73 protein-coding genes (1 of these 73 only partly in view) are annotated in these 53,367 nt (G+C 59.1%); 25 read left to right on the top strand and 48 right to left on the bottom strand.

Annotation, left to right across the window (positions count from 1 at the left end):
• The 5 genes from AB4Y31_RS29685 to AB4Y31_RS29665 form a co-directional block, all read left to right on the top strand.
• A protein-coding gene (locus tag AB4Y31_RS29685) for a type II secretion system F family protein (protein ID WP_368677132.1) crosses the window boundary here: on the top strand, positions 1-313 show its 3' end. 815 nt of this gene lie to the left of the window's left edge; 313 of the gene's 1,128 nt are visible here — the last part of the coding sequence; its start codon lies beyond the left edge, outside the window; it ends in the stop codon at positions 311-313.
• A gap of 92 nt (positions 314-405) precedes the next feature.
• Positions 406-963, top strand: a complete 558-nt coding sequence (locus AB4Y31_RS29680) for a type 4 pilus major pilin (RefSeq protein ID WP_368677131.1) — start codon at positions 406-408, stop codon at positions 961-963.
• Positions 964-977: 14 nt separating this feature from the next.
• A complete protein-coding gene (locus AB4Y31_RS29675; RefSeq protein ID WP_368677130.1) occupies positions 978-1,991 on the top strand; it encodes an ATPase, T2SS/T4P/T4SS family in 1,014 nt (337 codons plus the stop codon).
• Positions 1,992-2,002: 11 nt separating this feature from the next.
• Positions 2,003-3,478, top strand: a complete 1,476-nt coding sequence (locus AB4Y31_RS29670) for a hypothetical protein (RefSeq protein ID WP_368677129.1) — start codon at positions 2,003-2,005, stop codon at positions 3,476-3,478.
• 255 nt (positions 3,479-3,733) lie between these two features.
• Positions 3,734-4,561 (top strand): 2OG-Fe(II) oxygenase, encoded by an 828-nt coding sequence (locus AB4Y31_RS29665; protein ID WP_368677128.1) that lies wholly within the window; start codon positions 3,734-3,736, stop codon positions 4,559-4,561.
• Between the two features lie 79 nt (positions 4,562-4,640).
• Here AB4Y31_RS29665 and AB4Y31_RS29660 read toward each other — a convergent pair whose 3' ends face one another.
• Complete coding sequence (locus tag AB4Y31_RS29660) at positions 4,641-4,889, bottom strand: helix-turn-helix domain-containing protein (protein WP_368677127.1); 249 nt, start codon at positions 4,887-4,889, stop codon at positions 4,641-4,643.
• A 408-nt stretch (positions 4,890-5,297) separates the two neighbouring features.
• Here AB4Y31_RS29660 and AB4Y31_RS29655 point away from each other — a divergent pair, with 408 nt between their 5' ends.
• Positions 5,298-6,524: a hypothetical protein gene (locus AB4Y31_RS29655; protein ID WP_368677126.1), complete on the top strand. Its 1,227-nt coding sequence runs from the start codon at positions 5,298-5,300 to the stop codon at positions 6,522-6,524.
• A gap of 268 nt (positions 6,525-6,792) precedes the next feature.
• Here AB4Y31_RS29655 and AB4Y31_RS29650 read toward each other — a convergent pair whose 3' ends face one another.
• Complete coding sequence (locus tag AB4Y31_RS29650) at positions 6,793-7,758, bottom strand: hypothetical protein (RefSeq protein ID WP_368677125.1); 966 nt, start codon at positions 7,756-7,758, stop codon at positions 6,793-6,795.
• On the opposite strand from AB4Y31_RS29650, the gene AB4Y31_RS29645 reads away from it, so the two are divergent.
• The 10 genes from AB4Y31_RS29645 to AB4Y31_RS29600 all read left to right on the top strand — a co-directional run bounded on the left by AB4Y31_RS29645 (position 7,720) and on the right by AB4Y31_RS29600 (position 20,665).
• The gene (locus tag AB4Y31_RS29645) at positions 7,720-12,165 is read left to right on the top strand and encodes a strawberry notch C-terminal domain-containing protein (RefSeq protein WP_368677124.1); all 4,446 of its coding nucleotides are present in this window, start codon (positions 7,720-7,722) and stop codon (positions 12,163-12,165) included. The genes AB4Y31_RS29650 and AB4Y31_RS29645 overlap by 39 nt on opposite strands.
• 67 nt (positions 12,166-12,232) lie before the next feature.
• Positions 12,233-12,958 carry a hypothetical protein gene (locus tag AB4Y31_RS29640; protein ID WP_368677123.1) on the top strand — a complete coding sequence of 242 codons (726 nt, stop codon included), beginning with the start codon at positions 12,233-12,235 and terminating at the stop codon, positions 12,956-12,958.
• An 11-nt stretch (positions 12,959-12,969) separates the two neighbouring features.
• The gene (locus AB4Y31_RS29635) at positions 12,970-13,266 is read left to right on the top strand and encodes a hypothetical protein (protein WP_368677122.1); all 297 of its coding nucleotides are present in this window, start codon (positions 12,970-12,972) and stop codon (positions 13,264-13,266) included.
• Between the two features lie 371 nt (positions 13,267-13,637).
• Positions 13,638-14,693 carry a hypothetical protein gene (locus tag AB4Y31_RS29630; protein WP_368677121.1) on the top strand — a complete coding sequence of 352 codons (1,056 nt, stop codon included), beginning with the start codon at positions 13,638-13,640 and terminating at the stop codon, positions 14,691-14,693.
• Positions 14,694-14,762: 69 nt separating this feature from the next.
• A complete protein-coding gene (locus AB4Y31_RS29625; protein WP_368677120.1) occupies positions 14,763-15,005 on the top strand; it encodes a hypothetical protein in 243 nt (80 codons plus the stop codon).
• Positions 15,006-15,014: 9 nt separating this feature from the next.
• Positions 15,015-16,526: a hypothetical protein gene (locus AB4Y31_RS29620; protein ID WP_368677119.1), complete on the top strand. Its 1,512-nt coding sequence runs from the start codon at positions 15,015-15,017 to the stop codon at positions 16,524-16,526.
• A gap of 3 nt (positions 16,527-16,529) precedes the next feature.
• Entirely contained in the window at positions 16,530-17,963 is a 1,434-nt protein-coding gene (locus tag AB4Y31_RS29615) for a DNA topoisomerase (RefSeq protein WP_368677118.1), read from the top strand.
• A gap of 21 nt (positions 17,964-17,984) precedes the next feature.
• Entirely contained in the window at positions 17,985-19,388 is a 1,404-nt protein-coding gene (locus AB4Y31_RS29610; protein WP_368677117.1) for a hypothetical protein, read from the top strand.
• 141 nt (positions 19,389-19,529) lie between these two features.
• Positions 19,530-19,751, top strand: coding sequence for a hypothetical protein (locus AB4Y31_RS29605; RefSeq protein ID WP_368677116.1), 222 nt, complete (start codon positions 19,530-19,532; stop codon positions 19,749-19,751).
• Positions 19,748-20,665 (top strand): zeta toxin family protein, encoded by a 918-nt coding sequence (locus AB4Y31_RS29600; protein WP_368677115.1) that lies wholly within the window; start codon positions 19,748-19,750, stop codon positions 20,663-20,665. The genes AB4Y31_RS29605 and AB4Y31_RS29600 overlap by 4 nt, the downstream gene beginning before the upstream one ends.
• Positions 20,666-20,670: 5 nt before the next feature.
• On the opposite strand, the gene AB4Y31_RS29595 is transcribed toward AB4Y31_RS29600, so the two are convergent.
• The 15 genes from AB4Y31_RS29595 to AB4Y31_RS29525 form a co-directional block, all read right to left on the bottom strand.
• Positions 20,671-21,210: a hypothetical protein gene (locus tag AB4Y31_RS29595; protein ID WP_368677114.1), complete on the bottom strand. Its 540-nt coding sequence runs from the start codon at positions 21,208-21,210 to the stop codon at positions 20,671-20,673.
• A 58-nt stretch (positions 21,211-21,268) separates the two neighbouring features.
• Positions 21,269-21,487 carry a hypothetical protein gene (locus AB4Y31_RS29590; protein ID WP_368677113.1) on the bottom strand — a complete coding sequence of 73 codons (219 nt, stop codon included), beginning with the start codon at positions 21,485-21,487 and terminating at the stop codon, positions 21,269-21,271.
• A gap of 21 nt (positions 21,488-21,508) precedes the next feature.
• Positions 21,509-21,688 (bottom strand): hypothetical protein, encoded by a 180-nt coding sequence (locus AB4Y31_RS29585; protein WP_368677112.1) that lies wholly within the window; start codon positions 21,686-21,688, stop codon positions 21,509-21,511.
• A gap of 52 nt (positions 21,689-21,740) precedes the next feature.
• Complete coding sequence (locus tag AB4Y31_RS29580) at positions 21,741-22,370, bottom strand: GNAT family N-acetyltransferase (protein WP_368677111.1); 630 nt, start codon at positions 22,368-22,370, stop codon at positions 21,741-21,743.
• A 76-nt stretch (positions 22,371-22,446) separates the two neighbouring features.
• Complete coding sequence (locus AB4Y31_RS29575; RefSeq protein WP_368677110.1) at positions 22,447-23,310, bottom strand: 5'-3' exonuclease H3TH domain-containing protein; 864 nt, start codon at positions 23,308-23,310, stop codon at positions 22,447-22,449.
• Positions 23,311-23,865: 555 nt separating this feature from the next.
• Positions 23,866-24,189, bottom strand: a complete 324-nt coding sequence (locus tag AB4Y31_RS29570; protein WP_368677109.1) for a hypothetical protein — start codon at positions 24,187-24,189, stop codon at positions 23,866-23,868.
• Positions 24,182-24,544 (bottom strand): hypothetical protein, encoded by a 363-nt coding sequence (locus tag AB4Y31_RS29565; RefSeq protein ID WP_368677108.1) that lies wholly within the window; start codon positions 24,542-24,544, stop codon positions 24,182-24,184. Before AB4Y31_RS29565 ends, AB4Y31_RS29570 begins: the two co-directional genes overlap by 8 nt.
• A gap of 65 nt (positions 24,545-24,609) precedes the next feature.
• A complete protein-coding gene (locus AB4Y31_RS29560) occupies positions 24,610-24,801 on the bottom strand; it encodes a hypothetical protein (protein ID WP_368677107.1) in 192 nt (63 codons plus the stop codon).
• A gap of 248 nt (positions 24,802-25,049) precedes the next feature.
• The gene (locus AB4Y31_RS29555; RefSeq protein WP_368677106.1) at positions 25,050-25,184 is read right to left on the bottom strand and encodes a hypothetical protein; all 135 of its coding nucleotides are present in this window, start codon (positions 25,182-25,184) and stop codon (positions 25,050-25,052) included.
• A gap of 151 nt (positions 25,185-25,335) precedes the next feature.
• Positions 25,336-25,650, bottom strand: coding sequence for a hypothetical protein (locus AB4Y31_RS29550; RefSeq protein WP_368677105.1), 315 nt, complete (start codon positions 25,648-25,650; stop codon positions 25,336-25,338).
• A 33-nt stretch (positions 25,651-25,683) separates the two neighbouring features.
• Positions 25,684-25,893 carry a hypothetical protein gene (locus tag AB4Y31_RS29545; protein WP_050451607.1) on the bottom strand — a complete coding sequence of 70 codons (210 nt, stop codon included), beginning with the start codon at positions 25,891-25,893 and terminating at the stop codon, positions 25,684-25,686.
• A gap of 49 nt (positions 25,894-25,942) precedes the next feature.
• The gene (locus AB4Y31_RS29540; protein WP_368677104.1) at positions 25,943-26,398 is read right to left on the bottom strand and encodes a hypothetical protein; all 456 of its coding nucleotides are present in this window, start codon (positions 26,396-26,398) and stop codon (positions 25,943-25,945) included.
• A gap of 41 nt (positions 26,399-26,439) precedes the next feature.
• The gene (locus AB4Y31_RS29535; protein ID WP_368677103.1) at positions 26,440-26,883 is read right to left on the bottom strand and encodes a single-stranded DNA-binding protein; all 444 of its coding nucleotides are present in this window, start codon (positions 26,881-26,883) and stop codon (positions 26,440-26,442) included.
• A gap of 69 nt (positions 26,884-26,952) precedes the next feature.
• On the bottom strand, positions 26,953-28,179 hold the full coding sequence (locus AB4Y31_RS29530; protein ID WP_368677102.1) for a tyrosine-type recombinase/integrase: 1,227 nt from the start codon (positions 28,177-28,179) through the stop codon (positions 26,953-26,955).
• Positions 28,176-29,231: a hypothetical protein gene (locus tag AB4Y31_RS29525; RefSeq protein WP_368677101.1), complete on the bottom strand. Its 1,056-nt coding sequence runs from the start codon at positions 29,229-29,231 to the stop codon at positions 28,176-28,178. The genes AB4Y31_RS29530 and AB4Y31_RS29525 overlap by 4 nt, the downstream gene beginning before the upstream one ends.
• Before the next feature lie 365 nt (positions 29,232-29,596).
• Between AB4Y31_RS29525 and AB4Y31_RS29520 the strand changes: the two genes are divergently transcribed.
• From AB4Y31_RS29520 to AB4Y31_RS29500, 5 genes are all read left to right on the top strand, one after another.
• A complete protein-coding gene (locus AB4Y31_RS29520; protein ID WP_368677100.1) occupies positions 29,597-29,908 on the top strand; it encodes a hypothetical protein in 312 nt (103 codons plus the stop codon).
• 263 nt (positions 29,909-30,171) lie between these two features.
• Positions 30,172-31,209 carry a DNA-binding protein gene (locus AB4Y31_RS29515; protein ID WP_368677099.1) on the top strand — a complete coding sequence of 346 codons (1,038 nt, stop codon included), beginning with the start codon at positions 30,172-30,174 and terminating at the stop codon, positions 31,207-31,209.
• Positions 31,210-31,266: 57 nt separating this feature from the next.
• Positions 31,267-31,947 carry an AAA family ATPase gene (locus AB4Y31_RS29510; RefSeq protein ID WP_368677098.1) on the top strand — a complete coding sequence of 227 codons (681 nt, stop codon included), beginning with the start codon at positions 31,267-31,269 and terminating at the stop codon, positions 31,945-31,947.
• Positions 31,944-32,393, top strand: coding sequence for a hypothetical protein (locus AB4Y31_RS29505; protein WP_368677097.1), 450 nt, complete (start codon positions 31,944-31,946; stop codon positions 32,391-32,393). The genes AB4Y31_RS29510 and AB4Y31_RS29505 overlap by 4 nt, the downstream gene beginning before the upstream one ends.
• Before the next feature lies 1 nt (position 32,394).
• Positions 32,395-33,231, top strand: a complete 837-nt coding sequence (locus tag AB4Y31_RS29500) for a hypothetical protein (RefSeq protein WP_368677096.1) — start codon at positions 32,395-32,397, stop codon at positions 33,229-33,231.
• A 139-nt stretch (positions 33,232-33,370) separates the two neighbouring features.
• Here AB4Y31_RS29500 and AB4Y31_RS29495 read toward each other — a convergent pair whose 3' ends face one another.
• The 16 genes from AB4Y31_RS29495 to AB4Y31_RS29420 form a co-directional block, all read right to left on the bottom strand.
• Positions 33,371-33,631 carry a hypothetical protein gene (locus tag AB4Y31_RS29495; protein WP_368677095.1) on the bottom strand — a complete coding sequence of 87 codons (261 nt, stop codon included), beginning with the start codon at positions 33,629-33,631 and terminating at the stop codon, positions 33,371-33,373.
• A gap of 9 nt (positions 33,632-33,640) precedes the next feature.
• Positions 33,641-33,901 carry a hypothetical protein gene (locus AB4Y31_RS29490; protein WP_368677094.1) on the bottom strand — a complete coding sequence of 87 codons (261 nt, stop codon included), beginning with the start codon at positions 33,899-33,901 and terminating at the stop codon, positions 33,641-33,643.
• Between the two features lie 155 nt (positions 33,902-34,056).
• Entirely contained in the window at positions 34,057-34,299 is a 243-nt protein-coding gene (locus AB4Y31_RS29485) for a hypothetical protein (RefSeq protein ID WP_368677093.1), read from the bottom strand.
• 293 nt (positions 34,300-34,592) lie between these two features.
• Positions 34,593-35,012, bottom strand: coding sequence for a hypothetical protein (locus AB4Y31_RS29480; RefSeq protein WP_368677092.1), 420 nt, complete (start codon positions 35,010-35,012; stop codon positions 34,593-34,595).
• Positions 35,013-35,033: 21 nt separating this feature from the next.
• On the bottom strand, positions 35,034-35,345 hold the full coding sequence (locus AB4Y31_RS29475) for a hypothetical protein (RefSeq protein WP_368677091.1): 312 nt from the start codon (positions 35,343-35,345) through the stop codon (positions 35,034-35,036).
• 19 nt (positions 35,346-35,364) lie between these two features.
• Positions 35,365-35,595, bottom strand: a complete 231-nt coding sequence (locus AB4Y31_RS29470; protein WP_368677090.1) for a hypothetical protein — start codon at positions 35,593-35,595, stop codon at positions 35,365-35,367.
• Positions 35,596-35,883: 288 nt separating this feature from the next.
• Positions 35,884-36,303, bottom strand: a complete 420-nt coding sequence (locus AB4Y31_RS29465; protein ID WP_368677089.1) for a hypothetical protein — start codon at positions 36,301-36,303, stop codon at positions 35,884-35,886.
• 184 nt (positions 36,304-36,487) lie between these two features.
• Positions 36,488-36,781: a hypothetical protein gene (locus tag AB4Y31_RS29460; protein WP_368677088.1), complete on the bottom strand. Its 294-nt coding sequence runs from the start codon at positions 36,779-36,781 to the stop codon at positions 36,488-36,490.
• A 35-nt stretch (positions 36,782-36,816) separates the two neighbouring features.
• A complete protein-coding gene (locus tag AB4Y31_RS29455) occupies positions 36,817-37,143 on the bottom strand; it encodes a hypothetical protein (protein WP_368677087.1) in 327 nt (108 codons plus the stop codon).
• 129 nt (positions 37,144-37,272) lie between these two features.
• On the bottom strand, positions 37,273-37,599 hold the full coding sequence (locus AB4Y31_RS29450; protein WP_368677086.1) for a hypothetical protein: 327 nt from the start codon (positions 37,597-37,599) through the stop codon (positions 37,273-37,275).
• 30 nt (positions 37,600-37,629) lie between these two features.
• A complete protein-coding gene (locus tag AB4Y31_RS29445; protein WP_368677085.1) occupies positions 37,630-38,010 on the bottom strand; it encodes a hypothetical protein in 381 nt (126 codons plus the stop codon).
• 13 nt (positions 38,011-38,023) lie between these two features.
• Entirely contained in the window at positions 38,024-38,242 is a 219-nt protein-coding gene (locus AB4Y31_RS29440; protein WP_368677084.1) for a hypothetical protein, read from the bottom strand.
• A 14-nt stretch (positions 38,243-38,256) separates the two neighbouring features.
• The gene (locus AB4Y31_RS29435; RefSeq protein WP_368677083.1) at positions 38,257-38,649 is read right to left on the bottom strand and encodes a hypothetical protein; all 393 of its coding nucleotides are present in this window, start codon (positions 38,647-38,649) and stop codon (positions 38,257-38,259) included.
• 27 nt (positions 38,650-38,676) lie between these two features.
• Positions 38,677-38,883, bottom strand: coding sequence for a hypothetical protein (locus AB4Y31_RS29430; protein ID WP_368677082.1), 207 nt, complete (start codon positions 38,881-38,883; stop codon positions 38,677-38,679).
• A 19-nt stretch (positions 38,884-38,902) separates the two neighbouring features.
• On the bottom strand, positions 38,903-39,100 hold the full coding sequence (locus AB4Y31_RS29425) for a hypothetical protein (protein ID WP_368677081.1): 198 nt from the start codon (positions 39,098-39,100) through the stop codon (positions 38,903-38,905).
• Entirely contained in the window at positions 39,100-39,375 is a 276-nt protein-coding gene (locus AB4Y31_RS29420) for a hypothetical protein (RefSeq protein ID WP_368677080.1), read from the bottom strand. Before AB4Y31_RS29420 ends, AB4Y31_RS29425 begins: the two co-directional genes overlap by 1 nt.
• 276 nt (positions 39,376-39,651) lie before the next feature.
• Between AB4Y31_RS29420 and AB4Y31_RS29415 the strand changes: the two genes are divergently transcribed.
• Positions 39,652-40,671, top strand: coding sequence for a tyrosine-type recombinase/integrase (locus AB4Y31_RS29415; protein WP_368677079.1), 1,020 nt, complete (start codon positions 39,652-39,654; stop codon positions 40,669-40,671).
• 7 nt (positions 40,672-40,678) lie between these two features.
• Here AB4Y31_RS29415 and AB4Y31_RS29410 read toward each other — a convergent pair whose 3' ends face one another.
• The 12 genes from AB4Y31_RS29410 to AB4Y31_RS29355 form a co-directional block, all read right to left on the bottom strand.
• Complete coding sequence (locus AB4Y31_RS29410; protein ID WP_368677078.1) at positions 40,679-40,876, bottom strand: hypothetical protein; 198 nt, start codon at positions 40,874-40,876, stop codon at positions 40,679-40,681.
• A 232-nt stretch (positions 40,877-41,108) separates the two neighbouring features.
• Entirely contained in the window at positions 41,109-41,777 is a 669-nt protein-coding gene (locus tag AB4Y31_RS29405; protein ID WP_368677077.1) for a hypothetical protein, read from the bottom strand.
• A gap of 31 nt (positions 41,778-41,808) precedes the next feature.
• The gene (locus AB4Y31_RS29400) at positions 41,809-42,468 is read right to left on the bottom strand and encodes a hypothetical protein (RefSeq protein ID WP_368677076.1); all 660 of its coding nucleotides are present in this window, start codon (positions 42,466-42,468) and stop codon (positions 41,809-41,811) included.
• A gap of 21 nt (positions 42,469-42,489) precedes the next feature.
• Positions 42,490-43,404: a DNA cytosine methyltransferase gene (locus tag AB4Y31_RS29395; protein WP_368677075.1), complete on the bottom strand. Its 915-nt coding sequence runs from the start codon at positions 43,402-43,404 to the stop codon at positions 42,490-42,492.
• A gap of 20 nt (positions 43,405-43,424) precedes the next feature.
• Positions 43,425-44,264: an A24 family peptidase gene (locus AB4Y31_RS29390; RefSeq protein WP_368677074.1), complete on the bottom strand. Its 840-nt coding sequence runs from the start codon at positions 44,262-44,264 to the stop codon at positions 43,425-43,427.
• A complete protein-coding gene (locus tag AB4Y31_RS29385) occupies positions 44,252-45,022 on the bottom strand; it encodes a hypothetical protein (protein ID WP_368677073.1) in 771 nt (256 codons plus the stop codon). Before AB4Y31_RS29385 ends, AB4Y31_RS29390 begins: the two co-directional genes overlap by 13 nt.
• On the bottom strand, positions 45,019-45,294 hold the full coding sequence (locus tag AB4Y31_RS29380) for a hypothetical protein (protein WP_368677072.1): 276 nt from the start codon (positions 45,292-45,294) through the stop codon (positions 45,019-45,021). Before AB4Y31_RS29380 ends, AB4Y31_RS29385 begins: the two co-directional genes overlap by 4 nt.
• The gene (locus AB4Y31_RS29375) at positions 45,291-45,824 is read right to left on the bottom strand and encodes a hypothetical protein (RefSeq protein WP_368677071.1); all 534 of its coding nucleotides are present in this window, start codon (positions 45,822-45,824) and stop codon (positions 45,291-45,293) included. Before AB4Y31_RS29375 ends, AB4Y31_RS29380 begins: the two co-directional genes overlap by 4 nt.
• A 119-nt stretch (positions 45,825-45,943) precedes the next feature.
• Positions 45,944-46,198 (bottom strand): hypothetical protein, encoded by a 255-nt coding sequence (locus AB4Y31_RS29370; RefSeq protein WP_368677070.1) that lies wholly within the window; start codon positions 46,196-46,198, stop codon positions 45,944-45,946.
• Between the two features lie 18 nt (positions 46,199-46,216).
• Positions 46,217-46,660, bottom strand: coding sequence for a hypothetical protein (locus AB4Y31_RS29365; protein ID WP_368677069.1), 444 nt, complete (start codon positions 46,658-46,660; stop codon positions 46,217-46,219).
• A gap of 799 nt (positions 46,661-47,459) precedes the next feature.
• Positions 47,460-48,158: a DUF2786 domain-containing protein gene (locus tag AB4Y31_RS29360; protein ID WP_368677068.1), complete on the bottom strand. Its 699-nt coding sequence runs from the start codon at positions 48,156-48,158 to the stop codon at positions 47,460-47,462.
• Positions 48,159-48,170: 12 nt separating this feature from the next.
• Entirely contained in the window at positions 48,171-48,869 is a 699-nt protein-coding gene (locus tag AB4Y31_RS29355; RefSeq protein WP_368677067.1) for a hypothetical protein, read from the bottom strand.
• Between the two features lie 133 nt (positions 48,870-49,002).
• On the opposite strand from AB4Y31_RS29355, the gene AB4Y31_RS29350 reads away from it, so the two are divergent.
• The 3 genes from AB4Y31_RS29350 to AB4Y31_RS29340 all read left to right on the top strand — a co-directional run bounded on the left by AB4Y31_RS29350 (position 49,003) and on the right by AB4Y31_RS29340 (position 50,784).
• Complete coding sequence (locus tag AB4Y31_RS29350; RefSeq protein WP_368677066.1) at positions 49,003-49,443, top strand: hypothetical protein; 441 nt, start codon at positions 49,003-49,005, stop codon at positions 49,441-49,443.
• 9 nt (positions 49,444-49,452) lie between these two features.
• Positions 49,453-49,968, top strand: coding sequence for a hypothetical protein (locus AB4Y31_RS29345; protein ID WP_368677065.1), 516 nt, complete (start codon positions 49,453-49,455; stop codon positions 49,966-49,968).
• Positions 49,969-50,256: 288 nt separating this feature from the next.
• Positions 50,257-50,784 (top strand): hypothetical protein, encoded by a 528-nt coding sequence (locus tag AB4Y31_RS29340; protein ID WP_368677064.1) that lies wholly within the window; start codon positions 50,257-50,259, stop codon positions 50,782-50,784.
• 436 nt (positions 50,785-51,220) lie between these two features.
• Here the strand turns inward: AB4Y31_RS29340 and AB4Y31_RS29335 are convergent, their stop codons facing one another.
• The 3 genes from AB4Y31_RS29335 to AB4Y31_RS29325 all read right to left on the bottom strand — a co-directional run.
• Positions 51,221-51,601 carry a DUF6283 family protein gene (locus AB4Y31_RS29335; RefSeq protein ID WP_368677063.1) on the bottom strand — a complete coding sequence of 127 codons (381 nt, stop codon included), beginning with the start codon at positions 51,599-51,601 and terminating at the stop codon, positions 51,221-51,223.
• Between the two features lie 57 nt (positions 51,602-51,658).
• A complete protein-coding gene (locus AB4Y31_RS29330) occupies positions 51,659-51,781 on the bottom strand; it encodes a hypothetical protein (RefSeq protein ID WP_368677062.1) in 123 nt (40 codons plus the stop codon).
• 937 nt (positions 51,782-52,718) lie between these two features.
• The coding region (locus tag AB4Y31_RS29325) for a helix-turn-helix domain-containing protein (RefSeq protein WP_368677061.1) at positions 52,719-53,367 on the bottom strand (649 nt) is incomplete at its 5' end.

The raw sequence follows: 53,367 nt of genomic DNA, 5'->3' as shown, positions 1-53,367 counted from the left end.
CCTTCTTACGAAGAACCTCAACTATGGCGAGGCGTTCGCCACGGGAATCTTCGGGCAGGAACTGTCCAACCGATTGATCGACCAGAGTCGCCGCAGTTCCGACTTCAATCAGGTCATCAAGAAGATGGGCGTGGAGGGGATCGAGGAAGCGCGTGAGCAGGTCAGGAAGTCAGCCAAGAGCTTGAATATCGCGCTGGTCTTCGTTCTCGGCGGCGTTGTGGCCTACCTGCTGCTTGGCACGCTGTACACCGCGCAGGGCTTGAGTGCTGGACTGCGGGAATCCATTCGTCACCATCAGGTTCCAAAGAAATGACCTTCACAAAACATGATACGTGCGCACGTAGCAATGCGTATAATTGCATTGATACGCAACACAACGACGGATTTACACACCAAGGGGGCTTCATGGCTGCTCATTTGAACGGGAAATTCAAGCGCCTGCATAAGCAGAAGGGGTACACGCTGATCGAACTCTCGATTGCGGGCGCGATCATCGCGCTGTTGATTTATGGGACCGTCAAGCTGGTCAATGGCGTGATCGCAGATCACCGGGCGAACGCCGAGTTGCAGGAATTGCCGATGGTCATCACAAAGGTTCAGAAGATCTACGGCAACCGGCCGAACTTCTCGGGTGCTACGCAGGCGATCTTGGTCAACAACGGGGCTTTTCCGGCTGATTGGGTGGTGACGGGTTCGACCAACCTCGTGAACCGTTGGAGCGGTGCTGTGACGCTCGGCGTGACCACGATCGGTGGTGTCTCGAACAACGCAATCACGTTTGCGACGGCGGGCGTGCCCGACTCCGAATGCCAATCGATCGTGCCGGGCATGGATGACTCCGTGCGCACGACGACGGTGAACGGCACGCTCGTGAAACAGGATGGCCAGCCGAGCGATCCGGGACTGACCGGCACATCTTGCACGAATGGCCAGAACACCATCACCTACGTTTTCAGCAAATAAGCGGAGCCGTCGCCATGCAACCGACCGAACTTGACGACATGCTTCTGCTGGAAGCGGCAACCTACTCCGACTGGCACGTGGACATTTCGAGGCCGGAGACCTCGGTGGTGTTTCGCGAAGTGAACGACCAAGGGGAAACGCTCGCAGAGGCGAAGCCTTCGAAGGTGCCTCAGAACATGCAGCCCGTGCTGTTGCATATGACGGAGTGGTTGAAGAAGCATCGGGAGAGCGGCGATCAGCATTCGTTCGCGATGAGCATCAAGGAACTCAGATTTCGCGGCGAGCGTATGCGTCCTGATCGCTATGCACTGCGTCGGACGCGTCAAGAAGTCGAGTCGCTAAGCGGACTGAATCTCGGACGCGCGGCGGAAGAACTGTTGCTTGATCCTGAATTCCGATCCGGGGGGCTCATCCTCGTTTGCGGCGAGACAGGCGCTGGTAAGTCAACCACGCTTCGCTCAGCCGTCAAGGGGCGGCTGGAGAAGTTCGGCGGCTACGCGCTGTGCGTCGAGTCACCTATCGAAGTCGAGTTCGAAGGATTTCATGGCGAAGGATATCTGGAACAGGTGGACGCAACGCTCATGGGCTACAAGTACGAAGTCGAGACGGCCATGCGTAAGTTTCCCGCTGCTACGCGAAGCATGTTCATGTTCGGTGAGGTAATCGGGCAGGATGCTGCGGCCGAGCTTGTCCGCTTAGCTCCGCGCGGAAACCTCGCGGCGACCACCATCCACGCGGATTCTCCAGAATCGGGGATCAAGATGTTGATCACGCTCGCCGAGCGTGGTGGAGAGTCCTATGCTCGCCAACTGCTTGGTTCTTCGCTTCGCGCCGTAGTGCATCAACGCATGGTCCGAGGTAAGCCAATGGTTCAGTGCTTCAAAGTCGATGACATGATCAGGAACGTCATTTCTCACTCCGAAACGTCGCTTTCTAATCTCACCTCGGCGATCGATCAGGCCAAGCGCCAGATTGCTTCACAGTCGCTCCGCGCTGGCGCACCGGCGCAACCGCGCATGCATCTGTAAGGGGCGTGGATATGGCTTTCCGTCTTTGCTCGGTTTTCGCTGGCTCCCGCGCTCGGCAGCGCGGCTTCTATGACCTGGTGTCGATCGGCATCGGCGCGACGATCGCGATCGCGTTCGCGACTGTTGGCCTGTGGGAAAAGCGACAAGAGATGCTGTCGGATCAGATGGCGGCGCAAGGCGGCGTCGTGCTGGATATCGGAAACTTAATCAACAGCAAGTATCTCTCGCTGTACTACTCGAATCTCGTGAACGGCACGGCGATCGCAGGGGTCGCCAATGAATATGCGCCGACGATGGCGGAGCTTCAGGCGATCAACGTCATCCCGTCAGGATTCTCAACGACGAGTGCTTATGGTACGCCGTATCAGGTAGCGCTTGCCAAGATTCCTGCGGGCTGCGTTGCGCCGGCATGCGACATCGCCGGGAAGGTGTACATCGGTGGGGCGATCACCGATCCCTCAACAGGTAAGCCGATGACGCTTGAGGACGCGGCGGCGGCCATCGGGGGCGACGGCGGATACTCAGACACGATCACACCCGGCACGATCACCGGCATGAACGGTTCGTGGACGGACACGAACCCGTTGGGGAACGTCGCTGGCGTGCTTGCTATGCGAGTGGGGTATGGGTCGAGCGGATGGTCGGCCTATGTTCGTCGGGATGGGTCTCTGCCGATGGAAGGCGATCTGAACTTCAAGGGTACGACGGGAGCGCTTCATAACATTACCAATGCTGCCGTAGTTAACAGTCAATCTGTCAACGTCCAAAATTCATCAGGTGTGCAAGCTGTAAGCTTAGGTGTTGGATCGGTGACGCATTACGACTCAATCAATCAGGTCTACGCTCAAGCCGATAACGGGACGGTGATTGCAAACCGTAACGGTTCGGGCTTCGCGCCACTCTATTCAGGATCAGTCTCGGCTAGCGGAAACGTCAATGCGAGCGGGAACCTCAATGTAAGCGGTACGACCGCCTCAAACGGGAGTGTCTATACGAACGGCAGTTATGTGTTGCAGCAGAACGGGGCGGCTCTGTTGGGCAACGGACAGGTGGAGGTGAATGCGAATGGGAGCCTGTACCTGAACCCTTGGTCGGGCGGGCAAACGATCGTCGGTGGCGGGGGGGGCAGCGGCCAACTCGTGGTTGCTGGCCGGCTGTACGCAAACGAATATATCCAACCGAACGGGTGGGCGGCCCAAGGCGGAGGCTGCTCTCCCAACGGTTTGATAGCCAATTCAGGCAACGGCCCACTGTTTTGCCAATCCGGTGTGTGGAGAACACCGGGAAATTACGGCGGCCAATACGTCATCAGGCAGTACCTATGGAGTGGACAGATGCTGACTGATGGCACAGGTTGCCAGTCCAATCCGCTCACTGGATCGTGCTCTTGCCCGAGCGGATTTGGCGATTACGGATACTCTACGGGACAGTCCTACGCCTACAGCGAGTGGGACTCGATCTACATAACGCACTTTTGTCTTTCGTAGGGCCACGAAGCAGAGCGGGCTTCGCCTTGCGAATCCGGCGTGTGGCAACCGGTCGGACAGGTGCCCGCTGGAAACTATGGTTCACAGGGGCTTCAGGGTCAATTTCGGCGACGGCTACATGTGCTGGCATTGCGTTGGACGTTGTGGGCCAGTCGAATCGACTCCGCCCTCGGGGATAGCCGATGAAGCGTTTCGGGATTGTGGAATAATTCGGTGCGCACCTCTCGCGCAGCGCACTTTCAACGGTGGACTCGAATGGATAAAAAGTATATTGGTGAACTAATCATTGCTCGCCTCGAGCAAAGCCGTCGCGACATCGCTCAACAATGGGCGCATCCGGAATCGGAAGGGACGCATACACGGCACTTTTACGTCGATGATTTGCTCCCCGAGCCCGTAGCGCGATCCATCTATGATGCCTTTCCGCGCAACGCGGAGGGCTTCTTTGATCGGACGTCGTTCCGCGAGTCGAAGAAGACCTTGACGAACCTCCAAACATGCGCGCCGATCCTGAGTGCAATCACGTATGCTCTCCAAGAACCCTCCGTCATTGACACGGTGGCGGACATTGCGCAGCTTTCCGGGCTTGTGCCCGACCCGAGCCTTTATGCGGCTGGGCTGTCGATGATGTTCAAGGAGGACTTCCTAAATCCTCATATCGATAACAGCCATGACGGGTCGCGGGCGCTCTATCGCCGCATGAATTTTCTCTACTACGTCTCGCCGGACTGGACGCTTGAGAATGGTGGGAACTTTGAGCTATGGGACGCGGCGGTCACCAAGCAACACACGGTGGTCGCAAAGTTCAACCGCCTGTTGGTGATGGAGACCACGAAGACGTCGTGGCACTCTGTCAGTCGAGTGGAGGTCGATCGGCCACGCTGCTGCGTGTCGACGTATGTTTTCTCGCCGCGCTCCGCGGACGAAACCGAGTACTTCCACGTGACATCGTTCATGGGCCGGCCGGAGCAGCCCACGCGACGGGTGCTTGGCCGTCTCGATAATGCACTGAGGCAAACGGCGTCGGTGGTGCTAAATACGGGCCGTGGACGCAACCTGGTCAATCGACCCGATCAAGATTGATAGACGTACGGGCGCTCGTTGGATTCCTGTTGGACCGTGAGAGAGGATGGTACTTGTTTGGTGTCGGAGGCAATTCGTGTCACGCGCTGGGCGGCCCGGCGAGCAGCGTGGATTCGACCGCAACAGCCATCTCAACTAGAGATACGTTCAATCCACGGGCGAGCGTAAGCATCGTGTCGAGGCTTGGCGAGCGCAGGCCGCGTTCGAGGAGCGAGATGTACGTGCGATCGAGATCAGTCACCCTCGCCAATGCATATTGCGACATGCATCGATCATTTCGAAGCTTGCGCAGCGTAATGGCGAACGCATTGTTGGCTTGACTTTTCAAATTCCAGGCCCGTCTATCTGGGCCGAAATTTTCGGTTTGATGACAATAGTCATCAGCAGACTATTGTCCGAGTTTTGTAACGGGCTAGACACGGCGACGGTTTTCTAAGGAACCAGGACGCCTTTTCGTCACTTGGAGCCCGTTCTTGAGGGTTTGATGCGCCGGACGCCAGGGGTACTTGAACTCTGGCGCATGGCGAAATCCACGCGATATTGTTGCTTACGACAACATATTGCGCCATAGAACAACAATCGGGCGTTATCTGGAACCATCCCTTGTGTTGGCGGATATTGTATGTATCATTACTACGATACGTAAGTTATTGCGTATCGAGCGCGATGCCGCCAAGGGCATTGCGTCCCTATCCGAGCCAGGCGTTGCGCCGGCTTCCCAATGAAGGAGTATGGAATGTCGAAACTGAGTGCAATTCAGGAACGTATCGGCGGCTCGAAGGGCGATCTGCCGGCGACCGAAAATTTCGCCCTCCAGGTGGCGGGCTATACGAAGGACTCGAAGGATCGCGATGCGATCATCGGCACCCGTCTCGATACCGGCGAGGAAGTGACCGTAATTCTGCGCCCGTATAAGAGCGAAAAGCCGCTCAAGGCACCGCGCGCGGAAGTGAAGGATTTCATCGCCAAGGAAGGCGAGATCTCGACGCTGATGAGTGCTCTCCCGAGCGATGAAATGCGCAAGTCGGTTCTCAAGGGCATGAAAGCCAAGACCGAGCCAGGCGGCACGATCATCGTTCAGCGTGCCTTCGCCGAGTCGGATACCGGCGTTATCAACGCTGGCTGGCTCCAGTCGGCCGCGAAGTACGCGGATCACTGCAAGGTCGTCAGCGATGTGCTGCTGCGCATCGATCCGGTCGGCTATGTCGAGCGCGATGGCCGTCAGATCGGCTACGCGAACGCCACGGCGCTGATGCCATCGGCCTCCAAGCAGGTCACGTCTGCTGATCAACTGAAGTCGGCGTTGCAGGACGCGTTCGCGGGTGTCGGTGGCATCCAGGGTCGTCCGATCGCGCTCGTGCGGCTGTCGGACGGCGATGTCAGCAAGGCGGTCGAATTCGCGCTCCCGGTCAAGAAGAACAAGGAGACCAACGAGTACAAGCATGCAACGCCGGCCGAGGCTGTCGAAGCGTTCCTGGCTTCGCAATCGGGCAAGCAGGTGGCGCAACTGGTTGGTGACCCCGACCTGTCGATCGAAGTCGTTCCTGGCCAGCGGGTGAGTCTCGGCACGCAAGCGAAGGCATCGTTCGAAAAGAGCGCGTCCGGCCTCGAACAGGTCAACCGCGCGTACCGCTTCAAGAAGGCGGAACAGGACCAGACCGGCTTCGCGCAGTCGTACATGGTGCTGCACGCGGTCGAGGGCGGCCAGATCTTCTCGTCGGCCGAACCGCTGTCGAACAAGCCGTCGCTGTTCCATCCGCGCGACGTGCCCACGCCGTTCTTTAACGGCAAGCCGACCGCGATCGCCGAGAACAAGGAAATCGCGCACACCGACGCAGCCGTCGTTCCGGCAAGCGTCGCCGACGATGCGGACGATGACGAGCCGTTCGAAATCGACGACGTGGTGCAGAACGCCATTCCGGCCGAAGCGATGGCAGCAAGCGCCCCGCGCATGCGCATGTAAGCAAATGCCACGGCAGTTTCCTGCAACCACGAAGAAGACCGCCTCGCGCGGTCTTTTTCGTTGGTGGTGGTGACTATAGTCTGCGACCCCACGATCGAGGATAGAAGCGATGACAGCGCCCGAAACAATGAAATGGCTTGACCTGTCGGCGCACGGCGTCAAGTTGCGTCTCTTTCAACTCAACGACAAGACCGTCAACCTGGTCCTGACCGGCGTGATCCCGGCTTCGGCTGAGTGGACTGCCGTGCAGGCACTCGGGTTCGAGCCTTCACGATCTGGAAAGACGCTCATACGCAGCGGCACGGATATCCAGACGGGCGCGTTGCGAAAGATATTCCCTTCGAACGTCATCCGGGATCTGCCGTTGTCGGATGTCTGGATTCGGGTCACGGGGCAGGCCGCCGACACCTCCGAGCAGCGGCAGCAGGACCGTGCAGTCATCGGGCGCAATGCGTTGGGGCATGTCGTGCGCCGCGATGACGACGGCACCCGTTACGTGACGTTCGTTGATGGAACCGTGTCCCGCGAGCGCGACTTGCAGGCGGGCGCTATGGAGGGCGATGACGCTGCGTCGGCGGCCCTTGCCGCATCGTACCTTCGCGCAACGTCGCCGCAGGCGTTGGCGCTTTGTGCCGACGCGTTCGTTGACGAGATGCTGGCTGGCAAAAACATGGATTCCGGCGATCTGAGGCACTTCGGTGGCTTGGTCTATGGCGAAGCTCGCTCGCTCGAAATATCCGACACGCGGCTTAGGACCGTGCAGGAAGCCGTTGAAGCGGCGATGCATCGCTGCCTGTTTGCCCGTCATCAGAAGGCAGACGCAGAAGCATTCAAGCTCGCCGTCGCGCTCGCAGAGCATCAACCGACGTTCGCTTACCGGACTTCCACGTCGGTCGAGAACCAGCAGTATTCGACGCCGCTCCCGATGTCGATATCTGTTCAGCACATCCTCGGCGATACAGCGGGGGCAAAGCTGTTCGAACCCACCATTGGAAATGGAAGCCTTGTCACGGCGCTTCCGCGCGGCACGGAGATTACGGGCGTCGAAATCGACCCGGCGAGATCCGCACAGGTCGGCGCGCTGCGGAGTGACATTCGTCTCGTAACAGGCGACGTGCTCGATATCGCGGGTACGCTCGATTCCGACTTCACGTTCGTTGCAGCCAATCCGCCGTTCGGTGGCCTTTCGACGCCAGTGGCATTTGAAAACCTGCGTTGCAACCGCGTCGATCACCTGATCGTCCTCAAAGCGCTTCGCCAGCGCAAGGACGTTGGCCGTGGCGTTTTCATCATCGCGGCCGATCGGGAAAGCCTGATCGAGCAAGGCAAGATCGCAGGCGGCAGCAAGAGCTTCTTCGCGTGGCTCGCAGACCACTACGAAATCGAAGACGCGATCGAACTTGACGGCGCGCTCTATCGCAAGCAAGGGGCAGAGTATCCGGTTCGGATGGTGACGGTTGGGAGGCGCAGATCGGCCGAGGAAGCCGCAGCAGCGCTGCACTCCAAGCAGTACAGGCTTGGCGAGCGCCTGCCGGTCATCAGCACATGGGATGCCCTCTGGAGGCACACAGAAGCGCTTACGCATCGTCTGCGGCAAGGGCCTTCCGTCAAGGCAGAGCAGGAATCGTCGCCTCGACGGAAAGATGGGATTAAGCGCATCCCACTCTTCATTTCACTGGCGCAGGATCTCGCCCAGGAGCACAACCTGAGTCCCGTGACGACAGACGGGAGTGATGGCACCGAATGGCAGCGCGGCACGCCTCAAACGGACTCTTACGCGTCGTTGCGCGCCTATCGTCAGGAGGGCAGCGATCCCCGCTTTGCTGTTGAGCGCGTCTTTGGTGGCCAACACGTGAGTGGCACGTATGACTCGGACGAGTTGGCCGACTCCGCGCTGAGCGCAGCAACGCGCGAAGAATTCGCGGCTGTGCCGTCGAGCGAGCGCCAGGACGCGATCGTAGCGGCCGGAACGCAAGACGCCGCGCCGACCGCAGAGCAGGCCCACGCCGTTGCTGGTGATGAGCATGAGGCCGTCATCAACGATTACCAGGCCCCGTACATCCCCGCGTCGAAGCTCAACGAGCCGAGCGCGATGATCCCTCGCAACCTCGAAGAGCCGGTGCGCCGCGCGCTGGCGAAGCTGGTCGAGGAAATCGGCATGGACGTTGACAGCTACGTCGCCGAGAAGCTGCAACTAACCGTCGAGGAAATGGAACTCGCCTTTTCTGCCGAGCAGGTCGATGCGATCGCGCTTGCTATCAAGCGTGCGGAGGAAGGGCGAGGGTTTATCAATGGGGATCAGACCGGCCAGGGGAAGGGGCGTGTGCTTGCCGCATTGGCGCGCTATGCCGTTCTCAATAATCGGCCGGTGGTTTTCAACACCGAGAAAGCGAACCTGTTCTCGGACTTCTGGAGGGATTTGAAGGACATCGACTCGCACACGCTGTTCCGGCCGTTGATCCTCAACGACGGCGAGCCGGTGCGCAACATGGACACCAACAAGATCGAGATCCCTGCGACCAAGGCGGCCGTCATCAAGCAACTGATGGACAACGATATCTCGTTGCAGGACTCGGGTTACAACCTCATGTTCTCGACTTACTCGCAGTTCAACCGCGAGCGCACCGCAAGCAAGAAGGCGGCATGGCTTCCCGCAGCGGCGAAGGGCGCGATGTTGCTGCTGGATGAGTCTCACGTTGCCGCAGGCGAGTCGAACACTTCGGATAACATCGGTCTCGCCGTCGAGCATGCGGGATCGTGCATGTATTCGAGTGCCACGTTTGCGAAGAACGCGAAGAACATGCGCGCCTATGCAAAGGTGTTTCCATCGAGCGTTGCCATCGAATCACTTGCAGACACACTGCAAGCCGGTGGCGAACCGCTTCAGGAGATCCTATCGGCGATGCTGGCCGAAGAGGGCGTGTTCATCCGGCGCGAGCATGATCTTTCGAAGCTCGAATTTTCTACCGTCGTCACCGAAGAAACGAACGAGCGCGACGAGCAGTGGGCGGACGCACTCAGTGCCGCGCTACGGTCCATGTCGTATTTCTCCGGCGATGTGAGCCGGGTAATGCGCCGTATGGACAAGGAGATCAAGAAGAAGCTCGAAGACATGCCGGAATCGGCGCGTGCAGGCAATCGCATGGGCGTGTCCTATCAGGGCTTCGGCTCCCGGTTGTACAACATCCTTCGCCAGTTTGCGCTCGCGCTTAAAGTCGAAAAAGTGGCCGACGAGGCAATCGATGCGCTGAAGGAAAAGCGGAAGCCGGTCATCGTTCTTGAGCAGACCTTCGAGTCCCTACTGAAGGAGTCGCTTGCAGAAAGCCAGAAGATCGACTCCGAGGAAGGTGAACTGAGCGAAGAAGGAGCCAAGAACATCACGGCATCCCTGGACGGACGCACGGTTGACGCCATGACGTTCCGCGACGTTATGCAACGCGTCGCGCGCAAGCTCGAATACATCTACGTGCGCGACGACTACGGCAACGGTCGCTATGAACACGTGACCGCCCAGGCAAAAAACAAGGAGGAAGCGGAGGCGATTGACGAGGCTATCAGCGATATCGCAGCGAAGATTGCTCAGCTTCCCGATATTCCGGTATCGCCGCTCGACACGCTGCGCCAGAAGCTCAATGACGCCGGGTATTCGAGCGGCGAGATCTCCGGGCGCTCGTTCCAGACGCGGCCCTCTCCTGACGATCCGAACAAGATTATCGTCAGCATCCGGCCCGATCAGCGCCTGCAAACGCTGTCCGATTTCAACAGCGGTCGCACTGACTCTGCGACTCTTACACGTGCAGGATCGACTGGTTTGTCGCTGCATTCGAGCGCCAAGTTTGCCGATCGCAGGCAGCGCGAAATGATCGAGGCGCAGATCGCCAACAACGTCGCCGAGCGAATCCAGTTCTTTGGCCGCGTGAATCGCCGTGGACAGGTCAACTCGCCACGAATCAAGACGGTGGTCACCTCTCTTCCGTTCGAGAAACGTGTGCTTGCGATGCAGAATGCGAAGCTCCGCAAGCTCTCCGCGAACACGCAATCGAACCGGAATAACCAGGCTGAGATGAAGGACGTTCCCGACATTCTCAATCCGGTTGGCAATGAGATCTGCCGCCGCTATCTTGAAGAGAACCCGGACATTGCCGCGCTGCTCGACATCAATCCCGAACAGGAGACGCCGAGCGACGATGAGGCGTATTTTGCGAACAAGCTGACCGGCCGCATTGCGTTGCTGCCTGTCGCCAAGCAGAAGGAGGCATACGCCGACCTGTCGCGCGTTTTCAATGAAACCGTGAAGGAGATGGAATCGAAGGGTATCAACCCGTTTCAGACATCCGTGTGGGACTGGCGCGGCAAGATCGTGGACCAGAAGGTCTTTCGCGCGGGCAAACGAAATGGGTCGGTGTTCGATCTGCCGGTCTACATCTCGCGTGTCGAGTGGGAGGAAGAAGTTATTCCGTACTCCTCCGAAGACATGCTGCGTATGATCGAGCGCGGTCGCCAGTTCCTGACGGAGCAGGATAACCGGTTCAAGCTGGTCGAACATCGCTACGCGATCGGGCAACACGACAAATGGCGGGTCAACTGCGAAGGCATCCTGCAAGATGTGGATCGGTGCTTTGAAAAAGTCCAGCAGCAGGCGTTGAAGTCGCTCCCGCAGTTCAAGTCGGTTGATGAGGCGATCGCATCAGCGGAAGCAAACCCGGTAAAGAGTTCATCCGTCAGGCACCAATGGATTCGTCGTGCGTTGCCCACCGTCGTGCCCGGCTGCATCATCAACTTTACAGGCATGGAAGAGCAGGCCGAGAAGGGGATGATCGTCTCGCTGTTCCCGCCCGAAAAGCGCACTCAAGCGCACCTCCTTGGGCAGTACAGCGTCCGCGTGATTGTGCCGGGCAGCGACAAGTGGCAGGAGTTCACTCTGAATCAGCTTATCGGTGACCCGTTGTTCTCGACCGATCATCTCCTCGGAAACGACTACTCCAATCCGCTGAAAGCCTATGACGCGGCGAAGCCAGGCACGATCCGTTTCTCGCGGAACGTGCTGACCGGCAACATGTTTGCTGCCTCGCAGTTCGTCGCGGAGCACCGTCTTGGCAACGCGGCAATCTTCACCGATGAAACGGGTGCGCGGCATAGGGCCGTTGTGCTGTATGCGAGGGTTACCCAGGAGGACGTGCTGAACATGCCTGTCGCGCTGCCGCGCAATCTCGCCTCGACTGTGCTGGAAAAAGCGTACACGGAAGGATTCAGCGTGAAGCTCATCGCGTCGCCGTCGCTGAATGACAAGCAATGCCAGGTCATCTTCGATCGCAGCCGGCCGGCATCGCTGACGATCTCGACCAGCGGCACGAAGGCCGTGGGCGGTGTCGTGTTTGGCAACAAGGATCTCACGAAGATCACGGGGGATTTTGCGGGCAACCGGACCACGATGAGCGTGTCGGTGGACTTCCACAAGATGGACGCCATCATGGACGTTCTGATGAACCGCTGCGGGCAAGCGTTCTACATCGACGCCCAATCCGCCAAGCGACTGCTGCCGGAATTTGCTGGAGACGATGGGGACGAAAGCGACATGATCGAGGACGAACCGGACGACCATAAAAAGAGGCCGGGAATGCCACCGCGCTTCGCTGCATGAGTAGATTGAAGTCGTGCATTTCAGTACGTATCATGATACGGATACAGACAAATCGGAGTTGTCAACCATGACGCAGGAAAACGACAAACCGTCGCTGACGCAATTGTCTCCCGATCTCCTTGGGGCGCTCGTGAAGTTTCGTTCCGAAAATGGTCGGCCATGGAAGCATAAGCTGCTCTCCGGCTGGCTGCGGGCCGCATTTCCCGGTGAGCTGCAACGGTTGCGCAACGAATTCGGGCCGGAATGGCTCACGCGAGTGAAGGATTCGGAGTTCGACAAGCTTGCCGAGGCCGCCCGCAAGCCGGAACCCGGCATCGGAATTCACGGTCACGAGGCTCCGGCGATGCTTTCCGAGGCCACCTACGAGGGCGAATTCGGCAACAAACGTCATTTGACGCGCAAGGAGACCGTCATAATCCCCGTGTCCGCGCTCGCGCAGATGCGTGGGGTGCGGGGCGAGCGTCGCGGATTTACCATGGACGAGTCGGGCAAGCAGAGGTTTGGCAATTACGGCATCGCTGAGTGGGAGAAGTTCAAGGCGGATCTCGCGCAAAACGGCATGGCCGAGCCGGTGACGATCAACATCGATGTCGGTGAAGAGGTCTGCATCTACGAAGGCAACCATCGCATTCAGGCCGCGTTGCAAAGCGACTGGAATGTCATTGCTGCCGACATCCGTTATTACGGGCATGCGGAGACGACTTTCGAGGGAGGGTCGTTCTTCCGGCAGACCATGGCTCGCCTCGAGGAAGGCAACGCACCCAAGGCGTCATCAGCGCGTCCGCGCATGTAGGGAGTGTCGATATGTTCGTATCTGAATTTATGGCCGAAATCGGCCTGGCAGGGACTGATATTCCGCCGCGTGTTACGTGGTCCATGGTGACCCCCGGCGCAACGGCCACCGCGAGACTGGACCGGGACGGCGCGCAGGTTGAATTCGGCGTGTATGAGACGTTGGAAGGTGAATCCACCGTGACAAGTGGCATCGCCGTGCTGCAATCGGGATCTGACGAGATACTTTTTCGGGACGAAGCCGACGAGATGTTCTTCGAGCGGTTTGCTGAAACGGTCCGACTCATGCGCCTGGAGCAACGAGAATGAGCGAACTACAAGCGAGCGATCTGAATGCCTCCGCCGTACTGGTCGAGCCGGGGCAGATGGCGGCATTTGAGAAGCGGCTGGAATCGCTCAACAAGAAAGCTGCGAAGTTCGGTCTGTCGCCCATCAAGATCGTCAGTGCTACCGACGCGCTCTATGAGCGAAAAAGTGAAACCGTCGGCCGCGATTCGGACAAGCTGCTGACCTACCTCGTTCCGGTTTCACGAGTGCAGGACGTTGAGCATCCTGTGCTTATCAAGCGCTTGCAGATCGAATACCCGGAGATCAAGCTTGGGCATTGGCGCGTGGTCGTCAAGATCGAAGCCGTCGAAGGTGGGAATCTTGTTTTCGCTGTCTCCCGAGGCGCATCCGACGTGGCGGCGCTCACCGCGCGCGCCGATTGTCCGATCGAGTGTGAGCACTGCAACACCAATCGCCGCAGGAAGGACGGATACCTCCTGCGTGATGACGAGAGCGGCGACTACAAAGAGGTGGGAAGCAACTGCCTGGAGGACTTCACCGGCATTGATCCCGCTGCCGCTCTCTTTATGGCTCAGATGTGGAGCGTCATCAGGCTCGCCGAGGACGAATTCGCCGAGTTCGGGCGCTCGGGCCGCGTCAACGCGGTCAGAACGGACCAGTATCTCGCCGATGTGAGCTTCCTGGCTGCAAACTTTGGCTTCGTGTCCGCATCGAAAGCGCGGGAAACGGACTTGTCTCCGACGTACAGCGACGCTCTCTCCTTGCCTGATCTGCTTATGAAAAACGCAGAGCTTCGCGAGAAATACCTTGCGCAACACGAGCGACACGTTGAGACGGCGAACGCAGTCCGTGCGTGGATCGAAGGCAAAGAAGAAGAATCGACGTTCGATCGCAATGTAAAGCTGCTGTTGGGACAGGATGCAATATCGCTCAAGAGCAATCATCTAGCCTTCGCGGCCGCGACGGTGCCGCTGTATCAGCGCGCGCATGCAGCGAAGGATGAGAGCCGCAAGCGAAGCGAGCACATCGGCCAGCCAGGCCAGAAGGTGACCGGTTCGCTCGTCGTGGAGCGGGTGGTTCCGATCGATACGATCTACGGATCATCGGATCTCGTGTTGTTTCGCGATAACGATGGCAATCGGATCAAGTGGAAAACCTCGGCCTGCCCATTCGAAGTCAAGGATGGCGTCGGTCGGTCGCTGGAGGCGACGTTCAAGGTCAAGGAGCACGGCGAATACAACGGGGCAGCACAGACCGCAATTACGCACCTCAAGGTGCTGCGCTGGATTGATGCGATGGATATTGGCGCGAAGGATGACGGGGCCGCTCCTGTCATCAGTCAAGGTGATTCGCCGGCGGTCCGCTCCGCGAAGGCGCGCTTTCTTTCGGAGCACGGTCCGGCCAGCGTTGAAGCTGCGGAGCCGCCGAGGGCGCGCTATCGCCCGTGAGACGGAGGTTTTGGTGTATCCTTAAAAATACGTATCGTAGCAACGATACACAAATTAAGGGGCTTGGAAATGTCACTTGCAGCAATCGCTCAGAAAGAACGCGCCAAGCGTTTGATTCCACGCCTGGACGCCTGCGCCGGGCGCATTGACGACGGAAGCATCGTCAAGTCGCATGCGATGGTCTATGCGGCCTTCCTGACGGACTACGTGGCTGGCCGGATCGACTCGGCGAACCCCGAGACGGTGGGCATGTTGAGCCTGGCCGACGAGTTCTGCGAACTGGTCGAGCACGAATATCCCGTCATCAACTGAGGTCAGCCCATGAGCGAATTCCAGAAAAAAGCAGAAGGCATTTTCGCGCGCTTCGCCGAAAAGCTGTCGAAGGTCGATCTCAAGATGGCTGTCAGCGTACCTGCGGTTCTCGGTGCTGCCACCGCTTTCGTTGGCTATGCACTCGAAGCTCAGCATGGGCTTGATTTGCTGAAACATGGCGGGATAGCTGCATACGATACGTACAAGGATGCCCTCTCGCTTGCAAGGGTGCCAATCACGGACTTTATGCTTCGTGGTGTCGAGGGCAAGTTGCCTTGGGAGGGGGCAAATACAGAGGCGGCCGGCATGACAATGATGAGCGTCGGCCCCCTCCTAAGCGCGGCTTCAGTCACACTTGCACGTGGCTTTCAAAAGATCCGGGCGTCGCTTCACAAGCGCAGCGAACAAATGCGACGCGAGGATACGCAGGCGGTTGTCGCGGCCGAACCCGCGCCCGTGGATGAAGAAGGTCGCTACACGTGGGCAAAGAATCGTACCACCGCCGTATTGCTCACGAACACCGTTGAAAACGACATGCGAGCGATGACCAACGGCGTGGCGTATGCGGTGGAACATCCCGAGACGCCTCCCGAGGTGCGTGAATACCTACGTAAGCCGCTAGAAACGGCGATGAGAGCCGACGTGAACGGAGGTCCAGAACGGCTTTCGCGGCATCACTACCAGCAAATGTTTCATGCGGTTGCGATGGCGGGTGATTTCCTGAACAGTGCGCCGGATCACTTCGGCCGACTACCTAAAGTCGTTGATCAAAAGCTCTTCGCCGCTTTCAACTCCGCGACGTCGCCGACTGATGTTAACTGGGACGACTTTAGTCAGACTTGGCGACACGCGACGTACACCGAGATGCGCGAGCCACCGGGCACCGTCGAGATGCTTAGACGGATCGCACTCGCACATCGCGTCAACGTGCTCGATCTGGACTTGCGTGGCGACAAGGTGGTGCTGAACACCACCCGTTCCGCGCGCGAGCACGCCGCTCAGCGGCCGTGGTCGAACGGCGCATCGCCGTTCTTCCGGCCGATCTGTGAAGTCAACTCGCCATTCTGGCGTGAGACCGAGCGCCAGGTCTACATCCTCAACCGGTACGCGCGCGAGCACGGGCTGAATGCCGGCTCTCTATATGTTCGCGACGATGTTGTTTACGAAGAAAACCCGGATGCGTTCGTGGATCGCAAGGTTTGCGATGTCAATTCCCGCGAATGGGACGAAGCGCATCGCCAGCTAATTCGCGAGGAATTGCGAGTGAACTACGACGAGATCTCTCTCGAAAATCGGACTCAATTGATGCAAGATTCCCCGGAGGAAGATAGCGCCGGGCCCGAGGCTGGGGCTGTTCGAGAGGATGACATTCTCGCCGCGCTACAGCGGGGAAAAGAGCGACTTGCTGCCGCTTGGGCCGCTCACGATGCGGCGATCGCCTCCGCTGAGCAACGAGCGCAACAAGTCGCGACCGACGATGGCTGCGCAGCGCCCCGTCGCGTGAAGCCTCGTGTGAGATAGGCCATGCCAAAGCGTACTTATCTCACGGAAAAGCCGGACGTTGCCAAACACGTTGCCGAATTCCTCGGCATTGAGAAGCGTCTGAGCGGCGCGTACCTTCTGAAGAACGGCGATTACGTCACGAACAATATTGGGCACCTGCTCGATCTTGGTTCGCCCGAGGACTATATGGGCGATGCACAGAAGGCTGCGCGTGGATTCGACCAACTGCCGATACTGCCGCCGAAGTTTCGGCACTTCGCTGACAAGGAGAAGGCGGACCAGCTTCGAACGGTCGTGAAGCTGCTCAAAGAGGCCGACATCATCGTCAACGCGGGCGATATCGACCGCGAAGGGCAGTTGATCGCCGACGAGGTGATTGCGTATGCCGGGATCAACCCGGACGGCAGCGCAAAGCCCGTCGAACGCGTGCTGATCACAGCAAACAATGAGGCATCGCTTCGCACCGCCTTTGCTCCGCAAAATCGCCGTAAGAACGGCGAGCCTCAGTTCGTGAACCGGCGCTATGCAGGCGAGGCGCGCTCCGAGGCGGACTGGCTCATCGGCATGAACGGTTCGCGCGGCGTGCGCGCGGCGATCGGCGTGCGCCTCGAGGAGGCTCTATCGGTCGGTCGGGTCCAGACGCCGACGCTCGGTCTCGTCGTCATCCGCGAACTGGAGATCCGCAATTTCAAGGCGGTCACCTACTACGTGCCCGAGATCGAGTTGCCGGACGGCCGCGTGCTCGAATGGACAGGGCGGCTGGAGGGCGCGGATCAGGCTGGCATCGACAGCGAAGGCCGGATTGTCGATCGACGCGTTGCAGAGGCCATTGTCGCGCGCATCAAGGCAGGATTGGAGGGCGTCGTCACGCACTACACGGCGATCGAGCGCGAACAGGAGCCGCCGTTGCCGTTCAACCTGGCGAAGCTGCAATCGGAAATGTCGGCCCGACACGGTATGTCGGCCAAGGAAACGTCCAAAGCCACGCAGTCGCTCTATCAGACCCGCAAGATGGTGAGCTACGTGGGCACCGATTGCCAGTACCTCCCTCAGTCCATGCATGAAGAAGCGCCCGACGTGCTGAAGGGCATCTCGGGGCAGTACATGAAGCTCGCGAGCGGGACGAATCCGGGCTTCAAATATTCGTGCTGGAACGATTCCAAGGTCTCGGCGCACCACGCAATCATTCCTACCGGCGAACTCGCCAGCGGCCTGACGACGGACGAGCAGCGGGTGTTCGATGCCGTCGCACGGCGCTACATGGCGCAGTTCTATCCCAAGCACAAGTACGTCGAGAACAAGCTGGAGGCCGAGTACGGGCAGGATGTGTTCGCCTCTGGTTGGCGCAAGACGCTTGTGGACGGATGGAAGGTGGTGGATCAACAGGCAGACGAAGACGTAAAGGATGCCGAATCGTTGGAGAACAAGCCAGCGATGAGGATGCGCAACAAATAACGGGTACCGCAAGGAGAGAATATGGCAACGAACATCGTGATCACCTTACCCGACGGGTACAACGGAGGCACTGTGAATTGTTTCGGCGAGCCAGTCGAGCGCGACGGCAATTCCGTGAAGCTCAGATGCGCCGAGCGCGGTAAGGAATACATGATTCGCTGGATTGTTGAGGCAGATCTTCAGGCGGCGATCGCCTCGCAGATTGCCAGCGCAAAGGCGTGGGAGTACCGCGACGAGCGGGAGGGCGTCGAGTTTTTATCGCTCGATCGGCTGCCTGCGGAAAAGCGTGGTCAATGGACGAGCGAACGTCCGCTCGACTCAGTGCCGGCCTCGCTGGTCGGCCTCGATGCAGGCACGCCCGACCAGCCGCGCCAGTCACAGGCCATGCAGCTAATCACGCTTGCAGGCGAGAACCCGCAGAAGGTGCGCGCGCTGGCCGAACTCCTTCTCGTGAAAAAGGGTAGCCTGATTTTCGGCCGTGTCGCCGCAAGTCGGGACGGCGGGGATGCGTTGAAGGCGATGGGCGTTCAGGTCGGCGGTTACGACGATGACGCTGGCAGCTTCCTTGTATGTATCGAGCCGGCGACACTAGACCTGAACGCGGCGAGCGCCAGTGATTTAGATCTGTCGAAACTCCACGCGCGCAACAGCGCCCGAATGAGTGCTGACGACTACCCGGCGACCGTCGATGAGATCGACGCGGAGATCGCGTGGTGCGAGTACCTGCTGAGTTTGCCAAAGGAGTTTCCGGCTGAGTCGGTTTCCCGCATCCAGCAAATCGAGGGTGACCTCGCCGCGCATCGTAACGGATGGGTGAGTTGGGATCAGCAGCACATTCAGGATCTGCAACGCGAGCGGACTGGCCTTCTCAAGGCGCAGGGCGCTTTTCTTGATGCTGCTCTCAAGCCGGAGGATCGTGCGGATCTGGAAAACGCCCTTTTCTCGCTCCGCTGGGACCGGCTGGAGCGCGACACGGGCGGATCGCCGATCCCGGTGACTGTTGTGGCGTCGCACGCGTGCTATCCGGTCGAGTGTTCCGCCAAGGGGCTGCTGTTGTCAGGTGGACGGGTCGTGATCAACTATCCCTTCAAGTGGCAAGAGGGAACCGATCCTTCGTTCGATACGGACGCGCAGATCGACATATTGCATGCCGTGCTTGCAAGCGGCGACGAGTTGCCCAAAGGTTGGCGCGATATCGGCGTTGAAGACGTGACGCGAGACGACTACCGCGCGTTGGACGAGCGTCGGCAATCCCTGGAGTTGTCCTTCGCGAAGGGCGAAGACCTGCCGGATACGATCGATCTCCACGAGCGGATCGTTCACGTGATGGACCGTTCGCCGTGGACGATCGACAACGATACCGGCGAGGTCGCGGACAGGGCCGTACTTCTGGACGCTCAAAAGCCGCGCATGCGGCTGTCGTGAGATGACACCATTTGGCGTTGGCGTGACCGGGGCGGCGGCTCGTCTGCGCGGCGGCCCACCAACCGAGAGACGGTAGATGTTGCGCGCGATACCATGCCGAGGAGTATAATGTCAACCAGAAGGTGTCCAATGGAGTGGATCATGCCTGCTGACAAACTCGGCCGTTATATGACCAGCGACGTGTTTCTGGCACGCGCCAATGCGGCGGTGAAGAAGGCCGTCCGTAACCTTGAAGCAAAGGGCATCGAACCAGCCTACGTCGTGCGTGAGCCGAAAGAGGCGGCAACGGAGGTGTCCGGCGATGTCGTCAAGGTGAGCGTCGGCGCGTCCAGCGCGAAGCGTAAAACCCTCAAAGTCGCATGACCATCACGAACGAAGAAGAAAAAGGCATTCCCGCAGTCATCATCTTCGCCGGGCCGAACGGCTCTGGGAAATCCACCATCACAGAGGCAGTCGTCGGTGACCCCGATCAGTTTTCGGGAGAGTACATCAACGCCGACGACATCGCCCGCAGTCTCCAAGACCAGATTCCTGATTACCGCGAGCGCAACCTGAAGGCCGCGCAGATCGCGGAGGAGCGTCGTCTACAAGCGCTCCACGACGGCCGCGACTTCGCCTTTGAAACCGTCATGTCGACGCCCGAGAAGGTCGCACTGATGACGCAGGCGAAGGCGCTCGGTTACCGCGTCTCCCTGTTCTTCGTCACGACGGAAGACCCTGAAATCAACGTGCGCCGTGTCGCCGGCCGGGTTGCGGACGGTGGCCACTCCGTCGAGCCGGACGCGATTCGCCGTCGCTATGCTGCGACTATGGACCTGCTGCCGGCCGCGTTCGAGCACGCAGATCAGGCGACGGTGCTCGACAACTCAGAAGAGCCAGGCAACTTGCGGATCGTTGCCACGAAGGCTGATGAAGAGGTGGAATTTCCGGTCGAAGATGCGGTGCTGCCGTGGGTGGCCGAGAAGCTGACCGATCCCTACATGCGGCGGCTGGCGTCGCGCAAGCTGCTCTCGGCCGCCCTATCGGACGGAAGGCCCGTTCGGGTCGCCGAGGCGGCGCATGGGAAGGATTACACCGGCCTGGTGGTTCGGGTCACTGAGCACCACGCGTTGCAGGATGTAGCGGGCGAATTGCTCCTGCACGATCGCCAACTTGCCGCGACAACAACGTATGTGGTCGGTCACGAGCAGACCGTGAGCTATCGATACGAGCACGGCAAGATCGTGCCCGACGATGCACTCGGGCACGCAGCGCCGCGTTCGCCGTTACCAAAATAATCGCATCATTGCCCTTCGACTTTTTCCGCAGGGCCGCGCTCGCCACTTTGGCGGACATTTCGCATTTGATCAGCCACGACGGCGACGATCGATTTGTCGTCGTCAATACTCGTTTGTCCATCGATCCATTTGATCAAAACGGTCAACGTTGCCGGAAGGCTTGCAAGGCCAACGACCACGCCCCAAACAGAAAAGACGAAAGAACCAGGGACGTTCATGGTGCCCACGATAAGTAACATCGGAGTGAGCACGAACGTACTCGCCGATACTATCGCCAACCGTCTGAATCGCACGTTACCGCGTCGATCGGAACGCCCATCCTTTTGCCTACCGCTTCCTACAAGTGCGATCGCAAGAAACAAAAGAGCAGCGAGCGCATAAAACAGGCTATAACTCGCTGATTCAAGCTGTAGCGACGCACCTCCCGGCAGGGTCAGCCGCAACGCGCTAGGAGTCTGCGAAGTGGTTCTGGAAAGCATGTAAGCCGCAAATAGGCAACCGGCGGATGACGCGAGGGCAACAAAGCGCCTCAACGATGAGAGCATTGGCTTACTCCTTATGTCAGTTCGGTCAGTCGTTGGCGCGCTGTGTTGCGCATCCAGCCTATGCCTCGACGCGGCGCGAATTGCGGTGCTTTGCTACCTCTGGCAGGGCGTCGCGTCCCACGATCGCCTCCGCCAGGTCCGCCGCTCGATTCCATCCAATGTGCAATTGGCGTTGGATGTGGGCAATGCACACTCCATCGAACGCGATGACCCCGCGCGCATCCGCCAGTTCCTGTTCGGTTAGCGGCACGAGTGCCGCACATTCGAGCGTGCCCATAGTTCGTTTTCCGTCGTGTCGCTAGCCGCGTGCCGCGCGAAGTTCACAGGCAAAAACGCCCAAAGCGATAAAAGCAATTGCGACACTGATTGCAGTCAGATGCCAACCCGCCAGTGAAGCAACATTCTGTCCCAAGAAGGCTAAGAGACCGGCTACCACGATGAGAAGCCAGGTAGCAGAGAACGCTGTCGTTTTGCTCATAATTCAATCCTTGCTATGGAGGCTGACGACCGGTGCGGGGCACCGGTAGCGCCTAGATTTCATTACCGTTGTGATCGATCGCGGCCATACCGAGCCGCGTGATCTCGTATCGATGAGCCTGCACGATTGAGCCAACATCGCGGCGCATCGTCTGCCACAGGCCTGAATCGACCGGCAGCGCAGTGCCGGCTGGATAGGTTGTTGCATCCTTCGGCTCACCGTCGAGCCAGAACCCCAACTTACGGAAATGCCGGACAATCCGCGATGCCTTTTGCGGATCGGACATCGGAACCAGTTCGACAAACCATTTGGCTTCAGGCATGTAGTACATCGCCATACGCTGCACGGCCTCGAACATGGCCTCCGAATACCCTCGACCGCGATAAGCCGGAAGAACGCCATGCCATCGCAGAGCAATGGTGTCGCGCTCGGTCGTTGGTTCGGCCGCAGGCTGGAAAAAGCCTGTGATTCCGACAACCTCTCCCGCGTCGCTCCGCGCCACGTAGATCTGGTTTCGGTGCGGATCATGTACACCGAGCGCGATGTCGGCCAGCGTGTCTGCTTCGACATGCGCGCTGCGCTCCGGGTCGAATATCTCTCGCAGTTGCGGATATTCGGCAAACGGGTTGCCGGAGAACACTCCATGAAGGCTGATTGCCGCTTCGGTTGCCATGTTGCTCATGCTGATTCTCCGGCTCCGTATTTACGTCCTTGTAGTGGGTGAGTGGCGTCCATTCCACTTTCCTAGCAACCTGCTCTTACGCTGTTTGTGCCAGTTGCGGTGCCGCATGGTTTTTGCCCGCACCAAGGCGCAATGCATTCCACGTCAGGCCGCACTGTACGTCAGTCTTGAGCGAGACGAGTTGTCGAGAAAGACGTACCGTTTCCGTTTTCTCGCGCAAGCGCTCACCGACCTTTCCTTTGATCGTGCCCGCGCTTTCTAGCACGCCGTCGAGGCTTTGGTACGCAAGCAGCCATTTGGCTGCTGTCACCTTGCCGACGCCATCCAGTCCAGGAACGCCATCGACATCGTCGCCCATCAGGGCGAGGAAATCGAGGATCAGGGCTGGGGGAATCCCAAACTTGCGCTCAGCCCACTCAGCGTCGCGCCATTCGGGCGTGAAGTGGTCTCGAATCAGCGCGCCCTGTGTCATCAACCAGGCGAGGTCCTTGTCCGTGGACATGACAACCGCAGGGCCTGTTTTGGCGCACGCCCATCGCGAAAAGCACGTTGCAATCACGTCGTCGGCCTCAACGTCTGGAATCGATGCGACTGCCACACCGAAGCGTTCGGCCAGTTGCTCGTACAAGTCAGGAAGCGCGTCCCGGAGCAACTGAGGCATCGGCTTTCGGTTGGCTCGGTACGCCGGGTAAAGCCGGTGACGCCACGTCTGGCCGCCGTAATCGAATGCGACCAGCACGTGCGTAGGTGCTATCTCGTTCAAAGCCCGCTTAAACGAACCGAGCGAGGACTTGACGGTCCCTTCAACCTTCTCTCGAGAATCGGGCTGCGGATTGGCCTCGTAGACGCGACGGACGATATTAAGCCCGTCAATCAACAACAGGCGCTGCTCATCACTTTGCGCAGAAACAGGCTTACCAGGGGCAGTGATAGCCATCATTAAAAGGTCTCGTATTCCACACGTAAGTATTGATTACCCGACATGTTCGATTTCAGCAGGCGCGAGCGATACGGATATGAGGGCGCGCTTCAGCGCGGCGACTCTACGGCTAAGCTCGCACACAACCGCTTCAACGGCTTCACGTGGATCGCTTCTCGATTCGGAGATGCAACTTTCATGAACGTCATCGAAGGTGAAGCGGATCTGCGCTTCGTATCGGCCGTCCCTTGCGAGGCAAACGGTAGCCGCACCCTTCTTCACCTCAAAGTGCCAGCCGAGGTTCTCCCACACGTGAGGCCGCCATCCGCTTCCAAGCCGATTTGCGATTGCCATGGCTTGATCAGTCGCGCGGTTGAAGTCAGCTTTTTTGCATCTGGAGCCGCATGCCGGGGAGCAAAAGATCTCGCCGTTCAGCTTAGGCGTCCACCGGTCTCCGAGACTCACGGCATCTGCGTTGCCGGCATCGATTACATAGGACATTGCGTGGCCCCTCAGTCTTACCCGGCTACCGGCCGTTGCGGAGCGCGAGGTGCGCAAAGTGTGTTTGCCTACTTCCTAGTGCTGGCAGTAAGCATCGCGACGCGCTTTCCACAGGATCGTGATGGCGTCGAAGTTGGTGGCAAAGCGCCCGAGTTCCCGGCAGTCGCTGTCCGACGCTTCGTCATACGGCGCGTTGATCGACGCGCGCCATTCGCCGGATGCGCAGCGCTCGTATCCACCGACGCACTCATAACCGCCTGGTGTCGAGAGAGAAATCGGGCAACGGCGAAGCAGAAAACCGTTTGCTGTGGCCGCGTCACCGTTACAGTTGCGCTCGATGTAGAACTCGGCGTCATCGAGCAGTATCAGGTGCTTGTCCATCGCCGCTTTGTTAGCCATTGCCACGATGCACCTTGGGGCTGACCGGAATCCAGCGCAGCGGATCGCTACGTTTGCGGTCCAATGAACCATCAGCGGTGGTCATATGGAGGCCAGCTTCTTCGCAGACGAGCCCGTCGCGAACCGAGCCGAGTGAATATGCCTCGTTCTTGAAGTAGCAGAACGAGAACGGGTCTTGCGAGGGCTGATGAGCCGACAGTTCACCCGCGACCTGCTGCAAGTCCTGATGCAGCATGGCTAGTTGGGCCTGCGTGATTTGTTGTCCTGCGTCCGGTGCGGACGCGGCGGAGGGCGATTGCGCGAACGCGAAGCCCGAGGTTGCCAGTGCAGCGATCGCGAGAATCATCTTCTTCATTGCTTATCCTAAAGCGGCTACCGGCCGATGCGGGGCGCGAGTGCGCCAAGTCAGGTTTCTTGCGCTCAGGACACTTTGATGTCCACGTTGTCCGGCACGAGATACTTCTGGCCGCATTCATCGCACTCGTGTTCACGGCCACGCGGATCTACCAACCAACCCTCCTGCTCTGCTTCGCAATTCGGGCAAGTGATCGAGCACACCGCAACGGTCATTGTCCCGACGCTCTTGATCTTGCTGCCTTGTTGTTGAGGCATGATTCCCCCGGTTTCCTATTTGCTCGATTCGATACGGTGAGCCGCAGGTACACGGTGCGGCCGAGATGTACGCAACGAGATAGCGTGTGCATGTCCACCGCAGCGAGGGCATTCCCACTGAATGCTATCGGTCAGACCTTGACCCTCCGGGCCGATGTAAAAGCCGCCTTGGCGCACTTTGTAGGTGATCGGTTTCGCATGACCGAAGACTCGGCACCACACGCCTTTAAGCATCTTTGCTCTCCGCGTTATTTGTTCGAGTAGTGAGCTTGCAGTACGCTCAAATCCTGCGTCACCTTCACGACATTCGGTCGATAGCGCCGAGCCTGCGAAGAGAGCGTCTCGATGCCCGGCAGTTCGCCCGTGTCCATCGAAAGAGCCATACGAAGCCGCGCCATCGCTGTGGAGCGCCGGTTGCTCGCCAGTGAGGCGCGTTTAGCTCGTGCGAGAATCGTCGTCATATCAGTTCCTAGTCTGACGCGCCGCGCATCGCAGCCGTGGCGCGCTCCAAATTGCATTGATGGCTTTCCGTGGTCAATTGACGCCGTGTTCCCGAAGCACGAAATCCAGCGCAGCGCTCGAATAATCGTCGCCGTACCCGACTTCAAGTTTCCCGTCAGCCTCAAGCTTCCGGCCAAGCTCGGCCAGTCGAAGCATCTGCGGGATCAGCTTGCGCAGCGCGGCCATACTCGTACTTGCTGCGTTGATGTCCTTCGCGAACTGGTCGAGCGTCTTGGACTTGTCGATCGCGAACGGTGCGGGCCGGTCTACACCGTCCTTCTCAGACTGAAGCACCTGGCACAGTGCCAGCAGTTCTAGGCCGCGATCGATCTCTGCGTCGTGATCCATGTTTCTTTCCCGCTATCCGAGGTTCCCACAGCGTCACAGGTTGCGGTGGTTATAGTCGTAGCCGGTCACGACACCACGCGAATTGAAGCGGATTGTCAGCTCGGTGTTCTTCTCTGAGTGGCCGAGCAGGTTCAGGCCAGGCAGGAACCCGAGTGCCGAGTTCTCGACGCGCTGGTAATGCCACGAAGCGTTGCCCTTGTCGTCGCTCGTCTGGTCGCTCGGCTGGCCGAACTTGGCGAGCACGTCCTGTTTCGTGGTGCGCCCCGCCTGTATGGTGGATACTGCTGCGTCGTTAGTGACGGCGGGAGAAGCCCCAACGGCGCAGCCGTTGAGCAAAGCTGCTGCGAGGAGCATCATCGCCGTGGTGGTCAGGATTCGTTTCATCTTCTTCTCCGTGCTGTGGTTGGGCTTCCGGCGCTGCTTGCGCCGGGCTATCCGGTTGGTCTGATCCATCGGGCATTTCGCCCTTGGACTTCTTGATGCCGTTCTCGGCGGCAATCTTCATTGCGTCAATAACGAACAGATCGCGCTTTTCCTTGAGCACTTTTCTGATCCACGAGTGCGGCACGAATGCTTCACCGTTGTACACACCGATCACTTCCGGGGGATCGGAAAGGGAGCGCTTCTCCGCGCCGTCTGCGCCGTCAGGATGAAGGAGGGCAGGGATCATTGCCTCGCCGATGGCTTCGCAAAAGCCCACCCAATCCATATCAACGCCGCTATTGCTGACGATGTGGAAGAACGCCACGGGCGTTCGACCACTCCTTGCTCGCATGGCTGCCATCGGCGTCAGAACGGCGCGTCGTCTTCGGGACCGCCCGATGCGGGCGCAACGCTGCCAGCCGTCGCATCGGGCCGGGAGGCGGCCGGCGCGGGCCGCGCCGCGCCGCGTTCACGCCCGGACTCTGCGCCCGTCGCGAAAAGGACATTGGCAACGACTTCCGTCATGTAGCGGTCCTGCCCGTTTTGCTGGTACTTGCGAGTACGGGTGCGCCCCTCGACGTACACCTCCGTGCCTTCCTTCAGGTCGCGAGCCTCTTCGGCCAGTTGGCCGAAGACCGCAACGCGGTGATAGTCGGAAAACTCTTTCCACTCGCCGCTAACCTTGTCCTGATAGCGCTCCTGCGTCACGATTTTGAGGTTGGCAAGCGTGCCGCCGCCGTTCGGGATGCTGCGCCCCTCCGCATCGGCAGTGAGGCGACCAAGAAGGATCTGCTTGTTGATGCTACCCATGTTACCCCCGGTTAAATTCCGTATCGTATATATGATGCGTGAGAATTGCCCACCACGCAATAACGGTTTTTAGCTCGACTGTTTGCCCGTATCGGACCATTGGATACGGTGCTTGTCGTTGAGGTCGCGGTGCAGCTTCAGGTCTTCGGTGTGCGAGTAGATGGAGGTCGTGGAGATGCTCTCGTGACCAAGGACAGCCTGGACGGTGCGCAGATCCGCTCCGGCGTTCAGCATGTCCGTTGCGGCCGTGTGGCGCATCCAGTGCGTCGAAGCCGCCTGAAGGCGCGAAGCGCTCTCAGGATCGTTTCGGCGGAGCACCGACTCGGCGTGCTTGAAGAGTTCCTTAAACAAAACCCAAACCGACTGCCGCGTCAGCGGCCGGAATGCGGTTTTGGTCCGAAGCGAGAACACGAGTGGAGTCGTTTCACTTGGCGCGGGCCACGACGAAAGGCCAAAAGCCTCGCGGTAGCGGGAGATCTCGGGCAGGAAAGGGTCGGGGATCGGAATGGAGCGTTCCTTGTCTCCCTTGCCGATCACGGTCAGGAAATAGCGTTTGCGGGCGTCCTCGCGGTCCTGAATGGCGGAGAAGCTTCCCATCGTGCCGTTGATTGCTTCTGCGGTTCGGATGCCCGTCATATAGAACAGCGTCGCCATCCATCGCCAGCGGGCGTAGTGTTGCCGCTGAAAGACGGTTTCACGGGGTAGCTCCTCGATCGCGGCAAGCACCGCATGCCACTGGTCTTCGGTCAGAAAGCGCGATTGCGAACGCTCGGGCCTCTTCAGGCGTCGGCGGTTTCGGATAATCGGATTTCCGGCCAGGTAGCCCACACTGCGCAACCACTCGAACAACGACCAGATGATGCCTTGCGCGTAGCGGATGCTCGATGGCCGCAGAGGTCCGGCGAACGGTCGGTAGTCTTTCGACACTCCGCCGTCCTTGTCACGCCGGCCGCGCTTTGTCCCGACCCACACGGATCGCGGCTGAGGATCAGCAAGGAACGCAAGATACGCCTCCCAATCCTCGTAGACGACGGACGACAATGGCTTGCCACGACTCGCCAGTATCCACACGTAGAAGCGCACGACTTCCTTCTCATAGGCGTCGTAGGTCTTCTGCTGGTCTGTGAACTGGCCTAGCCAGAGGCGAATGGCCTCCCAATCGGTATTGGCGGCGATCTGCTGCCTACCCGCGCCCCGGTTCTCGCCCGAACTGCCGTCGAGCGAGGGTGGAAGCGTGGCGTTGAGCGCGAGCGCGAACGCCTGGTTGGGAGTAGTCGTGAGGGCGGTTATCGTCACGCTGCGGCCTGGGTCATGTGTTGCGTCACCACGTCGTCCACGCTGAACTCGGCGTCGGCGTCGGCGTCGGCATCGGGGTCGCCGTCCTCGGCGTTCCCTTCGGCCGCTGCTGCGCTGGCTGCTCGCGCCCGTTTGTTTTCCGCGCGCTTCTCGGCTTTCGCGTACACCTGTTGGACCTCCTGGTGGGCGTCGAAAATTGCCTTCAGGCTAACGGCCGACAGTGTGACGGTCTTGCCTTCCAGTTCGGCTTCGTTCCCGTTCAGGAGCGTTTGCAGGTTTTCGCGGTCGCCTTCCGACAGCCGAGTGTAGAAGGTATCGAGCGAGGAAACCACCTTGCTCACGATCGGACGCGGGATTGCCGGACCGTACAGCGACTTGGCCGTGACCTTCTTGCCACCGTTGGCGCGCTCGTGCTGGAGTCGATCGATCAGGATGTCGAGCGTCTTTTTGCTGCCATGCTTGCGCAACAGCGGAATTACCACGTCGGCCGACACCTCATCCCTCACGAGCATTTCCTGGAGCGCGGTATCCGACTCCGCGAGCATGATGCATTGCTCGACGTGCGTGTCGGAGCGGCGCGCGTGCGCGGCGATGCGCTGAATCGGCCAACCCCAATTCGCGAGGCGGCGAAAGCCGTGGCCCGCTTCCAGCGGCGTCAGCGGCAGGCCCTGCTGGCCGGTCGCGACCATATGGGCCGTCCGCTCGGCATCGTTCCCGCGAAAGTGACGGCATTCCACAAACTGGATGTCATGCCCTTCGTCAATGAGTTCCAGATCCATCAACAGCCGGTTCTCGCCGTCGATAAGGAGCACTTCGCCTTCTTCGACCCGAACATCCAGCGGCGGGAATACCGCTCCAGCCAGCTTCGCGGCCTTGAGGCCGTCGATGTACTGGCGACGGGCAGGGGTCATCTGCCCAAGGAGCTTCGAACGGACGTTGAAGCCTTGCTCGATCTTGATGATGCGCGGGTCAACCTTGAAGTGGGTGACCTTCGCCACGCCGTCAATGCTCTTGTCCTCGGCCATGGCCTTGAGGGAAATGTGGTTTGCCATGCTGCTCTCCAGTTCGAAGGGGCTTCGAAGCCCCAAAAAGCGAGGATTTCCCTCGAAAAACGCGTATCGCTATAACGATACGCAATTTTCGGGATGTTTCACGGCAAAACTGCATACCCGCTGCATCCCTTGCGCAGCAAAGCATTCCCCGCGAAATAAGGTGGGTGTTTCACGGAAATGCGATGATCGAGACTGCTTCTCTGCTGCTGAGTGACATAATAGCCGTTATGTCAGATAAGAGCAAGCGAGAATCATAGGAATGACGTTATACGTAATCATGAGTTGACCGCGCGGGCGCACTTTTCTATGCTTGGCGATATGCAGCGGGGGTTTCGACCGGACCTCGCTCGCGCTGGCGAGTCTTATTGGCCTTGGAGGAAGTGGTTATGCGGAAAGCACCAGACGGACAGCCAATCGATCTTGCGGCTGTCGAGCGCGAGATCGCGCGGATCAACGCGGCGGTCGATGAGTTCGCGATGGCCATGAAGGCGGCCATGGCGAGAAAGGCTGCGGAGGGGCGCACGGGATGGGACGACCCTTCCCTGCGCGCCTCGATCGTCGGTGACCTGATCGCGCATGCGATCTGCGCCGACAAGGCTCCTGGGCAGGAGGTTCACGTCGCGAACTTCGCGATGATGCTGCACTACATTAGTGTATCAAAGCCTGCGATCGCGTAGCATTTGCGTCGATTCGATACGATGCGCTACACAACGATATCAAATGCTATCGTATGATTGCATTTGATATCGAATCGCTGATTTATCAACAGTTTCTGTTGATAGACCTGTTGATATGCTGCACAATCCCGCCGCAAGGGATTGATTTCGCTGGAATAGTCCAGGTTTGACGCGCTATTGAGATCAAACCATTTGCTTTGCTATCGAATGCGATCAAATGATTGCGAATGATAGCGACTGATATCAAATCGAAGCGGAGCCGAATGAAATCTGGTACGAACAGGCCGCGCGACCTTGAGCTTGACGATCAGATCCGTGCAGCGGTCGAGCGCATCCGGGAAGAACACGCCTATCGCGGCGACTACCGGAAGCAGCTTCGAGCACTGATTGAAACCCTTTTCTTCAAGTTCGGCGAGCGTGCGGGCGCTTCACGGCTGGTTTCGCTTCTCGCCGAGGACGGCCGGTCGCCAAGCACGAGCACGGCACAGGACGAGATCAATCAATTCTGGAAGCGCCTTCAGGAAACCGCGAAGGTCAGGATTGAGCGCCCTGACCTGCCCGACTTCCTTCTCGAGGTATTCGGTCAGGCCGCAGCGACTGTATGGGAGAACGCCCTCGCCCAGGCGGACGCCGCACTGGCTGCCTTTCGCGCGGAAGCCGAGGCATCGGTAAGCGCCGCTGAGACTCGTGCCGCTGACGCCGATCGCCGCGCAAACGCGGCTGAAGCTGCTGCGCAACAGGCTGCCGACAGGGCATCGGCCGCTGACGCCCTGCGCGAAGAGTTGGCCGTCCAGCTTGCCGCCGAACAAGCCGCGCGCCATGCCGCAGAGCGCTCGCTCGATCAGGTGCGGGCGGAGAGCGACGAACGTGAGCGCAAGCGCACCGAAGAAGCCGCCGATTTGCAGCGCACGATCCAGGAACTCCGGGCGGCCTCCGATCGTATCGAGCGCGAGCAACGACGTTTGCTTGTCGTCGCCGATGACTACAAGACCGCCGCTGCGCGCGATCGCGACGCACGGAAGGAAGCGGAGGACAACAATCGCGCGCTCAACATCACCATGCAAAGCATGCAGGGAAACATTAATCGCCTTTCTAACGAGCGAGGAATCCTTGAAGGGCGAGCCGAGGCGGCCGAAAAACTGGTAGATCGCCTTCAGGAAGACCGCGATGCGGCTCTCGGGAAATTGGCGGAGGCAACCGCGCGCGCGGCATCTGCCGAAACCCGCGTTCGTGAACTGGAGGCTGCGCTGTCCGCACAGCGCAGCGGTGGTGGCGACGCCCATACCGAGCAAGTCGCTTAGTAGCTATCAAATGATAGCATTTGATATGATTCGATATAGTTATAAAGGGGCAATCGAATGAGCGTGAATTCTGTCGTCAACGGAGACGATAGCGCGGTCTTCGCAGTCGCCAGCGAGAAAGGCGGAACCGGCAAGAGTACGACGGCGACCAATCTCGGCGCTTACCTCGCCGGCGAAGGCCACGATGTCATGATCGTGGACTGTGACCCGCAATCCACCGCGTCGAACTGGATCGACCGCAGGAACAAGAAAATCCTCGACGGTGCATCGATCGCGAAGATCCACTGCACTCAGAAATCGGGAAACGTCTATGAGACCGTTCGGGATCTCGCGACCCGCTACAAGTACGTGATTGTTGACGTGGGCGGTCACGACAGCAAGGAACTTCGAACGGCCCTCGCCGCCGTGGACAAGGTGTATGTTCCATTCGCCGCAAGCCAGGCCGATCTCGAAACGCTTGATCACATGAACGAGGTCATCAGCCTGGCGAAGGGACTCAATCCCGATCTGCGCGCGTTTGGTCTGTTGACCATGACGCCGCACGATCCATCGCCCCGCGAAGTGCTCGACGCAAAGCAATTTCTGAAAGAGTTCGACCAGATCGGGTTGGCCGACACAACCATCGGCTATCGGAAGATCTACAAACAGGCACTTCTTGAAGGATTCGGCGTGGTCGAGATGAACAACTCCAAGGCGAAGGCTGAGATTCAGTTGTTCGCATACGAGGTACTGGCATGAGCAGTGGATTTGTCCGTCCCAACAGGAAGGCCGCTGTAGATCCCGCTGCGCTGGAGCGCTTCGCGTCCGGCGCGGACGAGCGACGTGCCGCTGTCGGCTCCTCCGAGGAAGCACCTCCGGCCGCAGCGCCTGCGCCCGCTGCTGAGGCTGCTATTGCACCCCCCGCGCCGGCTCCGGCCGCCACGCCTGCACCGCTCCCTGTTGCCGCAGGGACCACCGCTCCGGCCACCGTTGAGCGCAGCGTTGCTGCTGTCCAACCGAAGCCGCCTGCCGATGCGGCCGAGAAGGCTTCTGAACAGGTGCTCTGGCGCGTCTCACCTTCGACGCTGGCCCTCTACAACTTCGTGTTCGAGAACACCAACGTCAAGAGCAAACAGAAGCTGCTCGACGCGATCCTGCTCCCGGAGCTTGAGCGCCGCGCCGAGGAAATCCGCAAGGGACGCTAACGTGAAGAAAACGCCCGTCGAGCCGACCGTCAGCGGCCCTGTCCGTTGCGAAGAATGCCGCAACTTCACCGGCACCTCTTTGACGTGGGGTTGCTCGAAGGGATATGAGGCACCGCACAAGTACGTCTACTTCAAAGATGCGTGCGCAGACTTTGCAGCGATGACGCGCGACGAACTCATCTACAAGCGTTTTCGACTCAACGCCGAATGGGTCGGCGACGCGGATATCAAAAAGCACCGCAGCACTGTGCGGCGCACGGTTGGATCGTTGCGCAGTACGCTCGACCAGTTCGGCCAGTATCTGTCGTCTGACCAGATTGACGCGATCAAGCAGGCTCGACACGCCCTCGATGTGTTGGGTGACGACCTGGAACGCGCGGAGAAGATCGCGCGAAGGGTGAAGCAGGACGCGGATGCGCGGCGCGAACTGGAAACAGCAGCGCGCCAAACGAAACTTGTACTCGCACAGCTTGGCGTTGAGTCGATCGATGCCGCGACCACCGACGAGGTACTGAAGCTGGCCGAAGACGTATCCGAGTTCGCCGGGAAAGCAGCAAAAGCCTGGTGGGCGAAAACCACTGGAAAGCACGAAAGCTCATTCGGCTTTTACATCAACTACAACCTCGATGAACTCATCAAGGTTCTACGGCAAAGCGCCGAACATGACAGGAGAGCGAAGAAGCAACGACTGGTTCTGTCGATCGGTCAGCACCTCGACAAGCTCGATGACTCGTGGTCGAGCAGCCCCAAGATCGAGGACTTTCAGAAGTTCCGGGTGTTCCAGTCCGACCGCCGCAAGATTGCAGCGATGGCCCGCCCCGACGCAGCAGCAGATTGACCTTAGTTCCGGTCACCCTTCAGTCCGTCTGATTTCCCTAACATCGCTGTCGTTTACCGCTAGCGGTTTGATACTCTTCTGATCGCCGGACACTTCCGTCGGCACATTTGCCTCTGCCGCAGTTCGGCTTTCGCCCTGCTCACCCGCAGGGCGCTTTTTGACGTTTTCCGTGGTCATTGAAGGGCGTCGTCGGGACGGACGCCTGTGAAATAGCTGCCGTCGGGTCGAACCGCAACGAAGCCAAATCGGGACCGCTGTGCTTCGGATCTCGTGCGATGTACAGAGATTCCGCCTCGTCGTACTGCCAGTTCCCGCGCCCGAACAGCTTGTCCATAAACGCGGGAATGTCCTTTGCGATTTCACGTGTTTCGTTGCCGAGGCAAATAGAGTCCCTTGCCATCGTATCTTCCTATTTGTTCGATGGTTGCCACGGCAGCAGCACGCGAGCCCTGTGCTCGCCGTCATCGCGCCTGACAACGCGGACCGCTCCGCCGGCGGGGACGCGAGCCCATGTATCAGTCCCGATCATGCCGATGTTGCGAAGCGTGCTCACGTCAACGCGCAACACGTCGTTCTCGAAGTCGGATGGGCTTATCGCGGCATACCGCAACGCCGCGGCCTCAAGCTCCTGGTGCAATTCGACCGGGACCATCACGAGGTGTTGAATCATGTCAGCTTCCTTGTTAGCGAAGCCAGCCGTAATGACGCATGGCTTCCTCAATCGCTGCGCGCCACGGAGGCGGGCAAGGCTTCACACGCTCGGCCGTTCGAATACCGCGCAACGGCAGTCCATTCGCTCGCCATGTTGCCCCCGTGTCGCCCGCTTTAACGTCTTTCCTGTTGCGATCCCTTTGCATCGTTCGCTCGCCTCTCCGCAACGGCCCGGTCCCACGTCTTCGCGTACGCGACAGCCCACTTTGCGAGTACTTCGGCCAGTTGCCGCTTCTCCTTCATAGGATCTTTCTCGTCGGCCAACAGACCCGCAAGGAAATACGGACTTTCGATGGTCGGGCCTCCCTCATCAATCTCCGACTGGACCATCTCCATCATGAACTTTGCCCTGCTCATTCTCCCCCCTTTGATGATTAGCCGAGGCGCTGGAGCCTAGCTTATCGGCCCGCACATGCATCGTGCGATCGTTCTGAGCGGCTGCGAGCGCATCCCGCCCTTCCTGAGTAATCGCCCCGGCTTTGATGTACCCGCGTCGTTGAAGAGACATGAGCGTCGAGCGAGCGCCGCCGTACGCGCTCCGACCAACTAAGTGCAAGTCCCAGCGCCGACCCAATTCCAAGTTGGTCAGCACCGCCCGTTGCGCCGGCGTCAGTTTGTGGGGCTTCGAGTTTGCCATGACGAGTCTTCTATTAGAACGGCACGTCGCCATCTGGCGACTGCGCGCGCTGGCTAATTGAGTCACCCTCGCCAAGCGCCAGCCTCTCTAGCCCCGCGATCGCCCGGGTCTTCATGCGCGCGATTTCGGACGCAATCCCGTACAGAGAGATGCCTGCCTCCGGCGCATTGAGCCGTTGAAGAAACTCAATGTCCCGCTTCTCGATCGTTCGGGTCGTGACAAGGAGAAGAGCGCACGCGAAAGCGAGATCCTGCGCGTCGGGCAGGGAAGAAGAGCCTTCTGCCACAGCGTCCAGGTATTGTTCAATGGTGCTCTCAGCCGCATCGAACTGCTCAAATGACTTCGGGTCATCAGCGTGCCGCAACTCAGCGTTGAGACGAGCAAAAAGATCCTCGCTGGCCCTAGCAAAGACATCTCTTTTCTGGCGCACCATTCCCAACCCCTTTTTCCTTGGTTACCGCTTGTTCATCAAGTATGTGGCGAGTGCTCCGGTGACTTCCGATTCTGTGCCAGCGCAATCCCACACCGTCGGCCAGCCGCCGAACTTGTTGGCGAGGTCATGACTCAAAAGCCAGCGACCGCCAGAAAGTGGCTTTACGCCGATCAGGTCACCCTCGGTCAAGTCTTCATCCACCACAGACAGCAAGAGCTCATCCTCGCTATCTGGATCGTCAGCTTCATGCGCCCCGATCCTCTTGAAAAGAGCCCCATGAATCTCGATCAGATGAACCGTGACCGGGTACAGCGACGATTTAGGCTCGTCCATGTGTTTTCCTTCGTCGGCGCTAGTCCCGCTCGAGGCGGATGTCGCAGACTTGCTGTTTGTTCTCGATGGACTTCACTGAGCGCTGTCGGCCGTCGATCACGACCTCCACGATGCTGCCCTCCTCGATTTTTCGTCCACGAAGCCAAATCATGCCGTGACCGCCGAAGAACTCCACCGACTCAACATTGATCGTGGTTCCGTCAGCCATCACCAGTTGCGCATCTACGCGCGAAGTAGGGGTTGCGCTCAACGTTCGCTCCTTTTCCTTGTCGCCGACGCGGCCGGCATTTTCCGTCGCATCAGTTGCCAGGAGTGTCCCGCTCGATGCGCTGCTCGGCTTCCTCTTCATTCTCAGCGAAAAACACCGGGCTTAGCACAATGTCAGCAGCGCGGCTTGCTGCCCTGCTGTTCTCAGCTTCTTCTCGCGTAAAGTGAGGGCGCGATAGCACTGCGGCACCTGGGCTGGGCCTGATGCCATCGGTCGTCATGACCCACACCTGTCGCACTCCGTAGTAATAGGGCATTGTGTTTTCCTTGGTCAATCGACGTACTCGAACTCGATCCGAGTGACGACGGTACTCGGCGTACAGCCACGGTGAGAGCCGCAGAAGAACTTGACGAACTCGCTCGGCCAGCGCAGCGACGGATGTTCACCAAAACCTTCCTTGGCGCACTCAACGGCGCCGTAATCGGGATTCTCCGTCATAGCCGACAGCGGCTCGGCGCTAACGCTCACAACACGAATGGTCGCCAGCGGCTTGACCTTTTCTCCGGCCTTCAGCCCCATGCCTTTTTCGACGCCACGCAGCATGTCACCCGCTCTCAGGGATCGCCAGCCAACACGGCGCGTCACCGTCTTCGTGCGAGCGCGAATCTGCTGCTGCGTGAGCATGAAGCTAATATTTCGCATGGCCAATTTTCCGTGGTCGTTCGTTCCGATACCGCTGATAGGCAACATGCAGAACACTAACGAGACCGATTATCAGCACAGCACCATAGAACTTGAAGGAACCGTGCGGTAGCACGTCAAGCTGTGCAAGAACGAGGCACACCACGCCTGCCAGCGTGAAATCGCTAGAGGCCACTTCAGTTCTTCGCTCATTCGCTTTTCCCTATGCCGACTCCGTCGGCGTTTTCCTATCTCAATCGAGGGCAACGCCCTTTCTTTCGAGCCATGCCATCCAGCCCTTGTAGCGCGCGTGATAAGCTCCGTCAGCGTCGCCGTGCCAATAAAAGTCATCGGGACCATGAAACTCCCAATGATCGCCGTTGAAGCGGTAGACCCATGCATCCCGCAGCTTTACGTCGGGGAAATGAGACCGGACGAGAGTCGTCGCCTCACGCAGCAGTGATCGCGTGAATATGCAGTTAAGCTCGTTCCACGCCCGAGCGTCTTTGCGATTCCGGTGCGCGTCCAACGACACGACGTTACCCATTTTTGTCCTTTCGCTCTATCGCTGTTTTCCGTGATTCAGATGGAGTTCTCACACTTGCCAGCGGCAGGTACGGGCGACGCGAGCGTAGCGATGAGCGCATAGGCCGGGTAATCACGTTCAGCCGTCTTCGCGAACATCTTGATCGCGGTGTCGTCATTGTCTGCGGCGATGATCGCCTGAATGGGCTTGATAACGTCGGTCGTGCCATTCTTGCGCAGCACGCCAGACACCATGAACCGCGTTGGTTGCCGAACGTGCCAGCCGATGCGTGCGGCACGGCCATCCGACCCGTCCGCAAGCGTCACCGATGAAACCGCAAGCAGCACTGCCGCGACGAATGTGTTGAATCCCGTTCGCTTCATTACTTTCCTTTCGCAAAGAAGGCGTTCAGCATCGCTGTTTTCCTATCGCCTTCATTTCACACGCACGCGGCGATCGAGCTTGCAAACGATGCTGTGCCTTGTGCATGGTTTCTCCGAATTTTCCGATGCTTATGTCCGGCTGGACTGGTAGCAAACGCCGGCCAAGAAATTTTGCAACACGACCATCGATTGACTGTCCGCTTCTCTGAAATCGGCATGCAGGGCATTCAATGCCATCGCCGCTAGACGCTTATCGAGGGAGCTTCCCTTGTAGCCATTAACGAACGAATCGGTCGATTGACCCTTAGCGGTCACCATCGCTGCGCTAACAGCAACACGACTGCGGTCATTGCACGACTGATACAGCTTGGAGTTAAAGTTGTCAGCCGTGGACGCAGCAGACGCGAGGGTGGAGGCACCCACCAGAACGCATGCAACCAGAATCTTGTTTTTCATATGGGTTCCTACTCTTCCCGTTTTCCGTTGTCACTCGACTGCGAGCCTGACAGGCTCCGCACGTTCAAAAAATGAATCCGGCATCGCGAGCATGGTCCGCAGTCGTTCAATGCTCGGTTGATCCCAAACCAAAAATTGGCGGTCGGCGTGATCCTCGTACACATCTGGTCCGTCCCGGTAGCTCGACAGGGGCCACTCGACCTGAGAGCCGCCGCCCTCTTTGTCTGCAAGCTCATCCGGTAAAGCGCGAACGAACACGAAAGACCGAGGTAGGCCCATGTCGTCGCAAGTAACGCCGCCGCGAACAGAAAGGGCCGTGATGTTGCCGTGCGACGAACCGGCGCGAGGCAATTCCTGAAACACCACCGGCGCGGCCAGCGCACAGAAGTCAATGAATGAGAGAACTTGCATGCTGTTTTCCTGTCTATTGTTTGAGCGCAGCAGCCTCGATGCACTGGCCGATCGTATGCAGTTCGGTCGGCGCATATCCCAAACGACGAAGCGCATCACCGGCAGCGTCGATCGCCCCTTGCATCACCGCCCGTTCGTCCTCCGTCTCCGCCCCGCCACAGTCCTGATTTGACAGCACCGCGAGCCCATAGAGACGCACTGCTCTCGCAAGTTGTCGCTTGTTCAATGGCATCGCGTTTTCCGGGTTCAGTAGCCGTGCTTCTTGAGCAACGCTTCCGCGCTATCGAAGTCCCCCGCGACAGGCTGGTAAGCGCCGATGCGATCCTCCAACGATCGCGCTAGCGACCAATCCATGCCCCGGTCGCCACGATCTTCCAGATCGCGGTGGAGTTTCATCAGGCGCGCTGCCAGTTCGTTGGCAAGCGCGTTCGGGTCATCGCTCCGCTGCTGCGGAAGCAAGCTATTTGTCAGTCGCGTCGCCTCCCGGATCAGCCAGTCCTGACGCACCATAATGTTGTCGAACGACGCGTTACCGGTTTTCGCGGTGCCGACTTTCGCCATATCTTGAGTCCGCTTCGATATCTCCGCGAGTTCGCGATAGATCGCGCTAATACCAACGTTGTAATCGTCAAGAGTCATTCTCAGGTTCCCTTTCAGTTTTCGGCCTTACTTCGTCATCGCTGCATCGATCGCCAACTTGGCCGCTGCGGCAGATTGATCTTCGGGCACGATACCCGGTATGGGCTCGCCGACAGGAACAACCTTGTCGCCGTCGATCATCGCCAAGCGTCGAGGTGCGCGACCTTGCGCAGTCACGATGTCTCGAACTTGCTCTTCGACACTGGCGTACATACCCTTGCGCCACTTTTTCATAGTCGCCTCGTTTTCCGGCTCAGGAGCGCGGCAACTTCTTCGGGTCGCCGCTTGACCTCATCATCAGTTCGAGCGTCGCTTCGAGCCGAATAACGCGCTCGGTAAGACCTTCTATCTTCGCCTGTTGCTCCTTTACCGTACCGGCGAGCGACACAACCTTGTCGTTCATCTTTATCACAGTCGTGAGCGCATCCCAAACCTTGTCAGTCACGCCCATTACTTCTTGCCTCCAGCCATCGTCGCAAGGCGCTTGTTCGACTCGGCGACATACGACAAAGCATCGTCGAGCGCGTCGTTTGCTTCCTGGCTGGACGCGTTAACCCGCTCCACCAGGGCGAGAATTTCCTGTTCGTCCTCAGACGGCGTGAAGCCCTGGGCCGCCTGCCGCATCAGTTCGCTCACGTTCAAGCCAAGCTTCTTGGCCGTACTTGCGATTGCACGCTTTTGAACCGGCGTAACCTGTACGACGATCCGCTCAGTCGCTGCTGCCATTTGTCCCTCTATGTACATGAACATGGTATGTACATTCTAACGCGTCGCGATTGCCGGTCAAGAGGATTTTTGCAGCGCGCGAGCGTCTGCCTATCGGGCGCTGACACCTTGACCTGCGACTATTGCGGCCGCGCCAAGGCGTTGGCGTGGGATGAGCAGCGCCGCTCGCACTGCTCGGGGTTGTGGCCGGTTTTTTTCTCGCTGCGCCTCTGTTCGTAACCGGAAATCGCGTACTGTGCTTGGTAAGATTCGACGACGCAGTTAACAGTCATGCCAATGTCCACCAACACCGACCTCTTCGCGGCCGGGCCAGCAGAGTGGGAAGCCCATCCTGATGCCGCATTTGACACTTGGCTCACCGCTCAGGCGGGGCGGGGCCAAAGCGTTCGCATGCGGGCCTCATCGGCCGAAATGTACCGGGCGCAATGGAGAAAGTTTTTAGCTTACGTGCAATCCCATCACCTGGTACTCACGCGGGTACAAGATCACCATGTGAGCGACTTTCTGGCAAGCCTCGATTCTGAGAACAGGAGTCAGCGGGAACGCTACCGAAAGCTGATCGAGCGTGTCTTCGCGGACATGCACGGCGGCAAACCGCCGCGAGGCTTTTGCAACCCCGCCGTTGCAGCAATGAATGAGCGCGGAGCCGCTTGGAAAGCTGTAAGCGGCAACCGACCGATGACCTTTCTTCACCAGGCCGAGCGCGCCAAATTGATCGCGTGTCTGCGGTCGCCAGTTACCGGCGATGAGCCTACTGAATGCTGGCGACAACTACGGGACCGAGCGATGGTCGCTTCATTCCTGGGAGCGGGGTTGAAGGTGGCCGAGGCTCTTCGGCTGACTGTTAACTGCATCGCGCTTGAGAACGTTCACTGGATTAACATCAAGCGCCCTGACTCGCAGTTCTCGCATCGAACATCGCCGGCACCCTACGCCATAGACTTGCTTCGGCGCTGGCTGACGGAGCGCGAGCGATCGGGTTGTCTTGGGGAGCTTGTTTTTCCGGCAGACCTTGAGGGCCGGCCCATGCACTCGGTGACGGCTTTGCGTGCGACTGCGGCTCTAGTGCTCGAATCGGGGATCTCAGATGACCGATTCGAGCGGGCGAGTCCGCAGACTCTCAGAAATACCTTCGCTGCTGAGATGTTCGAAGCGGGCGAGAGCACGAAGTCCGTCGCAGATTCCTTCGGTTTCGCGGTGATCCTCACCGCAGAGCGCATGAAGGCATCGTGGCAAAGATGGCGAAGCGAGCACGGCGCTTCTCGTCGCGTTGATTGTGCGCCCAACGGCCGGTGAGTGCCCCTCAGTTATCCGTGATTGAATCGACTTCGAGGACTCTGTTTTCGCGCTCTGCATCAGCGATAGGCGCGTCGCGCCGCAAATCACGCAGCACGCCAATTCCCGTGTGCAAAGCCAGCCCACAAAACTCGCCTTGCGGCATCCGGGCCTTGTCCGCTGCCTCGCGCATGCGCCGGTAGTCCTCAGGATGCAGATCGAGCACGACTGATACTTTCTCTACTCGCTCCATATGATCACCTCACTCGTGAAGGAACGAGCCCGGCACTTCCTCATTGCGATTTCCTGCGCAAACTGCCAACCGACATCACATTTTCGAGTCATTCGAGCCCCCAAACCTATATGCGTATCGCACATACGATACACATTCTATAAGATGCGTCAAATGAAGCCAGCAATGTTTTCGCCTAGCTCTCTCGGCCTCAGAGGTTGATAGATTAGATGCCCGGCTGCGGGGGCACCCTTCGTGAGGCATCAGTTCGTTCAATCTCCTGCGGTTTCAGTTCGGCGGCTCGACTCGACGTTGAGGCCGAAAGATAGAGCTTAGTCGCACCATGTGCTTCGTCGAGCGCCTCTTGAATCAAGCCATCGTCGTCCGAAAACAGCCCTTTCATCTGCTCGACCTGAGTCTCCAGCGAGTCGACTGCGCCGTACAATTCTTCGGCAACAGCCTTCCAATCCACCGGATGTCCCGTCTCCGGCCGTTTCCCGTCCGCTCCGTCACAGGGGCGCACAGCGCCCTTGTCTGCGAGCGCATAGCCGCCCTTGTGGTCGTCGGTCCATGCCGTGTCGATGCCCCGAGGGCGATACATCGCGACGTATCCTTGGCCCTCGTCTGCTCTCAACCACACATGCCAGTGCTCTCGCTCTGCTCGTGCGATGAACTCAGCCAGATCCGCTTCGGACAGAGACCTTGCTTCGAGCAGATCCCAATCCCCCTTCGAGTTCCACGGGTGCCCGTGCATTTCGGTTACGTGGTGCTCGACAGGCGATTTCCCAATCGGTGTTATCGGTGTTTTCTGGTCGCTAGCGGACGACTCTCCGATCGCCGCTGAAACACCCATTGCAGCCTCGACGCGTTTTCGAAATTCCTCAACCTTAGACATAGTGTCTCCTTGTGCGGATATCAACCAAAGTTCAGAAAAGCGCCTGTTGCATCAGATCGCACTCGGGCGACATCGCCGAGGCACGGCCGACGTGCGCCGGCTCAGCACGCTTTGTCGGTTCATATCTCGTTCCGCCGCCACGCAGGCTCTCGAATAGCGCCTCGATCGCGTCTAACGCACTAACGTAAGCGATCGGCTTGCCGGGCACGAACCAACCCGCGTTGTGGGGAATCTCGTCGTTGTAACAGCACCCAAGTCGCTTCGCGAGAATTCCGAGCGCATCCGCGATGTCGTTGGGCATGGGATGCGACGGTTCGATAGCCAGCGCGCGCTTCGGCACTGGCGCGCTCGCAAGCGACAAAGGCACACGCGCTTGCGACGATTCGTCGTCCGACTCCTCCCCCGGAGGACCGCCCAAACCCGTCGGCTCTTTCCACTTCATCAGCCGTTCGAGATCCGCTGGACTCATCCAGCGCGTGCCGGTCACATCCACCACCGCTTTCCACGAAGAGAGCTTCTGCGTCAGGACGTATCCCGTAATCTCGTATCCGCCCGGATGAAAGAGGCGCTGCGTTCGTTCGCGAACCCCACTTGTGACTGCGTGCTGCGGCAGGAAAACCATCTCCTGCGGCAAAGCATCGGGTACTTCGCACACTTCTTTGCTCTCTTCTTGAGAGGAATCTGTGCTCATGGATGGGCCTTTATTCAAGCGTTATGCCGCCAACTTGATTTCGTTAATAAGATCAGTCACAACTGGCGGGCACACTGCGTTTCCAAGGAGGTGAATAGCCTCACGCCGTGTCGGCGGGAGATGGTAGTCGGCGGGAAACCCCATTGCTCCAATGACCTCGGGCGGCTGCAACATTCTCATGTGCTCACCGTCGATGATGGCCCACCGATCAAGTGTCGTTATCGTGCCGATGGGTCGATCAATGCTTCGCCCCGTTGTTCCGCTGCCACTTCCATAGTAGGGGGCCACGAAGCGTTTCCCGAAGCGAGCGCGACCAGCAGCGATACGCTTCAGCGTTGCTTGACTTCGATTCGGCTTTTCGACAGGCGACCAACGATGCTTGCCCCATTCGATCACCGTACCGATGCCGATATGCGGGCGCTTAGGCAACGATAGGCGCAGTGGATTCTTTGACCTCGTGCAGATCAAAAACAGGCGCTCACGATTCTGCGGTACACCATGATCCGCCGCATCGATCACGTGTGGCGCGACGGCGTAACCAAGCGCGTTCATCGCTTGAAGCCATGCCGGGTAAAGCTGCCATTTGATAAAGTCAACCACGTTTTCCACGACCACCAAATACTCCTGATGATATTCGGCGCAGCTCACGACCGCCCAAGCAGTGTTACGCTGCTTGTCGTGATACGGGCGATCTTTGCCCCGAGCCGGCGTGTGGCCTTGGCAGCACGGAGAAGCCAGCATGACATCGTGTGAAGGCAGCGACGTCCAATCAGCCTGGTGAAGATCCTGACAGACGTGGATGGCCTCTGGATGATTGTTGGCGTGGTATTGGACCGCAAGCGGCGAATGGTTGCCAGCCCATACAATCTCAACCCCGGCCGCCTTGGCGCCAGTGCTAAAGCCTCCTCCACCGGCAAAGAGATCAACAGCCTTCATTTCCTTGCTTTCCTCATGTTTCAGAAGGTCAGTGGCGTTCCGGCCACTAACGTAAAGACACCGGCGAGCGCTATAAAAGGACCGAAAGGCATCGCTTCATCGCTGGATGCCTTGCCGCGTACAACCAGCAACGCCCCGTGCGCGGCGGCAAGCACGAATGAAATGAGGAACACCTGACCGATAGATGCCAGGCCAAACCATGCGCCTATAGCCCCGAAGAGCTTCAGGTCTCCGAATCCCAAGCCGTCACGGCCGGTGATCGCGCGTGCCGTGTGGAACACCACCGCCAGGGCAGCGTACCCCACAGCCGCGCCCATCAACGCGGAGTGGAATGGTGCGAAGACTCCAGCAAGGTTGACCGCAAGTCCTAGTGCGATCATCGGGAGAGTAATCGCGTCCGGCAGCAACCCCGTCTCTGCGTCGATGCACGCCAACGTCAGCAGACTGGCTCCGAACAGGTAGCCGGCCAGCGCTTTCACGGACACGCCAAAGCGCAACATCACGAAGACTGCGAGCATCGCGGACAAGATCTCGATCAGCGGGTAGCGCCAATGAATCGCGGTGCGACACTGGCTGCATCTCCCGCGCAAGAACAGATAGCTCAGTACAGGAACGTTTTCCCACGCACGAAGCTGATGCCCGCACTCAGGACATCCAGAATGAGGCACGATCAGGTTGTACCGGCCAGAAACCTCCCCTTCGACACGATGCTCGCGACTCGACCACTCGCGAGCAAGCATGATAGGCAGTCGATGAATCACGACCGTGAGGAAGCTGCCGATCATGAGGCCGACGAGTGCAACGAGGCCGGAGCGGATCGGCATAGGCACGGCGGCAAACTCCACCATCATGTGTTGCATTCGTCCACCTTTGCTTCTGCCGCTGGAAACAGTGCCAGCGCCTCATCACACTGCGACAGGATCGCCGCCGCACGCTTCTTGACGCCTTCGATGCCTCGCCAGGTGTCAAGCACGCCCGAGGCTAGTACAGCCCGGACAGCAAGGCCGATCTCTTCGCTTCTACCCCACTCGCTTATCTTCACGCCGCTAAGCGCCTCGATCTCCGCGATTGCTTCGTGCGTCCGTCGAAAGCGTTGTGTGCGGGCGTCTATCTCCTTCGTTATCCGCTCTTCATCGCCCTGCCGCAGGCGATGGATCTCCACGCTAACGGCGGCCTTTACAAGATCCTCGTCTGCCGCGCTTGCTCGGCGCAGCATCGCGGCCACAAAGGCGCGCGTGACCGGCTCGGCAACGAGCTTTGGTGCTGCAACGCCCTGACGCAACTTGCCGCCGGCGTGAGCTTGGTAGTACCCCCAAGTGGGAGGTAACTCGCCATCGAGGATTACTCCATCGGGAGCAACTACCCACCACCGATCGCAATACCGTTGAACGGGTGCCGATTTCGCAGGATCTTTCAGTTCACGGAGCCAGTCAGCCCGGCTGACCCTGATTTCAAAGCCATGGACTTCGAGACCACGCGAATCGTACATATTGACCGCAACCGCATCCGCCCACCTGTTGTGCTGAACACCGGTCGCGTCTGCCACTTCGAAGAAGAGTGCCCATTCGGGCGCACAGAAGCGCGAGCGAAGAGCCGCCTTCACGTCAGCCGTTTTCATGCGATGGCCCCTGATGGCACACCGTCGATCGGCTCGACATCACTGCCGTGTACGCGGGAGATATTGACCGATATGCCGCAATGCGGACACGGATCGAATTTCAGCCACAAACCGTTGCCCGTACCTGTCACGGTCGCAAACGAACCGGCCGGAATGGTCGCGTAACCATTCGCCATCTCGCACGTGGTACGAACGCGCATATTGAGCCAGTCGCCGACCCGCCTTTTCCCAGGCGGAGGGACGTTCTTGACCTTGAATGCGGTGACGTTCATTGCGCGCCTCCGTGAACGAGCACCGCAGCGTCACCGATCAGCGCGTGGGCCTCATTGGCGGCCGCAGCGTGATGGACGTTGTAGTCGCCCTCGCCCTTCAGCTTGCGATGCCAGTTTGCACACAGCGCCGCCGTAGTAATGACGTGATGCCTTGCCTTCTCCGTGTCACCGCGCAGCCACGAGTACAACGCCTTGCCTGCGAGATAGCCGACCACCCAATACCACTGCGCCGGGTCTTTGCGCGCATCCTCATCGCCATGCTTCTGCCGCTGGAATTCGGCTTCAATTGCCACGCCCCGGATGAAATCATCACAATGCGGCGTATGGATAATCGCGTTCAGGCGGTCGATCTCATCCTGAAGTGCTGACGACTGCTCGCGCGATGCCGCAAGCAGTCGTGAAGCCGCTTCCATGCTCTCAGCCATCTCGGCGTACTGGTGATCGTCGCGTAGCCTGGCTGCGTCGTCGCCGAGGCGCGCGAGCACCTGCTCACACTCGGTCAGTTCTGCGTTCAACGCGGTTTCATCCATATCCACGCCGACTTGCCGCCGTGCGCCATGCAACTCAGCGAAAGCGCGCTCGATCCCGTCGTTGTCAACCGGCTCGCAAGCGCCACGCAATGTCTCTCGCTTTTCCCTGCTGCGTCGGCTCATACGCCCTCCGTCGCATGTTGCCGGCTAGGCGTTCCCAACGGGCGGACGGCCTCAAGCACCACGCACCCGGAAACGCCTTCCACCATCACTACGGCGGTATGCCCGCTCGACACCCAGGCCTCGCTACGCGTCTTCGTCGCGACGCCCTCGCCTTCGCCGATGATCCGGTGGTACTTCACGAGCGCGCCGACGCCATGCCGACGATTCCAGTCGGCCACCACGCGTTCAAGCTTTACCGAAGTCTTCTTCATGACATTCCCCGTTTTTCCCTAGCTGCAAGCCGCGCTGACTTCTTCTTCCCATGCTTCCAGAGGCGACTCGCCTTCGAGATACGGCTCGATCCACGGGTCACCCGGCTTGCTTGCGCCGGAATTCGCCGTATAGTCGCGCTCGCCCCACTGCTCCCAGGCCAGTGCGTCGATCTGCTCCAGCCACGTCCGATACGGAAGATCGCACTCCACCTCCTGAACGCCAACGACCGGATAGGAGAGCGATCGTTGATCTTCAGAGAACGTGATGATGTCGCCTTCGGAAAAGACCTTTGCGGTGAGCGCTCGACCTTCCCATATCAGCCGCTGGAACGGCCCGCAATAAAAGATCACCCCATCGATCACATGAAGCGTGGTCAGGTCTTGCCCACGGTCATTAAGCTCGATCTTGTAGATCGCGCACTCAGACTTTCCCTGATGCTTAACAGCTTCCAAATCAGCCATTACAGACTCCCTCTCGTTCATCGCGCAAAACCACCAATGCGCAGAGCGCACCGGCTCCGATCAAATTGGCGGCCACCTCCCGAAGCAAATGTTCCGTAAGCGCGCCACATCCTTCCTGAGCAAGGCGTTGCAGTTCAAAAAGACCTTCCGCCAACTTGGACATAGCGCCCCCGAATTTCAGTCTCTGCCGTGCTTACGGCCTACCCCGATGCAAGGCGATTTTGCTACCATGATCCGATGTTAGGTCAGTTTATCTGACCTCGCAAGAACTGTTTCACACTCCGTCATGACTTGCATCGTTCGTATCCGAAACGGTTGGGCGACTCTTCATGAGGTTCTCCAGATCGTCGAGATCCGTGAAACGGACGATTTCGCCCTCGCCTACAATCCTGCCTCCAGACCCGTAGATCTGAATCGAGCAGTCCTCTCCCCACACCCTGCGCATGCGCCTGATGACAGCATCACGCGTCTGATCGTTCGAGAACATCCCTGTCTCCTCTTGCTCGCCAACTGGCTATGCGCCGCCCGGCTTCGCCGATACTCTTCGTCAACGCGCCCCACTGTCGCGGGAAAAACTGGCGAAAGCCCCCGATCAACGTGGTGCCCAGGTAGAACGACTGCTGCGCGAGAAATCCGTGTGCATCGAGATGCCACAAGGCAGCGATCCCTAGTACGTTCGACAACAACCAGACAGGCCACGTAAGACGCAGCAGACGGCCGCCGACACTGTTCGTTATTGCCCCAAGGACGCCGAGCACTGACGCGCACCACTGAACCTGATCCCACACCATGCTCACCGTCAGGAAAGTTGCAGCGGCTCGCTGGACGCCGCCACGCCGTGATGCAGGCGTGCAGACTGGCCGGCGTCTTTGCCCGCGAGAAAGTCCATGTAAAGGCTGCTATCGACCTTCCGGTTCGGCGTCCGATCGCGCGGGTTCAAGTCGGGCGAATCGGCTGTCTCGGGGTATTTCAGCCTGAGATACGTTGCGATCGCAGCATCGCTCTTCGTATCGGCAAACTCGCCTACTTGCTGCGCGACCGTCGCGACCCAGGCACGACAGAACATGTCAGCCCGCTCGATTTTTCGGCTGCTGGCACAATGCTTCAGCCGCGCCGCGATGTACTCGGCGCGCGCCTTCTTGCATTGCCGAAACAGCACTTCAAATGCGTAGGCAGCAATTTCGGCCGACTGCCCCACGCCGACGAAGCGCCAGTACCCCTTTTTCCAGTCGCGTTCGAAGATGACAGCGCACCCAAACGCGGCGCTGACCGTCCCGACCAGTGCCGCCTCCCACAGCGGCGGCCGACGTTTCGCACCCGCTCCGGTCGCCGCGTCGGTAACCGATGCGGCTTCGACCTGATCTTCGCTGATGCCATGCAGTCGCATGAGCGCACGTGCCTGTCTCAGCGCAGCAGCAGCTTCGTGTTCGTTCGAGCTTTTCGACAGCGCAAGGCATTTCCTGATCTTGTCGAAGACTTTGGATTTATCGGTGGTCATTCCTCGCTCCAATCAATAGCTGTGCTCTACGATCGCTTTGCGATCGGATAGCTGGATAGGTTCCGGTGTGCCAAGCATTCCCCGCCTCGTCGCGAACAACGGCGTCGGCCCGCTCGTTAGTGCAAGTACCCTTCTTTCCAGTGCGACGAGCGCCGAGAGGTGAAAGTGCTCGGTAGCGGGATTCCCAAAATAGATCCCTCCGCGCGAAGGATGATCTGCTCCGAGATGGAGTTGCCCGAAGTGACTGGCAGTTGCGTCGTCCACGCGAACAAAATGGGAGCCACCTAGAAAAAGCAGTTCGCGCCTGATGCGGTAGGAAGTCGGTTGCTCACGCAGCAGCCGGAAAAGTTCAGGGGCGCTGCGCCAGGAAACGGTGATTGATCCGTGCGAGCCATCGCGCTCAAGGCTCTTGATACGCACCCATCCGTCTCTCTGTATCAGGGCGAAATACTCGCCCTGGACCGGCAGGCTTATGCGGTACGCGTGCCGATATTCGGCGCGCACTTCAGACAAGGATCTGTCAAACGGCAGGTTCAGGCCAGTCTCTGCCAGCAACGGAGCCTCGATATCCAGCCCTTCTTTTGCTCGCGCTATCCCACCCTTGCGCGCAAGGCGCAGGGCGTCGGAATACAGCCGGAACGGTCCGTCAGAAAAGTGGTACGTCGCGACGGCGACGCGAGCGCTAAGCAACAGTGAAAAGCTGCTCGACATTGGCTCGTATCCGAAAAAGAGCCGGATGAACGATGTACGTCCATCCGGCGTAGCGAGGGCCAAACCGGGTCAACATCCAAAGCCGAGCGGGGTCTCGACCCGGATGCTTTCCCGCTACGGAAATGCCGGTATAATGCTTTGGAAAATTCCGTATGATTGTAACGATACATGCAAATCGGGAGAGAGTCAAACCATGCAGATCCGCTTGCCTGACCCCGTAGTACAAGAGGTTGTGACTGAAATCATCGGCTCGACCGGAGATGCTGATCTCGCGAAAAACCTGTTTCGCCTGTCGGTCAGCGCGCCGCGACAGATCTGCGACGCAACCGTGGCTGTCGCGAGTGCGATGCTTCTCGCGAAGACGGCCATGCCGCAGGAACAGGTGAAGTTTCTGGAAGCGATCGGGCGGCAGTTGGCACCTATTCGCCAGCATCACGCGCTCGTTGCCCTCGCGCTTGCGCTGGTCGAAGCCGAAGCGGCCACGACCGACGATGTATTCCGCGATCGACGGATCATCCCTGACGCGCTCTTCGAGTCACGCCTCGCGGAAATCAAACAACTCCTGCGCCACTGAGGTGACCCAATGAAAAGCCTTCAGCGTCTCCAGCAACACATCCTCGCTACCGACCGCGCGTTCGGCCAGGGTATTGCGATCACGCCACGGGCGGAACGGTTGCGCGTCGCGTTCCGGCGTGGCCTCGTCGTCGGCGCGACGGCGACCGCAACCCTGATGGGCGCAGCCGCTTACGTGAAGGTCGGACCCGGCTCCTATGACCCGCAGAAACTGTACCTCGGGGATGCGACCGACAGCCGCGTTATGGCAAGCATCTACGATCACCACCGCGAACTGCTGGCCGCTCGCGAACGTGTTCACGATATCAAGCTCGCCATGATCCAGGGCGAAGGGCCGGAAAGCCTTGAAGAGCAGGCTAACCAACTGCGCAAGGCCCGCGCTGAGGAACAGCGCATCGCACACGAATTCGCGCAGCAGACCTACGGCCTATCCACGGAGCAAATCCATCATATCGTCGGCGACGACGATTCAGCCCCGGACGAACCTGAAATCGTCGCCCAGGCCACTCCCCGCTTTCGCCCCTGAGAGGCCATCATGCTTGCGCCGCATTCCGTTCGCCTCTTCTTCGATCAAAACGATGCCTTCCGCTGCGACGCGGAGGAAAGCGCCCAGGTGGAGGCGTACATTCGCGCGATGCGCGTCGTACAGCAGCGCACAGGTGCCACGCCTCGATCTGCGCTCAGTAATTGCGCGCCGATACATATTGAGTCCTTGTCCGGCCCCCTCTCGGTAATCCGCGTTTCTGGCCTACCTCATCACCAGAACCCGGCGCACGATCCCGTAACACTCTCTCCGGCCGAACAAGCTCTTTTCATGAAGCGGGGCGATCACTTCATTCTGAAGACGGAGCGCGACGGCATCGAGCACGCGGCTTTCATCGCGCTTGATTACTCGATTTCTCCCCGGCTCATTACGTCGGATCAGCCGATCGTGCTGCGCAACCCGATCGACGCGATGCTCTCGGATCTGAACGCGACCAGGCTGCTCGAACTGGTGCAGCAGCGGGAATTGACGCCGACCGAGCAGTTCATGGCGTCTCAAACGATGCCTACGATCTGGAAGCGCTACGGCGGGCCGCCTGTCGCGGCGATCCTGAATCCGACCGTACAGGACGCGGCCGAATGCTACGAGTTTGCGCAGCACTTCACGGACTCGTATCAACGAATCCGATCCATCGCGCAACTGACATCGGAATGGGCAAGGGTGTTTCTCGGGCCGCAGTCGGCCACGCCCGCCCCTTCGACCTTCGACATCGAAATCGCAGATCACGAACTGCCCGTCACGGTCCCCGCCGAGTCGTCACCGCCTCCCGTCGAGCATCGACCACGGATGCGCATGTAAGCCATAGGGAACGATTCACGTGCGCACACCCAAACCACGCCTCGGCCAGTCAGGAGACCTCGCACCGCGAAAGCGAAGCGGCGCAATCACAAGATTACGTGCGGAAATTGAAGAGGGTCTTGTGCGCGCCGTGCCGAAGGCTCTCTGCCGCGCAACACTTGAGATCTACACAGGGAGCGGAGAAGGCGTCCTCTATCAGCTTGGAACTCAGCATTACGTGTGGGTCCACCTTTTCGGACATGCAACCTCCCGTAGCCAGTACCGTGCGCTGGTAACGACCGCGAGAAAGGTCAGGCTCCAAACCTCGAAAGAATGCGTGCTGTGTCAGAACGCCGATGATGTAATCGCGGCGATGCTCTCTGAGATTCGCCGACTTCAGAAAGCCGGGGCGATGTAGCATCCGATAGCCGGCGATATCAGATGATATCGTTTGATATCACTGCGCCTCAGTTGACGCTCGCAATTTTTCGAGCACTTCGCCGTAACTCGTATGCAAGGGCGATGTGCCTTCACCCGCTTTGAGAGCATCGACGCTCAGTCGCCCCATTGAAATCGCGAGGCGCACGCCCGGATGCGCGTGTCCAACCATTGTAAGCCAGCCCGCGCAAGGTATTTCCTGCCCCTCTTCCGACAGATGGCATGCAAACCATGACGCACCGAATGACGGCCCCATCCCGCGCTGATCCGGGCATGTACCCGCGAGACTCTCCGCCAGTTCCATGCTGAAGTTGGGAATGTCGCGGGCGTCCCGGTCCTTTCGCCACGGACAGGACTCGCAGGGGCGCCTCGGTGCTTTGATCGCAGATGCTTTACTCATTTTCCTAACGTTTCGCGGGTCTGGTCTCAAGCCGCACACCACCGTCCCATTCGAGCGTCACGCCATTACCGCACTCGTCACACGTCGAAGCTTCGCCGTCGTGTGAATCATCAGGAAGATGACGATCGCCGCGATGCCCACACGAAGCGCATCGATATACGTAGAGGACGCTGATAGCATCAGTCCCTGCCTTTCTGTGTTTCGCTTCGCCCATGGCTTCCCTTGTTTTCGGTTCAAGCGGGAACGAAATTGGATGCCCGCCGTCTGGAAACTGGCCCCACTCGACCTCATTCGTGTACTCGGTACATTTCACGAACAAGGGGTTTGGTCCGTGTGCTCGGGAGATCTCCAGAGCGGCTTGCGGCACTGCGTCCTGCGGAAATAGATGCTCCACCAGGCGAGCGTCGTAGTCACCCTTCAAGACGTTTATTCGCTGGCCACCAGCGTCGTAACCGGCGAGCGGACGACCGCCGCGAACGTGAATTGTTGGCATCCTTGACTCCCTGTTTCGAAGCGGTGCATGGGCATTTCGAACCATCGCGTCACATGGTACAGCAGGACGCTTTGCCATAAGCGCAGCGCATGGATCGTCGTGCCGCCCTCGGCAATCTCCCCTCATTAGCCCATCAATTGCCGCGTCGCCGCATTGCGCGATAGCTGCCATAGAAGCCATGTCCGAAGGGACTTTCACGGTTTTTGCCAAGCAGCTGCAGGCCGCTCACGGCGACGCGATTTTGCTGCACTCGCACATTGCAAACATGCCCCAAAAAACTGTACGTTTACACAGTATTAAACCGGACGCCCTGCCATGCCTCACCGCCCACCGTTGACCGCCGCCAAGCTGGCCGAACTCTACGACCATAATCCTTCCCCTGAAGTGCTAGATCTGCTTTGGGAGATCCATCGCCTTCGGGCCACCATCCTCCGCGCGGATCAGATCCGACGAGTGCTACGGCATTGCCCTGCCGGCGTACCCAATGCGCTATGGGAGGCGTTCCAGCACGAACTGGACGCGGAGCCATGTTTGAGCGATCCGCCGACGCCTCGTCAGCAACGGATTCGTGAGCACTTCCGCGCGCTCTAGCGCACTCGCTTCGTATGCTACGCTCCTCAAAAGTCATCCTTTCGGACGGACTGGCTTGGGAGCGTTTTCAACTAGCGGCTCGCCTTCATTTGGCTCGGATGCCGGTTCGTTGCGATGCCTCCGGTCTTCGCTTGCGAGAATCTGCTTGATTCTCGTTGGGGTTATTCCGAACTTTTCAGCGATTTGGTTAGCCGATTGTCCTTGCTTATGCAGCATGTAAATTTCCAACCGCCGCCGCATTTGCAATTGGAGCTTGTTCAATTCACGCCGATCGCTAACGCCAGAATTAGAATCGCTATCATTCTTCCATCCGAGAGAAAGTAGCCTAACTTCTTGATGCGACAAAGCCAGCGTATCCGCGATTTCTCGGTAGGTATTCCCCTCCGAATATAATTTGAAAATGAACTGCCCCTTTTGTTCGCTGGACAGCCCGGAAAACTCGTTCAGTAGATTAGGGATGCGATGCGGATCTTGGGCCAGCGATCCGCGCCCCGTTCTGGGAACGACGAACGTCTCTCCTTTCGCACGGCCCAAGGCGGTGCCTTTACCCCTGCGCCGCCCACCGACCAACGCTTCATGGGCCGATCTCACGTCATCAAGCGGAATTCTCACTTGATCCACGTCCATACTTTTTACCGTGGCCTCCGATAGCACCGTGCGCAGCATGGTCGAGGAGAGTTTG

This window comes from Trinickia sp. EG282A, from assembly GCF_040965455.1.
In the GTDB taxonomy this organism is placed as follows: Bacteria; Pseudomonadota; Gammaproteobacteria; order Burkholderiales; family Burkholderiaceae; genus Trinickia; species Trinickia symbiotica.
Note: the sequence above shows the minus strand (reverse complement) of the source record. Positions and strands in the feature narration are given on the sequence as shown.

Coding starts and splice junctions, on each gene's coding strand:
- AB4Y31_RS29610 (WP_368677117.1), top strand. CDS start 17,985: ATGGCAACGAACATCGTGATCACCTTACCCGACGGGTACAACGGAGGC.
- AB4Y31_RS29390 (WP_368677074.1), bottom strand. CDS start 44,264: ATGCAACACATGATGGTGGAGTTTGCCGCCGTGCCTATGCCGATCCGC.
- AB4Y31_RS29455 (WP_368677087.1), bottom strand. CDS start 37,143: ATGAAGCGAACGGGATTCAACACATTCGTCGCGGCAGTGCTGCTTGCG.
- AB4Y31_RS29665 (WP_368677128.1), top strand. CDS start 3,734: ATGGATAAAAAGTATATTGGTGAACTAATCATTGCTCGCCTCGAGCAA.
- AB4Y31_RS29370 (WP_368677070.1), bottom strand. CDS start 46,198: ATGAAGAAGACTTCGGTAAAGCTTGAACGCGTGGTGGCCGACTGGAAT.
- AB4Y31_RS29385 (WP_368677073.1), bottom strand. CDS start 45,022: ATGAAAACGGCTGACGTGAAGGCGGCTCTTCGCTCGCGCTTCTGTGCG.
- AB4Y31_RS29400 (WP_368677076.1), bottom strand. CDS start 42,468: ATGAGCACAGATTCCTCTCAAGAAGAGAGCAAAGAAGTGTGCGAAGTA.
- AB4Y31_RS29525 (WP_368677101.1), bottom strand. CDS start 29,231: ATGGCAAACCACATTTCCCTCAAGGCCATGGCCGAGGACAAGAGCATT.
- AB4Y31_RS29360 (WP_368677068.1), bottom strand. CDS start 48,158: ATGACCACCGATAAATCCAAAGTCTTCGACAAGATCAGGAAATGCCTT.
- AB4Y31_RS29465 (WP_368677089.1), bottom strand. CDS start 36,303: ATGTTGCCTATCAGCGGTATCGGAACGAACGACCACGGAAAATTGGCC.
- AB4Y31_RS29435 (WP_368677083.1), bottom strand. CDS start 38,649: ATGACTCTTGACGATTACAACGTTGGTATTAGCGCGATCTATCGCGAA.
- AB4Y31_RS29395 (WP_368677075.1), bottom strand. CDS start 43,404: ATGAAGGCTGTTGATCTCTTTGCCGGTGGAGGAGGCTTTAGCACTGGC.
- AB4Y31_RS29490 (WP_368677094.1), bottom strand. CDS start 33,901: ATGATTCAACACCTCGTGATGGTCCCGGTCGAATTGCACCAGGAGCTT.
- AB4Y31_RS29590 (WP_368677113.1), bottom strand. CDS start 21,487: ATGGGCACGCTCGAATGTGCGGCACTCGTGCCGCTAACCGAACAGGAA.
- AB4Y31_RS29595 (WP_368677114.1), bottom strand. CDS start 21,210: ATGCTCTCATCGTTGAGGCGCTTTGTTGCCCTCGCGTCATCCGCCGGT.
- AB4Y31_RS29405 (WP_368677077.1), bottom strand. CDS start 41,777: ATGTCTAAGGTTGAGGAATTTCGAAAACGCGTCGAGGCTGCAATGGGT.
- AB4Y31_RS29330 (WP_368677062.1), bottom strand. CDS start 51,781: ATGCTATCAGCGTCCTCTACGTATATCGATGCGCTTCGTGTGGGCATC.
- AB4Y31_RS29375 (WP_368677071.1), bottom strand. CDS start 45,824: ATGGATGAAACCGCGTTGAACGCAGAACTGACCGAGTGTGAGCAGGTG.
- AB4Y31_RS29450 (WP_368677086.1), bottom strand. CDS start 37,599: ATGAAAAACAAGATTCTGGTTGCATGCGTTCTGGTGGGTGCCTCCACC.
- AB4Y31_RS29580 (WP_368677111.1), bottom strand. CDS start 22,370: ATGAGCAACATGGCAACCGAAGCGGCAATCAGCCTTCATGGAGTGTTC.
- AB4Y31_RS29440 (WP_368677084.1), bottom strand. CDS start 38,242: ATGCCATTGAACAAGCGACAACTTGCGAGAGCAGTGCGTCTCTATGGG.
- AB4Y31_RS29480 (WP_368677092.1), bottom strand. CDS start 35,012: ATGGTGCGCCAGAAAAGAGATGTCTTTGCTAGGGCCAGCGAGGATCTT.
- AB4Y31_RS29675 (WP_368677130.1), top strand. CDS start 978: ATGCAACCGACCGAACTTGACGACATGCTTCTGCTGGAAGCGGCAACC.
- AB4Y31_RS29565 (WP_368677108.1), bottom strand. CDS start 24,544: ATGAAGAAGATGATTCTCGCGATCGCTGCACTGGCAACCTCGGGCTTC.
- AB4Y31_RS29365 (WP_368677069.1), bottom strand. CDS start 46,660: ATGGCTGATTTGGAAGCTGTTAAGCATCAGGGAAAGTCTGAGTGCGCG.
- AB4Y31_RS29420 (WP_368677080.1), bottom strand. CDS start 39,375: ATGGCAGCAGCGACTGAGCGGATCGTCGTACAGGTTACGCCGGTTCAA.
- AB4Y31_RS29535 (WP_368677103.1), bottom strand. CDS start 26,883: ATGGGTAGCATCAACAAGCAGATCCTTCTTGGTCGCCTCACTGCCGAT.
- AB4Y31_RS29515 (WP_368677099.1), top strand. CDS start 30,172: ATGAAATCTGGTACGAACAGGCCGCGCGACCTTGAGCTTGACGATCAG.
- AB4Y31_RS29340 (WP_368677064.1), top strand. CDS start 50,257: ATGAAGCGGGGCGATCACTTCATTCTGAAGACGGAGCGCGACGGCATC.
- AB4Y31_RS29555 (WP_368677106.1), bottom strand. CDS start 25,184: ATGGCTCTTTCGATGGACACGGGCGAACTGCCGGGCATCGAGACGCTC.
- AB4Y31_RS29620 (WP_368677119.1), top strand. CDS start 15,015: ATGAGCGAATTCCAGAAAAAAGCAGAAGGCATTTTCGCGCGCTTCGCC.
- AB4Y31_RS29445 (WP_368677085.1), bottom strand. CDS start 38,010: ATGCAAGTTCTCTCATTCATTGACTTCTGTGCGCTGGCCGCGCCGGTG.
- AB4Y31_RS29575 (WP_368677110.1), bottom strand. CDS start 23,310: ATGATGGCTATCACTGCCCCTGGTAAGCCTGTTTCTGCGCAAAGTGAT.
- AB4Y31_RS29570 (WP_368677109.1), bottom strand. CDS start 24,189: ATGGCTAACAAAGCGGCGATGGACAAGCACCTGATACTGCTCGATGAC.
- AB4Y31_RS29355 (WP_368677067.1), bottom strand. CDS start 48,869: ATGTCGAGCAGCTTTTCACTGTTGCTTAGCGCTCGCGTCGCCGTCGCG.
- AB4Y31_RS29560 (WP_368677107.1), bottom strand. CDS start 24,801: ATGCCTCAACAACAAGGCAGCAAGATCAAGAGCGTCGGGACAATGACC.
- AB4Y31_RS29600 (WP_368677115.1), top strand. CDS start 19,748: ATGACCATCACGAACGAAGAAGAAAAAGGCATTCCCGCAGTCATCATC.
- AB4Y31_RS29380 (WP_368677072.1), bottom strand. CDS start 45,294: ATGAACGTCACCGCATTCAAGGTCAAGAACGTCCCTCCGCCTGGGAAA.
- AB4Y31_RS29425 (WP_368677081.1), bottom strand. CDS start 39,100: ATGGGCGTGACTGACAAGGTTTGGGATGCGCTCACGACTGTGATAAAG.
- AB4Y31_RS29430 (WP_368677082.1), bottom strand. CDS start 38,883: ATGAAAAAGTGGCGCAAGGGTATGTACGCCAGTGTCGAAGAGCAAGTT.
- AB4Y31_RS29635 (WP_368677122.1), top strand. CDS start 12,970: ATGTTCGTATCTGAATTTATGGCCGAAATCGGCCTGGCAGGGACTGAT.
- AB4Y31_RS29335 (WP_368677063.1), bottom strand. CDS start 51,601: ATGAGTAAAGCATCTGCGATCAAAGCACCGAGGCGCCCCTGCGAGTCC.
- AB4Y31_RS29670 (WP_368677129.1), top strand. CDS start 2,003: ATGGCTTTCCGTCTTTGCTCGGTTTTCGCTGGCTCCCGCGCTCGGCAG.
- AB4Y31_RS29495 (WP_368677095.1), bottom strand. CDS start 33,631: ATGGCAAGGGACTCTATTTGCCTCGGCAACGAAACACGTGAAATCGCA.
- AB4Y31_RS29460 (WP_368677088.1), bottom strand. CDS start 36,781: ATGGGTAACGTCGTGTCGTTGGACGCGCACCGGAATCGCAAAGACGCT.
- AB4Y31_RS29585 (WP_368677112.1), bottom strand. CDS start 21,688: ATGAGCAAAACGACAGCGTTCTCTGCTACCTGGCTTCTCATCGTGGTA.
- AB4Y31_RS29505 (WP_368677097.1), top strand. CDS start 31,944: ATGAGCAGTGGATTTGTCCGTCCCAACAGGAAGGCCGCTGTAGATCCC.
- AB4Y31_RS29345 (WP_368677065.1), top strand. CDS start 49,453: ATGAAAAGCCTTCAGCGTCTCCAGCAACACATCCTCGCTACCGACCGC.
- AB4Y31_RS29625 (WP_368677120.1), top strand. CDS start 14,763: ATGTCACTTGCAGCAATCGCTCAGAAAGAACGCGCCAAGCGTTTGATT.
- AB4Y31_RS29475 (WP_368677091.1), bottom strand. CDS start 35,345: ATGGACGAGCCTAAATCGTCGCTGTACCCGGTCACGGTTCATCTGATC.
- AB4Y31_RS29640 (WP_368677123.1), top strand. CDS start 12,233: ATGACGCAGGAAAACGACAAACCGTCGCTGACGCAATTGTCTCCCGAT.
- AB4Y31_RS29615 (WP_368677118.1), top strand. CDS start 16,530: ATGCCAAAGCGTACTTATCTCACGGAAAAGCCGGACGTTGCCAAACAC.
- AB4Y31_RS29350 (WP_368677066.1), top strand. CDS start 49,003: ATGCTTTGGAAAATTCCGTATGATTGTAACGATACATGCAAATCGGGA.
- AB4Y31_RS29415 (WP_368677079.1), top strand. CDS start 39,652: ATGTCCACCAACACCGACCTCTTCGCGGCCGGGCCAGCAGAGTGGGAA.
- AB4Y31_RS29510 (WP_368677098.1), top strand. CDS start 31,267: ATGAGCGTGAATTCTGTCGTCAACGGAGACGATAGCGCGGTCTTCGCA.
- AB4Y31_RS29485 (WP_368677093.1), bottom strand. CDS start 34,299: ATGAGCAGGGCAAAGTTCATGATGGAGATGGTCCAGTCGGAGATTGAT.
- AB4Y31_RS29655 (WP_368677126.1), top strand. CDS start 5,298: ATGTCGAAACTGAGTGCAATTCAGGAACGTATCGGCGGCTCGAAGGGC.
- AB4Y31_RS29605 (WP_368677116.1), top strand. CDS start 19,530: ATGCCTGCTGACAAACTCGGCCGTTATATGACCAGCGACGTGTTTCTG.
- AB4Y31_RS29550 (WP_368677105.1), bottom strand. CDS start 25,650: ATGGATCACGACGCAGAGATCGATCGCGGCCTAGAACTGCTGGCACTG.
- AB4Y31_RS29680 (WP_368677131.1), top strand. CDS start 406: ATGGCTGCTCATTTGAACGGGAAATTCAAGCGCCTGCATAAGCAGAAG.